Raw genomic sequence first — 56,884 nt, forward strand, 5'->3', positions numbered from 1 at the left:
CACGGTCTGCGGTCACTCAACGAGGGCGCGTCCTTCTTCGACGGGCTCACCTATGCCAGATTCGCCTTGTCGGAGGAGTGGCCTGCCACCACAGAGCGGCTCCTGGCCGCAACGCACCTCACTCTTCCTTAAACCCGCCAACGGCCGGGCGGAGGTGGACGGCCCGCGCGGTCACAGGGACGCCGATCCCGGCATAGGAACCGGCTCCTCGACCACGTACTCCCGGATCCGCCATTCGCCGTCCTCGGCGACGACCTGCCACCTTCGCGTCGCGTCGAAGCCCAGCCAGGCGCTCCTGGCCACGGACGGCTCCCAGACCTCTCGGACTACATGTCGTCCGAGATCTCGATCACTTGCAGGTGCTCCTCGATGTGGCGTCGCGGCTCCTCCCACCGGGAGGCGTCGAGGGTGAGGATTGCGCCGATCCGGACGAGGGCTTCGGTGGCGGCCTGAGCGTCCCAGACGTCCAGACCGGTCCTGCCGGCCATATCGGCCAGGGCGATGCTCTCCTCGGGCCCGTCGAGGGAGGCAACGGTGACACCTGCCATCAGGGACAGGCCAAGCAGTGCGTCGGCCGCCTCAGGCGACTTGTTGTCGAGCATGACCCCGGTGATGGCCAACGTAGGGATGATCATCGGCTGTTCGCCGGCGTCGAATATCTGGATGAGGTTGATCAGCGCGGTATCGCCACGGGTCAGTTCACCGAGGACGGTCTTGTCGAGGATGAGCGGAGGGATGGTCACCCGAGTTTCGCCCTGACGTTGGCGGCCATGCGTTCGGCGCGGGCGACGGCGTCGGGGTCTGCCTGCGCTTTGGTGACGAGTCCACCCCAGGTGGCGCGGGCGCGTCGTTCACTGCGGACGCGCGCCGCGATGGCCTCGTTGACATAGGCGGACAGGGAGCGGGCGTCACCGCCTTCTACCTGCTGTTCGGCGTAGTCGATCAGGTCGGTGTCCACCGTGACGGTGACGGCTCGTTTCCTCATACTCGGATCATATAATCGGCATAAGATAACTGGCCGGGGAACGAGCAAAAGAGCGCGGACCGTGTGGTCCGTGCCTGCGGCGTCTTCGTCGTGCTACTGCTCCAGGACCGCGTCTCGCAGCCGCCCTCCTTCGGAGGCCGGTAGATGATCGCCTTCGGGCTCGCAGCGGGACGTCGTCGGGCTGCTGGGTGAGCAGGTGCTCGACCCATTCGAGGCTGGGCCGCTACTGGATGCGGCTTCCAAGGACAGGCCGACGGCGTACGCGACCGGACAGCCGGGCGACATGTACTTGGTTCACCCGTTGACCGTATACGCGGCCGACGAGCACCGGGGGGACGCGACCGCGTTTCATGGCCCAGACACCGGTGTTTCTGATCTACTGTAGGCGCGGTCGTAGGGGTCGTAGAGGCCGTCGTTGACGTGCTGGTCCATGTCCTGGCGGTACTTCCGGTCGTCCAGGAGCGGCATGCCGCGGGACACGGCGAACTCGGCCCGCGAGACGGCCCGGCGCCGACGACGGATGGGAACCAGATCGCCGATGTGGTGACCGTTGCGTGTGACGGCGTACCGCTCTCCGCGTTCCAGTCCATCCATGATCTCCGCTGACCGGTTGCGCAGGTCGCGCTGGGAGATCTGGTGGGAGCGGTCGGGCTCAGAAGTGCTCACTCACCAACTCTGACCTGGAAGGACAGATGTGTTCCAGGTAACGCCGACCTTTGACCACCGTAAGATACGGGGATGGCAACGAAGGCGTACGCGGCGCTCCTCCGGGGCATCAACGTGAGCGGCCACAAGAAGGTCCCGATGGCCGAATTGCGAACGCTGCTCACCGAGCTCGGCCACGGCGACGCACGCACTTATCTGCAGAGCGGCAATGCTGTCTTCACCAGTGCTCTGGGCGATGAGAAGGCGCTCGCAGCGCAGCTGGAGCAGGCCGTCGAGGAGCACTTCGGCTTCGGCGTCGATGTCCTGGTGCGTGATCACGCGTATCTGAAGGCGGTGGCCGACACCTGCCCGTTTCCTGCGGCCTCGCTTGAAGGCAGGCAACTGCACGTCACGTACTTCTCCGAGCCGGTCGCCGCGTCGCGTTTCGCGTCCCTCGACGCGGCGAGGTACCTTCCCGAAGAGTTCCGGCTCGGCGACCGTGCGCTCTACCTCTACGCTCCGGACGGCCTGGGCCGCTCCAAGCTCGCAGAAGCCCTGGCGAAACCCGCGCATACCAATGGTGTCATCGCCACCAGCCGCAACTGGAACACCGTCGTCAAGCTGGTGCAGCTGACCCAGGCCCAGCCTGCCTGACTGCCGCTTCACCGACCCCGAAGGGCCGGTGCCGGGGAAGGTCAGCGGACCTTGCCGAAGAAGTCGCGGATGTCGGCGGCAACGTGATCGGGTCGCTCCATGGCGACGAAGTGGTGGCCGCCTGGATTGTCTTCCGGCCAGTGAACGACGGTGTTGTGTCGTTCGGCGAACCGGCGGATTCCGGGCGGTCCGTTGTACACGCCGGTCGGCGCCGCCGTCTGCCCCTCCGGCCAGCCGAAGCCCGTGCTTTCGTAGTAGGGCCAGGAGGAGGTTCCCAGCGTCCCGGTGAGCCAGTAGAGGCTCACGTTGGTGAGGATCAGGTCGCGATCGATCACCTGCTCCGGCGGTTTCGCGGCGACGGTGAACTCCTTGAACTTCTGCGTCATCCAGGCCAGCGCGGCGACCGGAGAGTCGTGCCATCCGTAGGCGAAGGTCTGGGGCGCCGCGCTGGCCGCGGCCCTGGTGTCGATGCTGACCGGGAACGGGCCGAGTGTCGATCCGCAGGACCTGACGGTGCTCGCCGGCGCGGTCGCCAACCGCGAACGCCTGCGGTTCGCCTATCAGGCGGGTGACGGGAGCGAGACCAGACGCCTGGTCGAGCCGTACCGCCTGGTGGCGGCCGGGCGCCGCTGGTACCTGCTGGCCTACGACAACGATCGCGATGACTGGCGGACCTTCCGCGTCGACCGAATCGGTGAGGGCGCGCCGACACCCTGGAGTGGCTGGCCTCCCGGCTGCTCCTGCTCGGCTGCGAGTTCCAGGTGCACGAGCCGCCCGAACTGCTGGCGTACCTGCGTGCGGCGGGCGCCCGCGCCATCCGCGCCGCCGAACCTGGCCGTGCGGACGGTTGAGGCCGCGGGGCTTTCCGCCTCATGGCGCAAGACCGAGGACTGCCGTTGCCTTGTTCGCCGCGTCGAGTACCGTGCCGACCAGCTTGTCCTGTGCTTCGCTGAATCGCGATGTCGGTGCGACGATGCCGACGGCACCGACTATGGAACCCTCATGTTTGAAGAACGGGGAACCGATCGTCGTGATGCCGGGGCTGGAGTCGATGTCAACGGCCCACCCCCTTGTCCGGACCTCCTCGAGTTCCTGTAGCAGAGCCGCTCGAAATCGCCGCTGGGCGGTCGGGGTCATACCGGTCAGGTTGCGCGCGATGATCTCGTCCCGCAGCGTGGCATCGGCGTGGGCGAGTACGGCCTTGCCCGACGCGCGGTGTGGCTCGTTGCCCGTGAGGCCGACGTAGAGCCCGCTGACACGCAGCGGTTGTGACCCTTCGACCAGAACTTTCAAGATCACGTTCCTGTCGTCGAGAGTCGACAGGAACGAGGTCTCGGCGGTCGTGTCGGCGAGCTCGCCGACGATGTCCGCGAGCTTGTCGTTGGTGTTGAAACCGAGCTGGTAGGTCCGGAACAGGGCGCCCACGCTGGCTCCGAGCCGGAGTGTGGCGTCGGCTCGGCGTTCGAGGTAGCCGCGCGCGAGCAGGGTCCGCATCAGGTGGTAGCAGGTCGTGATGTTCAGGCCGAGGCCGGCGGAGACCTGTTGCACCGTCGGCGCGGGTTCGGCGGCGGCCACGTACTCGAGAAAGCTCAGCGCTCGCTCGACTGTTTGCAGAGTCTGCTGGGCGGGCTTGGCCGAAGTGCTGTTCACTATCTGAAATTATCAGGTCACGAGGTGGGCGCGGACCGATGCAGCGGGGCGTTGAGCCGGTCGGTGAACGCGTCGAACGCCCGGACGGGCGGGTAGGCGTCGGGGTCGACGATCACGTCGATGACCGTGGTGTGACCGGAGTCCAACGCTTTCCGCAATGCGGGGGCGATGGCGTCCGGATGATCGACCACGATCCCCGCGGCTCCCACGGCGGTCGCGATGGCGGCGTGGTCCACGGGATCGAACTCCACACCGGTGGTCGTTTCGCCGAATACGGCATTCTCGGCATGCCGCTGGGCTCCCAGGACCGAGTTGTTGAGCACCACGACGGTCACCGGAAGGCGCTCTCGCACAGCGGTTTCCAGCTCGGACCAGACGTGCGCGAAGCCACCGTCGCCGACGACCGCGATGACACGCCGCCCAGGCTCGGCGATTTTCGCTCCCAGGGCCAGAGGCAGTCCCCAACCGAGGCCGGCCAGACCTCGTGGCATGAGGAAGCGCTGGCCGGGCCGCTTCGCCAGGAGGTAGGCGGCGATCCAGAACGAGGAGTAACTGGCGTCGGCGACCACGATGTCGTCGGGGTCCAGGAGCCGGCCGAGCTCGGCGAAAAGGCGTTCCGGGGCGATGGGGGTCTCACCGGATTCCAGCAGCGGGGTGACGGCCTCGAAGTGCTGCCGGCGGCCGGCGGCGATGGTGGCTCTGAGCTCTTCTGACCGAGCGACGCGGAGGGTGAGATCGGTTGCCGCCAGGGCGGCCGCGAGGTCCCCGAGCGCGGCCCGGGCGTCGCCGAGCAGGCGTACGGACTCGTAGTTTCGTCCCACCTCGATCGGGTCGACATCGATGTGGACATAGGTGGCGTCGGGGGACGTCAGCGTCCAGCCCTCGGTGCCGTTCTCATTCGTCCGGGTACCGACCAGCAGGACGACATCGGCTCCGGCGATCAGGGGGAGGTGGAAGTGCGCGGGTCCGCGCTCGCCGGTGACATTGGCGGCGACCCCCAGTGACAGCGGACCCGATTCGTCCACGGCGCCCTTGCCCATGTTCGTGGTGACCACAGGCAGGTGGGCGATCTCCTGCAGCGCGGCCAGTTCGGCCACCGCACCCGAACCGTGCACTCCGCCGCCCGCGACGACCAGGGGGGACCGCGCCATGGCGATGAGCCGCGCCGCCCGCGACACCGCGGCGGCGTCCGGCCGGGGACGGTCGAGCGGGAAGGCCCCAAGGTCCGCGGTGCGCGCGAATCGCCCTGGCACAGCGGGCTTTCCGAGGACGTCCCGGGGGACGAGCAGGACGACCGGCCCGGGCCGTCCGCTGTTCGCCATGGTGAACGCCTGGTCGATCGCGTCCTCCACGCGCGCGGGATCATCGATGCGCCGCGTCCACTTCGAGACGCTCGCGAACAGCGCGAAGTGGTCCAGCTCCTGGAACGCGTTGCGGTCGCGATTGCCCGAGGGCACCTCCTGCACCAGCACGAGCATCGGTATCGACGCTTTGAGGGCTTCTGCCATCGGGGCGACGAGCAGGGCGGCGGCAGGGCCGTTCTGGGCCGCCACCACCCCGATCCGGCCGGAGATCCGAGCGAACCCGTCGGCCATCGCGCCGCCCGCGTTCTCCGTCCGGTACAGGATCTGGCGGATTCCGATGCGCTCGGCGGCGAGCATCAACTCGGTCGGATTGCTTTGGCCCAGGATCGCCTCGACCCCGTGACGGGCCAGTGCACCTGCGATGACGTCGGAAACAGTGATCATGTCTCATACGGTTTCAAACTATGAACTGCATGTCAAATAATGAATATTTCACTATTTGAAGCGAAGTTCAGATATTGACATGCCTGTGACGTGGCTCATATCGTCGGGCGGTGAGCGCCTCGGCCCCTCGTCACGAAAGATCTGGAGTTCCCATGACCATCGACACTGGTGAGTCGCAGCTGAGCCCGGTGCTCTGCCTGCACTCGCTGTTCCTCGACCCACGCGCCTTCGACGGCCTTGTCGCGGCCGGAGCCGGGCGCTTCCGGTTCATCGCGCCGGAGTTCCCCGGGCAGGCCGGCCGCCTGAACGAAGTCGATGCGACCGTGACCATGGATCAGTGCACCGACGACGTGCTCGCCCTGGTAGACCGGCTCGGTCTCACCTCTGTGTCGATCGTCGGGCAGTCGATGGGCGGCGACGTCGCGGTCCGCATAGCGGCTCGCCGGTCCGATCTGGTCGGCAGGCTGGTGCTGATGGGCTCGTCGGCGAGGGCCGAGACCGGCGAGAACGTCGACCTGTTCGGGGCGCTCGTCGACAGGTTCGAGCGGGAGGGATTCACCCCGGAGATCGTCGACTTCGTCAAGGGCATCCTGTTCGCGGCGACCGTTCTCAACGACCCGGCCCGCTCGGACATCCACGAGACGTGGACCAAGCGTCTCGGCGAGCTCTCCCCCAGGCTCGCTCATGCCGCACGGGGCGTCGTCCAGCGGGAGAGCGCGCTTGCCCTGTTGCCCCTGATCACCGCGCGGACACTCATCATCTCCGGGACCCAGGACCAGGCTCGCCCGCCGGCCTGGTCGGACGAGATGTTCGAGGCGATTCCGAACGCCGAACTCTGGCGCATCAAGACCGCGGGGCACAGTCCCTGCCTCGAAGACCCGGACGCCGTCATCCCGCGCATCCTCGAATTTCTCGTCTAGTTCGGAACGGAGAAGGCGACATGACCACTCCCCCCAGGCTCGCGGTGGACTTCCTTGCCCGGTCGCACCGGCTGTTCATCGACGGCGAGTTCGTCGACGCCCTCGACGGCAGGACATTCGAGACGATCGATCCGGGCACCGGCAAAGTGCTCAGCACGGTGGCGGAAGCATCGGAACGGGACGTCGATCGCGCGGCGGCCGCGGCCCGTCGCGCCACGGAAGGTCCATGGTCGGTCATGTCGCCCAGCGAGCGGGGCCGCATCGTGCACCGCATCGGCGACCTGATCGCCGAGCACGCCGAAGAACTCGCGGAACTGGAGTCACTCGACAGCGGAAAGCCGGCCGGCGCGGCGCTCGCCGTCGAGATCCCGCTCGCCGCGGACATGTTCTGGTACATGGCCGGCGCGGCACGGCGGATCACCGGGACGACGATCACGCCGTCGGTGCCCTACATGCCGGGCCAGGAGTTCCACGCCTACACGACCCGCGAACCGCTGGGCGTCACCGGGCAGATCATCCCCTGGAACGTTCCGATCCTCATGGCCGCGTGGAAGCTCGCCCCCGCACTGGCCACCGGCAACACCGTCGTGCTGAAGCCCGCCGAGCAGACGCCGCTGACCGCCCTGCGGATCGGTGAACTCCTCCTCGAGGCCGGCGTCCCGCCGGGCGTGGTCAACATCGTGCCGGGATTCGGGGAACGAGCCGGAGCTCATCTGGCCGCGCACGAGGGCGTCGACAAGATCGCTTTCACCGGTTCGACCGAGGTCGGCCGCAGCATCGTGCGCGCCGCGGCCGGCAATCTCAAGCGCGTCTCACTGGAGCTGGGCGGCAAGTCGCCGAACATCGTCCTCGACGACGCGGACGTCGACGCCGCGATCGCGGGAGCCGCGCTGGCGATCTTCTACAACCAGGGTGAGGTGTGCTCCGCCGGCAGCCGTCTCTACGTGCACGAGTCCCGATTCGACCAAGTCGTCGAAGGTCTCGCCGAGCGTGCGCGCGACATCAGGGTGGGCTACGGCCTCGATCCGGATACCGACATGGGCCCCCTGGTGTCGGCGGAGCACTTCGAACGGGTCGGCCGATATCTCGATCTGAGCAAGGAGTCCGGGGGCCGGACACTGGCCGGGGGCGGTGCGCTGGACCGCGACGGATACTACGTGCAGCCCAGTGTGATCGCGCGGCCCGACCGGGACCATCCGATCGTCCGGGAGGAGATCTTCGGTCCGGTCGTCACGGCATTGCCGTTCAGCGATATCGACGATCTGGCCGCTCAGGCCAATGACACCGTCTACGGCCTCGCGGCCGGGGTGTGGACGCGCGACCTGTCGAAGGCGCACCGGCTGGCCAAGCGGCTGAAGGCCGGAACCGTGCACGTCAACACCTATCACGTGTTCGGCTCCGAGCTGCCTTTCGGCGGATACAAGCAGAGCGGCTGGGGCAGGGAGAAGGGCGACGCCGTACTGGAGCAGTACCTCGAAACCAAGTCCGTCGTCGTGGCGCTGTGAGATCCGAGGACGGACAAGCATGACCGACATACAGACAGTCGCCGGACCTGTCGATTCCAGTGAGCTCGGCCGGACGCTCGTCCATGAACACGTCTTCGTGCTCGGTGAGGAGTACCGGCAGAATTACCAGGACGATTGGGACGAGGACCAGAAGGTCGAGCAGGCGGTCCGCGACCTGAACGAGCTCAAGTCTCTCGGCATCGACACCATCATGGACCCCACGGTTCTGGGGCTCGGCCGGTACATCCCGCGCATCGAACGCATCGCCGCGCGAACGAACCTGAACATCATCGTCGCGACCGGGCTCTACACCTTCAACGACCTTCCGCACCAGTTCTCAAGCCGCGGTCCTGGCCTGCTCATCGACATCGAGGAACCGCTGACCGAACTGTTCGTCAAGGACCTGACGAAGGGGATCGGCGACACCGGCGTGCGCGCCGCATTCCTCAAGTGCGCCATCGACGCTCAAGGGCTCACACCCGGCGTAGAGCGCACGATGAGGGCGGTCGCGCAGGCCGGTGTCGAGACCGGGGCTCCGATCACCGTGCACACGCACGTCGGATCCGAGTCCGGACTGGTCGCGCAGCGGGTTCTCGCGGAAGAGGGCGTCGATCTGAGCCGGGTGGTGATCGGCCATGCGGGCGACAGCACCGATCTGGATTATCTCTGCCGCCTGGCGGATGCCGGTTCGATGCTGGGCCTCGACCGTTTCGGACTCGACGCGTTCCTGCCGCTCCAGCAGCGGATCGACACCCTCGTGGGCCTCGTGCGCCGTGGCTACGCGGAGAGCATCGTCGTTTCGCATGATGCGTCCTGCTTCATAGACTTCGTCTCGGCGGAGGAACGCCCCCGATTGGGGGAGAAATGGAATTACCGCCTCATATCCACCGAGGTCATTCCCGCATTGCTCGAGGCGGGCGTCGCCGACCGCACCATCGAGACCATTCTCGTGGACAACCCGCGTCGCCACTTCGAGGGGGCGGGGGCATGACCGCGGCGAAGGGCCGCCGCCCGGCCCTGTCCGCCGCCCTCTGGCACGCGGATCCCGACCCCGACCACGTGGACAGCACCATCGGGGACGCCCTGATCCGTGCCGCCTCACGGTGGGGGGATCGAACGGCACTCGTCGAGGGTGTCGTGGGAGAGCACGCGCGGCGTTGGACCTTCGAGGAACTGCTGGAGGACTCCATCCGCGTCGCCCGGGCTCTGCTTCGGCGGTTCGGTCCCGGTGAGCGCCTGGCGGTGTGGGCCGGAAACGGTCCGGAGTGGATTCAACTCGAATTCGGTGCCGCGCTCGCGGGATTGACCCTGGTCACGGTGAATCCCGCCTTCCGGCAGGCGGAACTGTCGTATGTGCTGGAGCAGTCCCGCGCATCGGGCATCGTCGTACAGCCGCGGTACCGATCGACCGAACTGCTGCCGATGGCCAACGCCGTGCGGGACGGCACTCAGGTGCGTGAGGTGATCTCCCTCGAGGACTGGGACGAGTTCCGGGCCGCGGAGAGCGGCGCGCGGGACGGCCTGCCGCATGTCGCGCCGAGGGATCCCGCTCAGATCCAATACACCTCGGGGACCACCGGGCGACCGAAGGGAGCGCTGCTCAGTCACCGTGGGCTCGTCGCCAACGGGCGGTGGTACGCGACCGTCGCAGGCGCGCATCCGAACGATGTGTGGGTCAACCCGATGCCCCTGTTCCACACCGCGGGCTGCGGGCTGGTGACGCTCGGCGCCCTGCAGACCGGCGGCTGCCACGTGATTCCCGCCGGGTTCGACGCCGACCTCATGCTGGACCTGTTCGAAGCCGAGCGGGGAACCATCATGCTGAGCGTGCCTACCATGTTGATCCGCATGCTTGAACGGCAGGCGGACCAGCCGCGCGATGTGTCGAGCTGGCGGTCGGCCACGCTCGGGGGCGCACCCGTACCGCTCGATCTGGTCCTGCGCGCCCAGCGTGAGCTCGGGGTCGAGGTCGGCATCGGGTACGGCCAGACAGAGGCGTCGCCGTACATCACGCACACCGCCGGCGGGGATCAGGACGCGGAGACGCTGGCCACCGTGGGACGGCCGCTGCCCGGAGCCGAGGTCAAAATCATCAGCCCGAGCTCAGGTGAGGTGGCCGGGATCGGCGAACTCGGTGAGATATGCACCCGCGGCATCTGCGTGATGACCGAGTACTTCGACAACGCCGCGGCGACCGCCGAGGCCATCGACGCCGACGGCTGGCTGCACACCGGCGACCTGGGGACCATGGACGCGTCGGGATTCGTCAGAATCCAGGGCCGGCTCAAGGACATGATCATCCGTGGCGGCGAGAACATCTTCCCGCGCGAGATCGAAGACGTCCTCTACACCCACCCCGGAATCAGCCTGGTGACGGTGGTCGGACTGCCGGATGCCGAATGGGGCGAAACCTGTGCCGCATTCGTGGTGGCGGCCGACGGGGCACAACTTACCGAGGGCGAACTCGACGCCTTCTGCCGCGACCGGCTGGCCTCGTACAAGGTTCCGCGCAGCTGGCACTTCCGGAGCGAGCTGCCGCAGACCGCGTCCGGGAAGATCCAGAAGGTGGTGCTTCGGGAGAAGTACCTCGCGGATCTCGCCATGGGCTCGACCGGGGGAAGCCGGCCATCTTCCGAGTGCGGGCCTTGACCAGGACCGCGATGCCGTCCGCGCGGTCCTTACCCTGCCCTTTCACAACGGCGGCACGGAAGGCGTGAACGCCAGGACGAAGCGGATCATACGCCAGACGCACGGCCGAGCCGGTTTCAGCCTGCTCCGCCACCGTGTTCTCCTGGGCTGACGCCCCGTCACCGCCGACCGTCAACCGGGTACACCCGGGGGGGGGAGTCGTCAGGTTCACGCCGTGCCGGAGAGTCGCCGGAGGTGAGCGGGATCGGCAACGGGATGCCGCTGCCGATCCCGCGAGGCGGTTACCGCTGGGCCGGCGGTGTGGCGCAGTACCGGACTGTGTTCCGCTCGGGATCGGTGCCCGCCTGCTGGAACCCGGCCTTTTCCAGGACCCGGATCGAGGACGGGTTCGGCAGTTCCACATTGGCGTAGACCGTGCGGACGCCCGGTGCGGTGAAGGCGTACTCGGTCAGGGCGCGTGTGGCCTCGGGGGCGTAACCGCGTCCCTGCCGGGAGGGCACGATGCCGTACCCGATCTCCAGGACGCCGTCGCCGGGCGGCCAGAACAGGCCGATCGATCCGACCACCAGACCGCTGTCGCGTTCGATGATCTGACGGTGACCGTACTGGCCCAACCACGCGGGGTGCTCGGCGAACAGGCCGACGATGACGCGATCGCCCTCGGCGGGGAAGTCCTCGGCCCAGTGCACCGGCCGAGCACCCTCCAGGGCGGCGGCGACCTCGCCGGGGGCCCACGGCCGCAGGGCGAGGCGGTCAGTGATCAGGTCGGCATCGATCATCGAGAAGAAAGAGAACAAGAGAGACTCCTGGTCGTTCGAACGACCCGGTCGGCGCTCTAGGCTCGCGCGGACCGGACAAGGGCACGCTGAAGACGGCTGCCGACGGCCATATTCATCGACCTCCCTCGTCACGAAGTGATCAGGCGTCCCTCGCCGCCGCGAGGCTAGCCTCCCGCCGCCGTACGGGCAAACCGGTTTCGGCGTCCTCACCCGCCTGACCGATGCCGCCTACCGGGCCTGTCCCCGCCCCCGTGGAACTCGTCGCATGCCACGATTACCGACGTCGAGGCGCTCTGCGTCCCCGGGCGAGCGGCCTCACAGCAGCGGATGCACCTCGGGGTGCGCCTCCCACCAGCGTCCGAAGAGCGGATTGTCGTACACATGGTCGATGAACGCCGCGGCGAGGCCGCGATAGAGCGCCCCGGCGGTCGCATCGCCCAGGCGGTCCCTGTGCCACGCGACGAGCAGCCGTGCCACCTGTGGCTCTCCCATGAGCGGTCGTACGGCGGTGCCCAGCGCCGCGGTCCAGCAGGGATCGACCAGCCGCACGCCGTACCCGCCCGCCACCAAGGGGTGGCCGGCGCCGCTCGGCGCCTCGAAACGCAACCTGGGTTCGAAACCGGCCGCCCGGCATGAGGCCCGCAGCGCGGCAAGGGAACCGTCATCGGCCCCCGGAGGGCTGATCCACGCCTCGTCCTTGAGATCGGCCAGCCGGATCTCCTCGTTTCCCGCGAGCGGGTGCCCCGCCGACAGGGCGACGAATATCGGATATCTGTACACCAGCGCCCGGCTGGCGACCGGCGGCGCCAGCGTGACCTCGAAGCCCTCGATGACGCCGAGCAGCGCCGCGTCGAGCCGCCCGTGCGTGAGCGCCTCCGCCAGCAGCGCCGTGGAGGGCTCGATCCGTAGTGAGATCTCGCGTCCGGGCAGGGCGTCGCCGACCCGGTCGACGATGCTGCCCACGCAACCGACGTGGACCGAGCCCAGCCGCAGGGATCGGGCCTCCGACGGCCCATGCAGGTCGCCGAAGAGCGCGTCGACCTCGGACAGGACGATCCGGGCGCGGGCGATGACCTGGTCGCCAAGCGGTGTCGGCTCCACCCCGGAGCGGCTGCGGACGAAGAGCTCGCCCCCGACGAAGGTCTCTATCCGGCGCAGCAGGTTCGTCATGGCCGGCTGGGAAAGCCCCACCTGGGCCGCCGCTCTGGTCAGGCTGCCCGACTCCGCTATCGCACAGATCATACGGAGATGACGGATATCGAGATCCATAACCAAGAATTATGTGTGCCTTTATGACCGCTGGTTTGGTTTTGTCACCAAACTACGGGCGGCAACACCACTTCGCTCCCCGAAATCCCTGAGCCCCGTGGCCCGCCGGTCCGCCAGGACCCGGTGGAGCCCCGCCGCGTCCTGGCCCGTTCCGGCCGCCGCGGCATCCCCCTTCACACCCCCCGGAGGTTGCTCGTGGGAATCACCCCACCCCTGCGCGCGCTCAGAAACCCGTCATTGGTCGCGCTCGTCCTCGTCCCGGCCCTCGGCCTGGGGCTCGCCCTGCAGCCGGCGGCCGCATCGGCCGCCACCGAACCGATCGCCGAACCCGTCGTGACGACATCCGCGGGCAGGACGCCGCCCCCCGAGCCGGCGCTGCTCGCGACCGACGGCGCCGACCACGTCCGGCGTTCTCCGCTCCCGGTCAGCGAACGGGCGCCGATGCCCTCCTCCAACGAGCGGCTGCGCCATGACTACGATCGGCCCGAGCCCGCCCCGGCGCACCCGCGCCCGTCCATGAAGGAGAAGACGAAGTCCGCCGCCACGGTGCGGGCGGCGGCCGCGTGCGACGTGAGCGACTTCACCGGCCGGACCGGAAGCGCCCTGGTCCAGCAGATCAAGTCCTCCACGACCGACTGCGTCAGCACCCTGTTCGGCCTCACCGGCAGCGACGCCTACCACGCCTTCCGCGAGGCGCAGATGAGCAGCGTCGCGTACGGCCTGCGTGACAACGGGTCGTACTACCCCGGCGACAACTCCACCGGCACCGCTCAGCTCGTGCTCTACCTGCGCGCCGGCTACTACGTGCACTGGTACCACGCGTCCACCGTGGGCACCTACGGCTCGTCGCTCAAGACCGCGATCGAGGCGGGCCTGGACGCCTTCTTCGGCAACCCCAAGTCCTCGACGGTGAGCGACGCCAACGGCGAGGTGCTGGCCGAGGCGGTCACGCTGATCGACAGCGCCGAGGAGAACGACCGCTACCTCTACGTGGTGAAGCGGCTGCTCAACGGCTACAACAGCTCCTACAACGCGAGCTGGTGGATGCTGAACGCGGTCAACAACGTCCACACCGTGCTCTTCCGCGGCCACCAGCTCCCGGCGTTCGTGACCGCCGTCCAGGCGGACCCCAGCGTGATCGACACGCTGTACGGCTTCACCGGCGACAACTGGAACCTGCTCGGCACCGACCAGAGCTATCTGGCGTCGAACGCCGGCCGGGAGATGGCCCGCTTCCTTCAGGAGACCGCCCTGCGGCCGAAGGTGCGGCCGATGGTCAAGGCCCTGCTCGACCGCGGCGACATCTCCGGCACGACCGCGCCCATGTGGGTCGGCGTCGCTGAGATGACCGACTACTACGACAGGGCCAACTGCTCCTACTACGGCACCTGCGACCTGCAGGCGCGGCTCGCGGCCGCCGTTCTGCCGATCCGGTACACCTGCAGCTCCAGCATCACGATCCGTGCGCAGGCCCTGACCTCCGCGCAGCTCACCACCGCCTGCGACAGCCTCAAGAGCCAGGACGCGTACTTCCACGACCTGGTGAACGACGGCGGCCGCCCCGTGGCGAACGACGACAACAGCACCATCGAAGTCGTCGTCTTCCACTCCAGCACCGACTACCAGATCTACGCCGGGACGATGTTCGGCATCGACACCGACAACGGCGGCATGTACCTGGAGGGCGACCCGGCCGCGGCCGGTAACCAGCCGCGCTTCATCGCCTACGAGGCGGAGTGGCTGCGGCCCGCGTTCGAGATCTGGAACCTCAACCACGAGTACACCCACTACCTCGACGGCCGGTTCGACATGTACGGCGACTTCACCGCCGGCATCACCACCCCGACCATCTGGTGGATCGAGGGCCTCGCCGAGTACGTGTCGTACTCCTACCGGAACGTGACCTACGACGCGGCGATCACCGAGGCGGCCAAGAAGACGTACACGCTCAGGACGCTGTTCGACACCGACTACTCGCACGACACGACCCGCGTCTACCGCTGGGGTTACCTGGCCGTGCGATACATGTTCGAAAAGCACCCGGCTGACGTCACCACCGTCCTCGGCGACTACCGGACGGGCAACTGGAGCGGCGCCCGCACCTTCCTGACCAGCACCGTCGGCACCCGCTACGACAGTGACTGGTCGAGCTGGCTCACCGCCTGCGCGTCCGGCTCCTGCTCGGGCGGCGGCGGCACGAACAAGCCGCCGACCGCGAACCTCACCTTCACGGTCAGCGGCCTCGACACGACCTTCACCGACACCTCGACCGACTCCGACGGCACGATCGCCTCGCGCTCGTGGGAATTCGGCGACGGCACGTCCTCGACCGCGGCGAACCCCACCCACGCGTACGCCGCGGCGGGCACCTACACGGTGAAGCTGACCGTCACCGACAACGGCGGCGCCACCGCGTCGACCACCAGGCAGGTGACCGTGACGTCCGGCGGCACCCTGCCCGAGTGCACCTCGTCCGACATCAGGGAGCTGGGCAAGAACTGCCGGCGCGGCAACGTGTCCGCGACCGCCGGTGACCACGCCTACTTCTACCTGTACCTCCCGGCCGGCACTACCAGGATCGTCATCACGTCGTCCGGCGGCACCGGGAACGCCGACCTCTACTACAGTCCCAGCACATGGGCCACGAAGTCGGCGTACACGCAGCGGTCGGCCAACTCCGGCAACGGCGAGACCCTGACGGTGACCAACCCGGCGGCCGGCTACCACTACATCAGCCTGTACGCCACCGCCGCGTTCTCCGGGGCCTCGGTGAAGGTCGAGTACTGACGCTCACCGTCACCCCGTAACGGCTTGATCATCCATGCCGGGACCGGGCCTCACGCCCGCTCCCGGCCCTCGGATCGCCCTGAGCACGCCCCGGCCTGGCAGGAAGTACCGGCCCCCTGGTCATTGTTGGCGGCTGTAGGCGCGGATGGCCAGGGGGCAGAACACCACGAAGAGGGCCGCGCACCAGATGAGCGTGGTGGTGACGGTGTCGCCGGCCGGGGTGCCGTTGAGCAGGGCGCGGCAGGCGTCCATGACGTGGGTGACGGGGTTGATCTCGGCCCAGGTTCGCAGCCAGCCGGGCAGGGTCTCGACGGGAGCGGCGAGGCTGGTGCCGAGCTGCAACGGCAGGAAGCCGATGAAGCTGATCGCGAGGACGGTGTCGGCGTTCCTGACCAGGACGCCGACGAACACGGTGACCCAGCTGAGGCAGAAGCCGAAGGCGATGGCCAGGCCGGCGGCGGCGAGGGCTGCCGCGAGGCCGCCGTGGACGCGGAAGCCGAGGAGCGCGCCGATGGCGAAGAGGATGGCGACGGCGAGCAGGTAGCGGACGATGTCGGCCAGCACGGAGCCGAGCAGGGGCGCCAGGCGGCTGATGGGCAGGCTGCGGAACCGGTCGGTGACGCCGTTCTTGAGGTCGAGGTTGATGCCGGTGCCGGTCGAGACCATCCCGGCGAGGCCGGCGCCCATGACGAGGATGCCGGGGAAGAGGTACCGGAGGTAGTCGGCGGTGGAGCCGGCCACCGATCCGCCGAAGAGGTAGAGGAAGAGCACCATGAACAGGGCGGGTGTGACGACCCCGTTGATGATCGGGCCGGGGTTGCGGGTGGTCTTGGCGAGGCTGCGGCGGGCGAGCACGAGGCTGTGCCGGAGCCAGGCGAGCGGCCGGGTACGTGGTTGTTCGATGGCGGTCATCAGGCGGCCCTCGTCGGTTCGTCGGTGTCGTCGGCGGCGGTGGTAGGTGTTCCGGTCAGGGCGAGGAAGACCTCGTCGAGGCTGGGCAGGCGCAGCGACAGTTCGGAGACGCCGATGCGGTGTTCGCGCAGCCGGGCGGTGATCTCGAAGAAGTCCTCGTCCCCGGCGACGGGCACGACCAGCTCGTGGCGGGTGGAGCGTTCCGGGGTCCGGCCGGTGACATCGGCCAGGATGCCGACGGCCGCGTCGGTGTCGGCGGGGTCGTTCGGCCGCACGGCGATGGTGTGCCCGCCGACCTCTCGTTTCAGCTCCGCGGGAGTGCCGGAGGCGATGACCCGTCCCCGGTCGATGACGGTGACGGCGTCGGCGAGGGCGTCGGCCTCTTCGAGGTACTGGGTGGTCAGCAGGACGGTGACGCCGTCGGCGCTCAGACCGCGGATCATCTGCCACAGCTCGTCACGCTTGCCGGGATCCAGTCCCACCGAGGGCTCGTCGAGGAAGACCACCTCGGGGTGTCCGACCATGCTCGCGGCCAGGTCGAGGCGGCGGCGCATGCCACCGGAGTAGCCGGCCACCGGTCTCTTCGCCGCGTCCTCCAGGCCGAAACGGGCCAGCAGGTCCGCGGCACGCCGGAGAGCCTGCGGCCGGGGCAGGTCGAGGAGCCGGCCGATCATGACCAGGTTCGCCAGCCCGGTCAGCTCGTCGTCCACGCTGGTGTGCTGGCCCGACAGCGCGATCCGCCGGCGTACCTGTCCCGGCTGGCGTGCCACGTCGAACCCGGCCACGGACGCGCGTCCGCTGTCGGGACGCAGCAGGGTCGCGAGGATGCGGATCACGGTGGTCTTGCCGGCGCCGTTGGGGCCCAGCAGGCCGAGCACCTGCCCGCGCGGGACGGCCAGACCGACCCCGTCGAGCGCGGTGACCTTGCCGAATCTCTTGGCCAGCCCCTCGGTCTCGAATCCATGATCGCTCACCGTCACCATCCTTCGTCTCGACCGCTTCGCAGTTCAAATGTTCTCAACATCTGAATTTTGAGAGTATCCTAATGCTGGCGATCCAGGGAAAGGAACTGCGATGGTTCGACTGACTCGGGTGCAGCAGCAGGAGCGCACCCGGACGTCCGTGCTGGCGGCGGCGAGGGAGGAGTTCACCGAACACGGCTACGCCTTGGCCAAGGTCGATCGGATCGCCGAGCGGGCCGAGCTGACCCGGGGGGCGGTGTACTCGAACTTCCCGAGCAAGCGCGCGCTGTACCTGGCGGTGCTGATCGACATGGTGGAGAACGCCCCCGCGGGTGAGCCGTCGACGAGGTCGCCGAGGTCGCCGGCCGAGGTGCTGGGCGTGTTCGCCCGGACCTGGCTCGAACGGCTGCCCCTGGTCGACGACACGGCTTCGGGAGGGCGGCTGCACCTGCGCTCGCTGGCCGGCGTCCTCGATGACGAGCACGCGCGCACGGTGCTGGCGCAGGTCGTCCGGCTGGAGGCGTTGCTGCTCGCCATCCCGCTGGAATCGTGCGAACCGGCCCAGGCGACGCCGGTGCGGCGGGTACGGCTGGCCGAGCTGGTGCTGACGCTGCTGGACGGTTCGGGCCACCTGGCTGAGAGCGCACCGGGATTCGGCGACCCTTTCGACCTGGCGCGCGCCTGTGAGCACCTGTCCGGGATCGATCTCGCCGACACCTGGACGCCGCCGTATCTGCCCTATGTCGCTCCGGCACGACCGTGTGGGGACGCGTGGGATCCGCCCACCGGACTCGCGGATCGGATCAGCGGAGAGCGGGCCGACCTCGGCGCCGACGGTCTGATCACGGTGCTGGGGGCCGGTCGTCTCGCCGCCGCCGAGGAAGCCGTCCGTTCCGCCCGGCCCGGCGAGCAGGTGACGGTGGTCGTCGTCACGAGTGACGCCGCCGAGACGGGCCGCCTGGTACGGCTCAGGGTCACCGACCTCATCGGCTGCCTGCGGCGGGTGTTCGCCCCCGAGGCCTGGCGGCGCGTCCGGCTGGTCCTCGATGACGAGGCCCTGGCCGCGGCGGCGATCGGTCTGACGGACCTCGACGACGAGACGGAGTCCGCCGTACGCGTCCGGGGCGGCGCGATCGTCGCCCGAGCCCACGGGCGAGGCGCCGCGTACGCGGCGTCGACCGCGGACGCCCCGAACGGCACGCGGCCGCGGAGCGCCAGGTCATGACCCGATCCGAGCTTCCCGCGACCGGCACCGGCCTGCTGGTACTGCACGCCCTGCGCTGCGGCGGCGCCGCCGGCCTCGCCCGCCTGGCCAGGGCCACGGGCCTCGGTGAATCCGACGTCGAGTCCGAGCTGATCGATCTCGCGGTCGCCGGTCTCGTCACGCATATGGCCGGCGACTTCGGCGGGTGGAGTCTGACGGACACCGGCCGTGTCGTGGACGCCGAACGGATCACCGCCGAATTGGAGTCGGCCGATGCCCGCGCCGCCGTGGCAGCGGCGTTCGACGACTTTCTGGTGCTCAACCCGGAACTGCTCGACCTCTGCACGGCATGGCAACTCCGATCCGTCGACGGTGTCATAACCGCCAACGACCACGGCGACCCCTCCTACGACGCTCGGGTCCTCGCCCGATTCGCCGAGTTCGACCAGCGTGCCGCCGTCGTCGGTGCCGAGCTGTCCGCGGCGTTGCCTCGATTCGGCCGCTACCGAACCCGCCTCGTCGAAGCCCTGGATCGCGCCACCTCCGGCGCGTTGGAGTACGTGGCCGACAGCACCGCGTCGTACCACGCCGTGTGGGCCGAACTTCACGAGGACCTGCTCGCCACACTCGGGATCCCCCGATGGGTATGAGATGGGTTCGCCCGCTCTCCACGCGGGTCGAGGAGACGGCGGAGACGCTGGGCGGCAAGGCACACGGCCTCCTGGTCCTCCTCCGTCTCGGGTTGCGGGTGCCCGCCGGGTTCGTCGTCACCACGGAGGCATGTCGCGCGTTCCTGCGTGACGGGCGTCTTCCCGACGGACTCGACGACGAACTCGCGGCGGCCGTCACCGACCTCGAAGCCTCCACCGGGCGCCGCTTCGGGGGATCACAGGTGCCGTTGGCGGTGTCCGTTCGTTCCGGGGCCGGCGTGTCGATGCCCGGCATGATGAACACGATCCTCAACCTCGGCCTCACGACCGGAGCCACAGCCGGGTTGGCGGCCGAGACGGGCGACTCGCGGTTCGCGCTGAACTCACGGCTGCGGTTCCTGTCCGGCTTCGCCTCCGCGATCACCGACCTGGACGTAAGGCGAGGAACCGGCGACGAGGAGGCACAGATCAGAGTGGTCGAGAATCTCATCCGGCAACGATGCGGCGAGCCGATTCCGGACGACGCGACCCGGCAGCTGGAGCTGGCGGTCAAGGCTGTGTTCTCGTCATGGGACACACCGCGTGCCCGGACCTACCGCGAACTGCATGACATACCGCACGATCTCGGCACGGCCGCGATCGTACAGACGATGGTGTTCGGGAACCGCGATGACCACAGCGGCACCGGAGTCGCGTTCAGCCGCGACCCCAACACCGGGGAGAACGTCCCGTTCGGCGAGGTCCTGTTCGGACACCAGGGTGAGGACGTCGTCTCCGGCAGATCGCTGACCCGGCCCCTGCGCGAACTCGCCGACCGGGAACCGGCGGTGTGGACCGGCCTCCTCGACGCCCTGAGCCGGGTCGAGGGGCACTACCGCGACGCGTGCTACGTCGAGTTCACCTTCCAGGCCGGGGAGCTGTGGATCCTGCAGGTCCGGCCTGGCCGGTTCGTCGGGGGGGCCGCCGTCCGCGTCGCGACCGACCTCGCCGACGAGCGCGTGATCGGACGTCACGAGGCGCTGCTCAGGATCTCACCTCGGCATCTCCAGCACGTCCGCACACCCCGGATAGCGACGACCGGGAAGGTCGACATCCTGGCCCGAGGGCTGGGCGCCTGTCCCGGTGTCGCGGTCGGCAGGGTGGCGACCACGGCCGACGGAGCGGTGCGCATGGCCGCGGACGGCCCGGTCATCCTGGTACGGCCGGAGACCTCCCCGCACGACATGCGCGGCCTGGCGGTCGCCGCCGGAATCGTCACCGCCCGGGGCGGGCCGGCCAGCCACGCCGCGGTCGTCGCGCGAGCGATGGGGAAACCCGCCGTCGTGGGGATCGGCGACCTCGTCGTCGACGTCGCCGGCGCCTCGGTGCGAGCCGGCGGGCGCACCATCGGTGAGGGCACCCTCGTCACCATCGACGGGACCGGTGGCGAGGTCGCCCTGGGCAGCCCCCGTACCGTCACGACCACGGCCGACGTCCACCTGCGTCGCCTCCTCGAATGGGCCGACGACGTATCGGGCGACCACTCCGAACGCGACGAGGCCCGGCGCCTCGACGCCGCCCACGCCGTACTCCGTCACGACTAGACCGCGGCGGCCCCGCACAGCGGGGCGATGTCGGGGCAGCCACAAAAGCGGACGCTCACCCCGTGCCGGTGAGCGCTCAGCGGCGCCGCTCATGGCCGGGTAGCGGGCCCGAACCCGGTCCAGCGCAGGTCGGGCGGGAGGTGGCCCATGTCGTTGTACAACAGCACCGTCGGCGCCACGCCGTCGCGATACTCGATCGCCGTCAGCGCCGTGTTTCCGCAGTTCAGCCCCAGCCACCGCGCCGGTGGCGCGTCGAGGGCGTGCCGCACCAGCCAGGCCACCGGATAGGCGTGGGTGACCAGGACCTCGTGGGTCTCGGTTTCGGCGGGGCGTGCGAACCTGTCGATCAGCGCGTCCGCGAGGGCCGCGCCCGCGGCGGCTTCCGCGGCGTCGTACCCGTCGAAGAACCCCGCCCACGCGGGGGGCATCTCGTCCGGCACGTGCGGCACGTGGTCGATCAGCTCGGCCGCTTCCCGCACGGCGACGCCCGGCAGGTGCTCACCGACGATCCGGGCGGACCGCACCGCCCGGGGAAGGGGCGAATGCCACACGGCGTCGACCGGAAGGTGGGCCAGGCGCTCCCCGACCAGTTCCGACTGCCGCCGCCCGACATCGGTCAACTCGCCGAACGGGTCCGCCGCGCCGTGCCGTAACACGTACAAGTGCCGAGTCGCCATTGTCAGCCCCAGGCCTCAGATCCGTACCGCATGGCAAGAGCCGACGTTCGTCCCCGCCACCCGGCGCAGGCTTGCTCGGAAGGTTCGAGCACACCGCACCCCAAGTCAGCCGAACCATCACCACTCGTTCCCTGGACGGCCCAAATTAGGATACTCACAAAATCTAAATGTTTACAACATTCGAATAGGCGGGAGGTGAAGGAGGCCGCCGGAGAGGATGCCCGGTAGCACCGGGGTGGCGCCCGCGTACGACCGTGCTCACCATGCTGCGGAGCCCGTCGCGCCAACCAATGCTGGAAATGGGGCCTCCGACGAGCTCACGGAGCTTGCCGACATCGGGGCACATGCCTTTGATCGCCATCTCGGTGGTGAAGAACGTGACCTTCCTGCCGACCAGCTGGGCGAGGTAGCCGCTCCACTCGGTGATGCCGACCGGTTCGTCGCCGCCCCAGTTGACGGTGACGGGAGGGGTGTCCGCCGCGCCAAGCAGCGCGGGCAGCGTACGCACCATGTCATCGACGTGAATGGGGGCGAAGACATCAGGGAAGTTTGGATACACCCCGACCGGCTCGTTCTTGAGGATGTTCATCAGATGGACCCGGGGAAAGCCCATGGTGTCGCTGTAGGGGACGTTCAGCCGGGCGATGGTCGTGGGGATACCGAACAGCCGCGCACAGGTGCGCACGACCGCCTCGCCGGCGATCTTCGAGACGCTGTAGGTCGGGTAGACCGCGCGCGTGTAGTCACCGAGAGGGTGGTCCTCGCACCGCGGCTCCGGGTGTGCCTCGTACACAACGGTCGACGAGCAGTGCAGGAACGACTCGACGCCCCGATAGCGCGACATGAGCAGTCCGGCCGCCTCGGCGTTGTTCCGGAAGGCCCGCTCGAAGTCCGGCTCCGCGAAGATGTCCGCCGCGAAATGCAGCACATGGTCGACCTCGGGCAGGTCCGGCAGGTCGTCCGGACCGACGGCCCCGAGGTCGGCGACGATCGGCCGTACGCCGCGGGCTTCGAGTTCGCTCTTCGCCCCCGGATCGGTGAAGCGCGCCAGGCCCCATACCTCGTTGCCGGGAACGAGGGCGGCCGCGAACGCGGATCCGATCGATCCACTGGCACCGGTGACAAGAATCCTCTTCCCGCTGATCATTGTGTCTCCGTTCGCGCGCTCATTCACACGCCTCGTACCGGCCAGAGGCGAGTCGACTTCGGCTCACGCACGGCGAACCGGCCGCACAACCGATGGAACCGCGTCAGCCAGAGGCGACCGCCCGGCCCGCGCGCCTGCCGAAGAAGGTCGAGTCGCCAAGCGAGGTGCCGCTGCAGTACCCCCAGGCGGGGATGCCGCTGGTCGTGCGTCCCGCGGCGTACAGGCCGGGGACCGGGTCGCCGTCGAGCGAGAGGACCTCGCCGTGAACCGACGTGTACAGGCCGCCGGTGGTGAAGATCGAGAACAGCGCGTTCCGGAGGTCGAGCACCCCGTACGGCGGCTTGAGCGGCCTGAGCCACCGGGCCGACTTGTGGCAGACCGGGTCCTCGCCCTTCTCGGCGGCCGCGTTGTACAGCCCGACCGTGGCGGTCAGCGCCCCTGGCGCCAGCCCCATCTCGGTCTCCAACTCGGTGAGGTCGTCCGAGACCCAGGTCGGCTCGACCACGTACCCGGACGCCTGCTGCGTCTCCTCATTGGCCGTGTCGTCGTAGAGCAGGAATATCTGCCGGTCCTGACCGAACAGCGAGGCCTGCCCGACCCGGCCCGGGTAGCTGTCCTCGTTGATGAACCGGTTTCCACGCCGGTCGAGCAGCAGCGACCGGTAGAGCAGTGCCGGGTCGGCGGGAAAGGCCGTCTGACCGGCCTCCATGTGCCGGACCGCCGCGCCGACCGCCTGGCCCATCCGGATGGCGGAACCGTCGTCGCCGTCGGTACCGGTGAGGCGGTTGCCGAGCAGTCTCGGGGAGTGCTGGGCGAGCATCGCGTCGTTCGCCGCGAACCCGCCCGCCGAGAGCACCAGCCCGCGCCGTGCCTTCACGAACGACCGCTCGCCGAACGTCACCACCTCTGCCCCGACCACCCGGTCCCCGTCGACGACCAGGCGTCCCACCCGGGTGTTGTAGTGCGTGCGCACACCCGCGCCCGCCGCGGTGTCCGCGAGGTGCTTCATCAGCACCCAACCGGCCGACTGCTCCCCCGGCTTCTTGTCGGTCATGGCCGGAACGTGGCCTCGTGGGGCGGGCGCCGCGATGTCCGCGAACGGATAGGCGTTCTCTCCGCCGGTGAACATCAGCCCGTACCCGCTCGGGGCCTCCCACGACGGCTCGGTCCACAGCCTCGGCTCGAACGGCACGCCGCACCGCACCAGCCAGTCGAAATGCTCAAGGCTGTTCTCGCAGTACACGGCCAGCTTGGCCTCGTCCGGGTCCGGGCCGGTGGCCGCTCTGAGGAAAGCGAACATCGCCTCCACGGTGTCCTCGACGCCGCAGGCCCGCTGGATCGGCGTTCCGCCACCCAGGTAGAGGGACCCACCCGCCATCGCGGTGGCGCCACCCCAGCCACCGGCCGCATCGACCGCGTGGACATCGGCGCCGCCGGCCGCCGCCTCGATCGAGGCACTCGCCCCGGCCGCCCCGAAACCGACGACAAGGACATCCGTCTCCAAAGCCCAGTCTCCGACCTCGGATGCCTGGATGGGAGCCACCGAACTCACACCACCACCGCCTTGGCGGCAGGGAGCACAAGATCCATGATCAGCAAGCTCGACACTCCTTCTGGATGAGGTTGCGTTGTGCGAGGAACAGTACGAAGCAGTGGCGGTGACACGGATGCGGATCCCGGTGAGTGGGAGGCGAGAATCGGGACCACCGCGGTCGTCCGGCCTGTTCCCTCGCAGCGGAAGGCTGAGCACACCGGAACCGGGTCGTTGATGTCGATGGCTCGGTCTCCAGACCGATCGTGCCGAGCGAGAGGTCGGCGGAGCTCACGGGCCACCGTCCAGCCGACGTCCTTGGTCCGTGACGGGAGTGCTCCTGCAACGCAGGCGCTGCGTCAGGTGTCGTCGAGCCCCTCATGAACTCTCGGTGAGTGGGAGGAGCGGTGGCCGTTTTCTCAGCGGAGTACCTAGCATCACGCCCCAGCGGCGACCGGGTGTCGCATCCGTGGGTGTCCCCGCGGGGTTCCTCATCGAAGAGAAGGCGGAGATCACCGATGACGACAGTCGAGATCGCACCGAAGGTGAGCCGTGGCGCCTACGAGCTGACCTACCGCGAGGCCGGTACCGGACCCGTGGTGGTCATGCTGCACGGTTCGGGCCCCGGCGTCTCCGGCATGTCGAACTTCGCCGCCAATCTGGCGCCGCTGGCCGAAACGTTTCGGACGATCGTCATTGACATGCCCGGTTTCGGCGACAGCCCCGAAGTTCCCTATACCCGCCCGTATCCGGAGCACGCGGCCGACGCCGTCGTCTCCCTGCTCGACGACCTGGGCATCGCCAAGGCCCACCTGGTCGGCAACTCGATGGGAGGCTTCGTCGCGCTGGAGACCGCGTTCGCCTACCCCGACCGGGTCGATCGGATGCTCATGATGGGCCCCGGCGGGATCGCGGCCGAGATCTTCTCCCCGCCGATGTCGGAAGGGGCTCGACGGCTGTTCGATTTCGTCGCCTCTCCCTCCCCGGCCGCCATGCGGGCGTGGGTGGACACCATGGTCTCCGACCCGGCCGGCGTGTCCGACGAGTTGATCCGGGAACGCGCCGACCGCGCACTCGCGCCCGGCGCGATCGACCGGATGCGCAACATCTTCGGCAGCCTCGCCATCCCTTCCGTCCACGGTCCGATGTGGACGCGAACCGGGCAGATCCACCACCGCACCCTTGTCACCTGGGGGCGTGACGATCGGATGCTGCCGCTGGAGGGAGCCTTCTTCGCCACCCGGCGCATGCCCAATGCCGACCTGCACATCTTCTCCAACTGTGGCCACTGGGCCCAGGTGGAGCGCAAGGCGGCGTTCGAGGCGCTGGTCCGCGACTTCTTCACCGCGGCCTGATCCGAGCACCGCGCACCACACGCAGAAGCAGGGACCCACCATGTACCCAACGCATCCCGTCCTGGACGCCATCGCCGACTTCTCCGACGAGCTGCGCCGCCTCGAAACCGAGTCGTCCGAGCTGCGCAGGCTCTCGCCCGAGGTGGTGAAGAGGTTCCGCGAGATCGGCGTCATGCGGATCATCCAGCCTGCCCGCTACGGCGGCTACGAGGCCGACCCCCGCGTATTCAACGAGGCGATGTACGCGATCTCGCGTGCCTCCGGTTCGGCCGGCTGGGTCACCGGCGTCGTCGGAGTGCACTCCTGGCACATCGGCCTGTTCCCCGACAAGGCGCAGAAGGAGGTGTTCGGCGTGGACCCGGACACCTGGATCAGCTCCTCCTACGGCCCGGCCGGCACGGCGAAACAGGTGCCGGGCGGGCACGTGCTGACCGGCCGCTGGAGCTTCTCGTCGGGCAGCGACTACTGCGACTGGGTCCTGGTCGGCGGCCTCGTCACAGACGGCGCGGGCGGCCCGCCCGAGTACCGGCATTTCCTCCTGCCGCGCTCCGACTACGAGATCGTCGATGTCTGGCACGCGTCCGGACTCGTCGGCACCGGCAGCAATGACATCGTGGTGACCGAGCAGTTCGTGCCGGAGCACCGCTCGCTCAACGTGTCGGACACCCTTGAGCGCAACGTCCCGGGCAAGGAGGTCAACACGGGCGCGCTGTTCAACATGCCGTGGTTCGGAGTACTACTGAACTCGGTCGTGGTACCGCTGATCGGCATCGCCTCATCCGCGCTGGACGAGGCGTTGCAGGTGCACCGCGACAAGTTCGCGGCCAACCCGAGAACGATGCCCGGTGATCTCACGCTGACGCGGTTCGCGGAAGCCTCCGGCGAGATCGACCTCGCTCGGGACATGTTGCTGCGCAACCTCGGTGACCTCTACGAGACCGCTCTCCGGGGCGAGGACCCGACATCCGCACAGCGCATGCGCGGCAAGCGCGACCACATGATCGCGGTCGGAATGGCCGTCGCGGCCGCCGACAAGGCCTACCAGAGCGGCGGGCCGCGGTCGATCAAGACCACCAGCCTGATCCAGCAGCTCTGGCGCGACGTGCACGCCGGCGAGCACCACGCCATGAACCTGCCCGACGGGACATACCCCGTTTACGGCCGCTACCTGGTCGAAGGCGACGCGCTGCTGCCGAGCATTCCCGGCGCCTACTGATCCGAGCAGGTCCTACCCGAAAGGGATGCCACCACAATGCCCATCCATTCACTCGGCTACCTCCGCATCAACGTCACCGACGTCGAGAAATGGCGCACGTTCGCGGGTGAGTTCCTGGCCCTCCAGGAGGTGCCCGGCCCGACCGAGGGCGCACTCCACTACCGCATCGACGATTTCCAGCACCGGCTCGCCCTGATCCCCGCCGAGAGTCCAGGCCTGCGGGCAGCCGGTTTCCAGGTCACCCACGCCCGGGACCTCGAGACCGCGATCCAGAAGCTGGAGGCGGCCGGCGTCACCGTCGCCCGCGGCGGCAAGGAGGACTGCGAGGCCCGCCGGGTGAGCGGTTTCGCCGCCTTCACCGACCCGAGCGGCAACCCGATCGAGCTCTTCCACGGACCGAGATTCGATCATTCCGAGGTGCGGACCCCCGGCGTGTCGAGGTTCGTGACCGGTGACCTGGGGATGGGGCACATCATCCTCAACGTCACCGACGTCGAGGCCGCCTACGCCTTCTACGTGGACCTGCTGGGTTTCACCGAGCGCAACACCACCGAGACACCCGCCGGCATGCTGTACTTCCTGGGGTGCAACGCCCGCCAGCACACGCTCGGGCTCGCGCCCTCATCCGGTCCTGGCCTGCTCCACTTCATGTTCGAGGGCGGCAGCCTCGACGACGTGGGCCGGGCGCTCGACCGCGCGTACGACCTCGGGGTCCCGATGATGCAGTCGTTGGGCCGGCACACGAACGACCACATGGTGTCGTTCTATGTCTGGTCCCCTGACCTGCACGCCGTCGAGTTCGGCTATGACGGTGACCGGGTCGGCATCGACGCCCCCAGCTACGACATCACGGAAGGCGCGTTCTGGGGGCACCGCTTCACTCCACCGCCCGCGCCTTCGGCCTGATCGGGTCGACCGGCGGCGGCCGGACCCCGGCCGCCGCCGGCGCCTGCCTCCCACTCCCCGGCGCACGTACCTCGCACCGCTGGGCGCTGGCGTGTCGAGCACGCACCCGCTCGTCGCGGTACGCCGTAAGTGCGCCCTCGGCGACGTCTTCGGTCGGCGGGCCGATCGTGGACGAGGAGTTCGGTGAGGTGCGCCGCGAGGACGGCACCGCGATCCGCGGCCTGTACGCCGCCGACCGCGATGCCGCCCGAACTCGCTCGCTCCGCTAAGTCGGCGGGCTTTCTCTCGCCGGCCGTGTCCTCATCGCCACGGCGGCCGGCCGTCTGAATCCGTGACGCTTTCGGGGCGGTTCAGGCCCCCGCCCGGGCCGATCCGTGGTCAGCTCCAGTCCCACTTGTGGCCCCAGTAGCTGTCGGCGGTGATTTCCTCGGCGGTGTAGGAGGTCTCGTCGACGAGCATCCCTTCGCAGCCGACCTCAAGGTCCCACCGGCCGGGGGTGCGCACGTAGAAGGAGACCATCTTGTCGTTGGTGTGCCGGCCCAGTGTCGAGGAGATATGGTAGCCGCCCGCCGTGACGCGGTCGAGGGCCTGGCCGACCTCGTCGAGGGTCTCGCACTCGACCATGATGTGCACCAGCGCCGGCGCCTTGAGGTCCGGGGTCGGCATGATCGCCAGGCTGTGGTGCCGGGCGTTGACTCCCATGAACCGCAGCCGGATCGGACCGTACTCGGGCGGCGCCGGGAGGCGGAAGGCCCCGCGGGGCAGGAAGCCGAGGGTCTCGGCGTAGAACCGGTGGTCGCCGTCCAGGTCGCTCACCGGCACCACCACGTGGCCCAGGCCGAGCCGCCCGGCGACGAAGCGGTTGCCGAACTTCGTCGCGATCGGGCTGTGGTCCAGCGCGGGACCGTGGAAGACCTCCAGCGGAGTTCCGCCCGGGGTCTGGAAGGCGATCCCCGCCTCGATCCGGCGGGTGTCGGCGTCCTCCAGGGACAGCGGCTTCGTCGCGATCCCGGCCGCCTCGACGGCCGACTGCACACGCCGCAGCGCCAGGTGGTCGCGGACCTCCCATCCGACGGCCTCCACCCGATCCTCCTCGCCGGGCAGCAGCACGATGCGGGCGTGCCGCTCGTCCATGCGCAGGTACAGCGCGTCGGATTCGGGGCCGGTGCCTTCGGCGAATCCGATCGTGTCGAGGGCGAACGCGCGCCACGCGTCCAGATCCGTGGCCCGGACCCGCACGTAGCCCAGCGAGCTGATGTCGGTCATGCCATCTCTCCTGAATCGGTTGAGGGGTTGGTCGAGGTCGTCCGGTACGGGGATCAGATCAGCGCGCGCAGCGCGCCCTGCGGCTCGACACCCATCTGGGTCAGTGCCGTCGCGTGGTAGGTGTTGCCGGGAATGTGGATGGCGTGCTGCAACCCGACGTGCGCGTCGCGCCAGAACCGCTGCATCGGGTTGTTGCGGCGCACCGCGTTGCCGCCGGACCGCGCGAAGATCTCGTCGACCGCCGACACCGCCCGCCACGCGCAGCGAACCTGGTTGCGCCGGACCAGTGCCCGATCCGCGAAACTGATCGGCTTTCCGGAGTCGGCGAGGTCGTAAAGCCGGCTGATGCCGTCGAGCAGTTGCAGCCGCGCGGCCTCGATCTCGGACGCGGCCTCGGAGATCGCGTACAGCGTGTACGGGTCGTCCTTCACCTTCGTGCCGGAGGCCGTCACCCGGTCCCGCTGGTAGTCCAGGTGCGTGGCGAGCGCGCCCTCGCAGATACCGATCACCGCCGAGGTGATGCCCAGGGGGAACATCGACCAGAACGGCAGCCTGTACACCGTCTCGGTCCGGCCGGCCCGCTCGGCCGCGACCTCGCCCTCGGCGACCTCCGCGGCGTCGATCGTCCGGTAGGCGGGGATGAACGCGCCGTCGACGATGACGTCCTTGCTCCCGGTCCCGCGCAGCCCGATGACGTCCCAGGAGTCCTCGACGATCGTGTAGTCCGAACGGGGCAGCACCACGTGCAGTCCCTTCATCGGCTGCGCGGGCTTGCCCTCGGCGTCCCCGAGCAGCGCGCCGAGGAAGATCCAGTCGCAGTGGTCGGTGCCCGAGGAGAACTGCCAGCGGCCCTTGAGGATGTACCCGCCGTCGGTCGGCGTCGCCACCCCGCTGGGCATGTACGGCGAGGCGATCCACGTGTTCGGATCGGAGCCCCACACCTCCTCCTGCAGCCTGCGGTCGCACAACGCCATCTCCCACGGGTGCACCCCGCCGACCCCGCACACCCAGCCCGTTGAGCCGCACGCCTTCGCCACCGCCATCACCGCCTCGGCGAAGTCCCGGGGATGCGCCGCGTATCCCCCGAAGTCGGTCGGCTGCAGCAGCCGCATCACTCCGGCCTCGCGGACCAGCTTCACGCTCTCGTCGGACAGCTTGCCCAGGCGCTCGGTCTCGTCCGCGACCGCGGCCAGCCGACCGGCGATCTCCTCTACTCGGGAAACAACTTCATGCGCCATCAAGGCACCTCCGGACTGAATCTGAGAGGGTGGCAACTCGCCGTTTCTGCGGCGGCTCGCTGACGCTAAGCCGCTTTCGACCACCGGGTCCACGTACATCCCGCTGGCCGGGACTGCGCGGGGAGTGCGGTGGGCGGGCCCGTCGTCCGCGGCGGGAACATGTCGGCGCGCATCACGCGGCGCCGGGAAAAGCGGAGCTCAGCCGCCGTTTCGACGCGGGCGGCGGCCGTGGGCGAGTGGTGGCCCGGACAGCGCCGGCAGCGGGGTTCCGCTCACCGGGACGTGGCGGCGGACGGGTTCCGGGCGCGGCGACGGGCGGTGGGAAGCCGCCCGGTCACCGATTTCCGGGGTACGGCGCGAGGAGCAGCCGCGCGGCCAGCCGGATGTCGGCCGCCGCCCTCTCCGGGGTCGTCTGGCCACTGAGGGTCGAGACCAGCGTGCCCCACCAGCAGTGCGTGAGCAGCCGCACCACGCTCAGATCCTGCCTGTTCGGCTCCTCCGCCCCGATGATGCGCAGAAGAATGCGGCCGAGCTCGGACTCCGTCGGTTCGACCTCGTCCATCGTCGCCGTCACGTATATGGCGCTGCTGGCCTGGAACATCGCGGCGGCCAGCATCGGCCGCAGCAGCAGATGGCGGCTCAGTCCCACCAGGAGGCCGGTGACCTGGTCGACGAGGTCCTCGTCCTCGCCGGGGCGCCGGCTTTCCTGGAAAGCGCTGATCTCCGCATGGAAGACCGCGGCGAACAGCGCATTCTTGGAGGGAAAGTACCGATACAGGGTCGCGATCGCCACATCGGCGTCCTTGGCGACCTCGTGCATCTGCACCACGTCGATCCGCTTGCGGGCGCCGAGCGCGGCAGCAGCGTCCAGAATGCGCTTGTGCCGGGCGATCTGGCTCTTCGAGGTCGGTGACGCCGGAGCCCGTACTTCGGCGATTCTCGCCACGAATCCCCCTTGTCTGGTCTGTCTACCCCCGAGTGAACCGTGCACGGATACCGATCCCAGGATATCGGCGCCCTAACGAACATAGGCTCCACCGCGTCATCGGAGTGGAGCCCACTTCTTCGGTGCCCCCTTGTGCCGAGTGGTCGGCGGGGGCGGCCTCGTCAGCCGTCTCAGAGGTCGGGAACCGGGATGGCCCCGAGGCGGACGGAGTTCTCGATGCTGTCGCGCAGTCGCGTGCAGGTCGGGATGAGACCCCGGTCGGCATGCCGATTCAACTCGACGCACTGCTCGGTCTCGGTGGTCCACTGGACGAGCGTGTGCGCCAGGCTGTGCTTCTTGACCAGGACGCACGAACCGCAACTGCTGCAGGACACGGGGCGCACGGAATCTCTCCTCGGTTGCGATCACTGACGTTCTTGACGGTGGTGACACCTCGTCACGAGGCGCCACCACCGGTCCGTCCCGGCCGATCGGCCGGGACGGGCTAGGCCGGAGCCGAGGTGACGATCCGGCCGTTGGCGATGTTGTCGTCGACCTCCTTCTGCCAGAACTGGTTGGCCCGCTCGGTGTCGATCTCGAACTCGAACCGCTGGGTCATCTCCGGCGTGATGTCCTCGACGTCGACGTAGAACTGCTCGTACCAGCGGCGCAGCTGGTAGACCGGGCCGTCCTCCTCGCACAACAGCGGATTGTCGATCTTGGCCTTGTTCTTCCAGATCTTCACATCCTGCAGGAAACCCGTCTCCACGCCGGCCGCGAAACCCTCCGCCATCGCCTGCGCCTCGTCGTCGGAGACGCCCTGCGGCTTCTTGACCATCGCACCCCACTGGAGCACGAAGCTGGTCGGCGACACCGGGTAGTGGCAGTTGATCAGGACGGACTCGACCGTCTGTCCCCCGACGGTGTTCCACAGGTAGTCGATCATGTACGACGGACCGTAGTACGCCGACTCCGAACGCCCGTCGGTCTTCTCACCGGAATAGTTCGTGCCGAGCTGAATGTCCGGCCGAGCACGGCTGTTCATGTCCTGTGCGGCGATGTGCCCTTCGAAGACGTTCTTGAAGTACGTCGGGAACGCGTAGTGGATGTAGAAGAAGTGGGCCATGTCGACCACGTTGTCGACGATCTCCCGGCAGTTGGAACCCTCGATTTTGATCCGGTTCCACGTCCAGGAGGTCCACTCCGACGTGCCCACAGCGGCGATCTCCGGGATCGTCACCTCCGGCGGGGGCGGGTTGCCCTGCGGGTCGTGCCAGACGTACAGCTGCGCGTTGCGCTCCAGGGCCAGCCACGTCCTGGTGCGGGCCCGCGGCGGCACCCGGCGGGCGTACGGGATGCTGGTGCACCGGCCGTTGCCCGCCCAGCGCCAGTCGTGGAAGGGACAGGCGATCGTGTCGCCCTTGACCTCCCCCTGGCTGAGGTCGCCGCCCATGTGAGGGCAGTAGGCGTTGAGGACGTTCAGCTTGCCGGTGCTGTCGGCGAACACCACCAGCTTGGTGCCGAATGCCTCGATCTTGTGCGGTTTGCCGTCCCTGAACTCGTTCGCCAGGCCGAGGCAGTGCCAGCCCCGGGCATAACGTGTCGGAGGCGGGGCCGCCTCGATCACTCGGATCTCGTCGTCACCGGCGGTGTGTAGCGACGTCATGAAGTCTCCCTTGCCGTCCAATGCGCCCGGGCCGAACGTTCCTGCCCGCGGGATCCTCATCATGCGAAGTCGGCGATGTGCGACACCGCCCCTTTCCCACTGACCGGGACCTCGTTTCGCAAGTCACGGCGACGCGTTCCGCGAAACACCGCTTTCCGGTCTCCGCTCTCCGGTCGAGATCGCGCGGCGAGAAAGCCCGTCCCGCTCGCCGGGAGACGAGTTGTGGGGCACCCCGGGCGCCGACACCGTGGGATCGACCGGTGCGGGCGAAGGAAATCGTTCGATCCGGGTGAACGAAGGAGACCGAAGGCCGATATGACCACTCACCAGATCTTGACCGGGCCCGGCAGCGGGGATTCGGCACGCGCTCCGGATCCGGCCCCCACCGTGGTGAAGCACCCGTTACGGGTGGTCCTCGTCGTCGCCTTCGCGACCCTGGTGACCACGCTCAACCAGACGCTGGTCGTCCCGGTGCTGCCCGAACTGCCCGGCCGCCTGGGAATCACACCCTCCGTCGCCACCTGGCTGGTCACCGCGACGGTCATCGCCGGCGCGGTGTCGCACCCGGTGCTGGGCAGGCTGGGTGACCAGTTCGGGATGCGCAGGATGATGATCGTGGCACTCGGCGCGATGATCCTCGGATCCCTGATGTGCTTGATGAGCGACGACATCGGCGTCCTCATCGCCGGGCGGGCGCTCCAGGGGATCTCCAGCGCGACGATCCCACTCGGGATGAGCCTGGTGGGGGTGGTCCTGGAGCCGAACCGCCGTGCCTCCGCCATCGCCTCCGTCAGCGCGATGATGGGGATCGGCGGCGCGCTCGGGCTGCCGGCCGCCGGGCTGGTCTCCCGGCTGTGGGGCTTCCACGGGCTGTTCGCCGTCTCGGCGTTAGCGGGTGTGGTCGCGGTGGCCGCCCTGCTGCTGGCGGTCCCGGCGCCGCCCCGGCGCGAGCGCGCGCAGCGGATCGACTTCCCCGGTGCGGTGCTGCTCACCTGCTTCATCGTCGCCCTGCTGGTCGGGCTCGACCGCGGTGGCGAGTGGGGCTGGACGAACGCGCTGACCATCACGTCCTTCCTCGTGGCGCTGGCGTCCGGGTGCCTGCTGACCCTGGTGGAACTTCGCCGCCATGCTCCGCTCATCGACCTCAGAGCGGCGGCGAGCCGCTCCTCCGCCGCTATCAACGGAGGGTCGATCCTGATTGGCTTCGCGTTGTTCGCGAACTTCCTCGGGATCGTCGGACGCCTCCAGGCACCGGTGGCGACCGGTTACGGGCACGGGCTGTCGGTGCTGATGACCGGTCTGTGTCTGCTGCCCGGAGGGCTGCTGTCGGCGGCGGTGGCCCCGCTGTCGGCCAGGCTGAGCGGGGTCGTCACTCCTCGGGTGACGATCGCGCTGGGCTGCGCGGTCTCCGCCGCCGGGTTCGCGGCCCAGATCCCGCTGGGGCACGGATCGCTGTGGGCGCTCATCTGTGTCATCGCCGTCGTCTCGGCCGGCAACTCCATAATCCTGGCGAACCTGCCCGCGCTGATCCTTCAGGTCACGCCGGAGGCGAACATCGGCGTCACGAACGGGATCAACGCGCTGGCCCGCGCCGTCGGCATGTCGGTGAGCAGCGCGGTGTTCGGCATCGTCGCGACGATTCCCGTCGGCGCCGAGTTCGTGCCGCGCGGCGCCTACGACGCGTTCACCGCGGCCGGTGGGATCACCACGCTGATCGCCCTTGTCCTGTTCCTTTTACAGCGTCCCCGTCGCACCACCGCGGCCCGGTGAAAAGGGAACGGCCGCTCCACCGATCCGGAGATCGGTGGAGCGGCCGCCGCCATGAGGGTCAGCGCCCGCCGTCGGCGCCCGCCACCACGGTGGGCGGCTCGGGTAGCGAATCCGGGACCTTGCCGATCATCGAGTCCTGCTTGCGGACCCGCAGGACCGTCGAGGCGAGTAGCAGCCCGATGACGATCAGGCCCGCCATGAACAGCGCACCCGCGTTGATGGAGCTCTCGGGGTACAGAACGGTGCCGTCCGGGGTACGCATCGCGAACTGCCCCATGATGACGAACAGGATGACCGGTGTGGTGCTGGAGAAGCCGCTGTAGCTCACCTGCACCATCCCGGCGATGGAGCCCTGCTTGTCGGCCGGGGCACCGGCGATGACCATGCCGGGGATCGAGCCGTAGGCCAGGCCCGTCCCGGCACCCAGCAGCAGGGCGGCGATGAGGACCTGCAGGTAGCTGCCGTGGTTGAAGCCGAGTTGCAGACCGCCCACCAGGAGAAGCAGCAGGCCGATCTTCATCATGGTCGCGCCGCCCACACGATTGAGCAGCTTGCCGACGACAATGCCCATGATCACCATGGCCATCGACTGCGGAGCCGAGATCATCGCGTACTCCGACGCGGTCATCCCCAGGCCGTAGCCGAGCCCGGCCTCGCTCGGCGTCAGGCCGATCATCGGAGACATCGAGCCGGAGAGGCCGGTCGTCCCGTATGCCGTGGCGGCCGTCACCGCGGCGAGCAGGATCGGCCGGCGGGTGAAGATCCGCAGGTCGACGAGCGGCTCTGGGAAGTTCAGCGACCGCCTGACGAACCCGGCCATGAGCAGCAGGCCGACGGCGAACGCGCCCAGGGTGGTGACCGAGCCCCAGCCCCACGTACTGCCGAAGCTGATCCCCAGGAGCACGATGCCCAGGCCGGAGCCCAGCATGCCGGCGCCCAGGAAGTCCACCCGCGAGGGGACGCGCAGCGGCGTCTCCGCAGTGGTCAGCAGCAGCAGCGGGGTGAGGATCGCCATCCAGAGAACGTCGAAGGCGAACAGGCCGCGGAAGCCCCAGTTGTCGAGCAGCCATCCGATGAGGAACGGCACGCCGATGGAGAAGACCCCGGTGCCGGTCATCGCGACCGCGCTGGCCAGCGGCAGGATCCGCCGCGGGTACACGTCGCGCATCAGCGAGTAGCTCAGGAACATCGTGGGCAGCACGATGCCCTGCAGCAGCCGGCCCACGATGAGCACACCGAACGTCGGCGCCACGGTCGCGATGACCGAGCCGACCGTACTCGCCAGCAGGCAGACGATCATCATTCGCCGCTTACCGTGGATGTCGGCCAGCTTCCCCACCAGCGGGCAGAGGACGGCCCCGGAGAGGATGAAGCCGGTGAGGAGCCAGCCTCCCTGGTCCGTCTTGAAGTGGGTGGTGATCGCCGGCAGCGCCGTCGACACGAGACTGAACCCCAGCGCGGTCCCCTCCAGGATCATGACCATCGTCACCATGGAGAAGACGAGCCGTGGGGTCCACCCGCCCGTCTCCACCGTCGTATCCGTAGTACTCATCGTCAGGCCTCCAGAAAAACGTGATGTTTCAATGAATCTCGGCGTGGCCGTGGACCTCGGCGCCTTCGTGGCGCAGGTCCCGGCGGGGGATGCTGTTCCTCCTTGGCACCACGCGGACACCGCGGTGTCACGCACGTTTTCCGGTCGATGACGGACCGCAGGTCCCCCACGGCGGGGGTACGGTCATCCCGGCCCGGCGGGGAACCGCCGGGGCTCGGGGAGATCAGGGGCGGCGCGGAGCGCGACCGGCCCGTCCGGTTCAGGCCGCCGCGGCGGAAAGTCCGGGAATCAGGTCGCCTTCCAGGCCGGGGACCTCACCCTGCGGCGAGTGGTGACCGCGCGCGTCCAGGTTCCAGCCGGCCGACCGCTCACCGGGTCGCCTGCCCTCCAGGCGCACGATGTGACCGCGAGCCGTGGGGGGCACCGGGCCGGCGAAGGGGCGGGCGTTCTCTCCGCCGGTGTACATCAGGCCGTACCCGGTCGGCGCCTTCCAGGATGGCTCGTTCCACAGCTTCGGTACGAACGGGACGCCGTAACCGATAAGCCAGTCGAAACGTCCTGGCCTGTCCTCGGTGGGGTCAGGTCCGGCGGCGAGCTTGAGGAAGGCGTACGGAGCCGCCCTCACCGGTGATCCCTGCGCCCAGGCCGGCTGAGCAGCACCGTTGACCATCATCCTCGGCCTCCTGTTCGACGGTGACCGCGCCTTTCACCGAGCACCTGCGATGAGCGGCGTCGTGCACTGGCGCAGACGCTAAGCGCCAGTGACGCGGATCACGTCGGGCATCCCAATGAGCGGGACCCAATGGTGAGAAGGCGGTGACACGAATCTCATCCGCACGGCGACGTCCGTACCCGGCGGCCGGTCGGGACCGGCGATCGGCAGGTTGTTCGCGCCGCCGGCCGGACCCGCGCCCCGGTCCTGCCCCGCTCGTCCTGCTGAGCGGGATCGGCCCGGGAGCGCGGCGAGGCCGTTGATTACGGTCCGGTTACCCGGAAGACCACGCCCCCGGGTTCCGGCGGGCCGATGCGGACGGAAGTGACGATGCAGTCAGCACAGCAGCCATATGACCGGCAGACCGGGGTCGTGGTTCTCGGCGCCGGCGCGGCCGGTCTCGCCGCCGCCATCTCGGCTCGCGAGGCCGGCGCCGAGGTCCTGGTACTGGAGAAGTGCCCGCCCGAGACCGCGGGCGGCAACACCCGGGTTTCGGGCGGCAGCTGGTTCGAGAACCTCGACGCCCAGCGAGCCGCCGTCTATCTGCGCAGCCTGTGCGGAGACCTCCCGGTGTCCGAGGCGGTCATCCGCACCTGGGCGGAGGAGACCCGGCACAACACCCGGTGGATCGAGGGCCTCGGCGCGGCCGTGGCCGTGAACGGCGCCTACACCCCGGAGTTCCCGCACCTCGACGGCGCCGACTGCTACGGCGGCTACCACAGCCTGGAGGGCCGGATGGGCGACCAGTTGCTGTACCGGTTCCTCGTCGACGCGGCGCTCGCCCGGGGCGTCGAGATCAGCTACGCCACGCCCGGCCGGGAACTGATCGTCGACGGTGGGGCGGTCACGGGTGTCGTCGCCGAGTCCGGCGGCGGGTCACTGCGGGTGCGGGCCCGGACCGGGGTGGTGCTGGCGACCGGTGGCTTCGAAAACGACCCCGCCATGGTGCGCGACTACCTGCGACTCGCGCCGTGCCCGGTCTGGGGAAGCCCGGCCGGCACCGGTGACGGGCACCGGATGGCGCAGAAGGCCGGGGCCGACCTGTGGCACATGGGCAACATGACCGCGTTCAGCGGGATACGCGTCCCCGGCTCGGACACCGGGTTCTTCATGGTGCCGCCCGCGACGGGCTACATCTGGGTCGCGCCCGACGGGCGCCGGTTCGTCGACGAGACCCCGGCGCTCGGTGGCCACGGTCAGTCGCGGATTCGCGGCCGCGACGAGCTGCACCCGGCGCAGCCCGCGTACGTCGTGTTCGACGAGCGCACGCGCCGCGCCGGGCCGCTGTGCCCGCCGCGCGAGTACCTGCCGGTCGGGTGGAAGGTGCTCATCGAGGGCTACGAATGGAGCCTCGACAACCAGGCCGAGATCGATCGCGGCTGGATCCGGTGCGCCGACACCGTCGAAGGGCTGGCCGCCGAGCTGGGCGTCGACCCAGAGACCCTCGTCGAGACGGTCCGCCACTGGAACGCGGCCTGCGCCGCCGGCCGCGACGAGCGGTTCGGCCGCCGGGCCGAGAGCCTCACCCCGCTGGATCAGGGCCCCTACTACGCCTTCGAGCTGGCGCCGCTGCTGGGGTGGACCAGCGGGGGGCCGCGCCGCGACGAGCACTGCCGGGTCCTCGACCCGTTCGGCTCGGCCATCCCCGGCCTGTACGCCGCGGGGTCGGTGAGCTCCACATACAGCTGGGCGAAGGACGGCGGGTTCCACATCGCCGATGCCCTCGCCTTCGGACGGGTCGCCGGCCGCACGGCCGCCGCACCGTCCGCCATCACGAGCGATCTGGAGGAGATCAGTGCCGGTTCAGTGGGATGAGACGGCCGACGTCGTCGTCGTGGGATCCGGAGGCGCCGCACTGACGGCGGCCTACACGGCGGCGGCGGGCGGACTGCGCACCCTGGTGCTGGAGAAGACGGAGTACTTCGGGGGCACCAGCGCCTACTCCGGGTCGGGCCTGTGGCTGCCCGGCAACCACATCCTGCGCCAGGCGGGCATCGGGGACAGCGTGGAGCGGGGGCTGGAGTACTTCCGGGCCGTCGTCGGCGACCGCACCCCGGCCGCGCTGCAGGAGGCGTACGTGTCGACGGCGCCCGAGCTGGTGGAGTTCCTGGACCGCGACCCGGTGCTGGAGTTCGAGTACCTGCCGTTCCCGGACTACTTCGCGGCTCCGGGGCGCGCCCCAGGCGGCCGGGGAATCTGCCCCACGCCGCTGCCGGCGCACCTGCTGGGCGCCAGGCTCGATCAGGTGCGCCCGCCGATCTCGATCGACCAGTTCGGCCTGCCGCAGGAGCGAGAGACGCTGGCCGGGGGGCAGGCCCTCATCGGCCGGTTGCTGCTCGCCCTCGACGGGACCGGGAACGCCGCCCTGCGGACCGGAACGCGGATGCGCTCGCTGGTGGTCGAGGACGGCCGGGTCGTCGGCCTGGAGGCCGAGCACGAGGGCCGCGCACTGATGATCCGCGCCAAGCGCGGCGTGATCGTGGCCGCCGGCGGATTCGAGCGCAACGCGGAGTTGCGGCGCGAGTTGCAGGACATGCCCGGCTCGGACTGGTCGTCGGCCGCGCCCGGGTCGAACACCGGGGACGCGCTCGCCGCGCTCCAGGCGGTGGGCGCCGCGACGGACCTGACCGACGAGTCGTGGTGGTGCCCGGCCGTGCTGTTCCCCAACGGCCACGCCGCCTTCACCCTCGGCCTGCGCGGGGGCATCTTCGTGAACGCCGCGGGCGAGCGATTCGCCAACGAGTCGCTGCCGTACGACCGGATGGGCCACGAGATCCGCGCGGGACACGCCACCGGTGTGTCGCACCTCCCGGTCTGGTGGATCTTCGACGAGCGCTTCCCGAACGTACCGGGGATCTCCCAGCCGGCGCCCGATCCCGAGGAGTTCCGCACGGCCGGCCTGTGGCGCAGCGCCGACACGCTCACGGGCCTCGCCGAACGGATCGGCGTACCCGCCGACGTGCTCGGCAAGACCGTCACGCGGTTCAACGGCTTCGCCGCCTCCGGCGTGGACACCGACTTCCACCGCGGCGAGGATCCCTACGACCTGTTCTTCGCCGCCGGTGACGGCCCGAACAGCTGCCTCGTCCCGATCGAGCGGGCTCCGTTCCACGCGGTGCAGGTGGTGCTGGGGGACCTCGGCACCAAGGGCGGCGCACGGATCGGGGAGGACGGGCAGGTGCTCGACAGGGGCGGAAACGCGATCCCCGGCCTCTACGCCATCGGCAACTCGGCCGCCTCGGTCGCCGGGCACGCCTACCCGGCCCCCGGGGTCCCGCTCGGCTCCGGAATGGTCTTCGGCTATCGCGCCGCCACCCGGCTCCGGCTGGAGGACCGATGAGCACGAGGAAGATCAACGATGCCGTCGTCCGTTACCTGGACGCCGTGGCGAACGGGACCGCTGACGACATAGCGTCCTGCTACGCGGAGGACGGGACGCTTGAGGATCCGGTGGGCAGCGAGCCGCGTCGTGGCCGGGCCGCGATCCGCGAGTTCTACTCGGCGCTCGAGGGCGCGCGGCGGGACACGGAGCTGCTGACCGTTCGCATCGCCGGCGACAGCGCCGCCTTCCACTTCCGGGTGCGGACCGAACTGGGTGACCGGACGTTCGACATCGAGCCGATCGACGTGATGACCTTTGACGAAGACCAGCGGATCACCGGTATGAGGGCGTACTGGAGCGGCGACGACATGCGGGAGGCACAGTGAACCCTCGGTGCGCGGTCGGCCGGGCCGCCGTCCTCCGCCGCCAGGCGGACCACCCGACGACATAGGTCGTCCATGGCACAGGCCCGGCGCGTCGCGCGCCGGGCCTGTGGCCGTTCCACCCGCCCGTCCGGGGCCCGCCGGGACCCGGACGGCATCAGACCAGACTGTCCTCGACGGTCAGGCCGAACTCGCCCTTGCCGTACATCCCCAGGGCACGCTCGACGTCGTTGGCGACGTGAACGCTGCCCGCGTGCGCGTCCCGCCAGGCCCGCTCGATGGGGTTGCCTCGGCCGAGCGAGTTCCCTCCGGCGGTCTTGAAGAGACTGTCGATCGCCTCCACCGCCCTCTGGGTGGCACGGACCTGGTCCCTGCGGACGCGCAGCCGCAACTCCATCGGAATGTGCTCGCCCCGGACGGCGTACTCGTACACCTCGCGCACGTTGCGGTCCGTCTGCAGCACCGCCGCGTCGATCTCCGAAGCGGCCCGGGCCACCGCGACCTGGGCGAACTGCTCCTCGGCGAACCGGCCGCCGCCCAGACTCAGCCGTATCCGGTCACGCATGGCGGTGACGTAGGCCCGGTAGCAACCGGCCGCCATGCCGACGACGGGAGCTGTGATCGCGTTGGTGAAGACGGTCGCGAACGGCATCCGGTAGAGCGGGCCGGTATTCACCCTCTGGCCGGGACCGCGCAGTTGTGCCTGCTCGTAGTTGCGCATGGTGCGGTGCTCGGGCACGAACACCCGCTCCACGATGATGTCGTTGCTGGCCGTGCCACGCAGTCCGATGACATCCCAGACATCCTCGATCACGTAGTCGGTGCGAGGGACGAGAAGGGTCATGAAGTCCACCGGCCTGCCCTGCTTCTCCACCACCAGGGCCCCGACCAGTGCCCACGACGCGTGGCCGCAACCGGAGGAGAAACGCCACCGGCCGGAGAGCTCGTATCCGCCCTCGACCGGAGTGAGCCGCCCCACGGGAGCGTACGACGAGGACACGAGCACGTCCGGGTCCTCCCCCCAGACCTCGTCCTGCGCGGCCTCGTCGAACAGGGCGAGTTGCCACGGGTGGACGCCGAGCACGGAGACCACCCAGCCGGTGGATCCGCAGACCGCGGAGATCTCCCGGACGATCTCGAAGAACCTCACCGGGTCGCTCTCGGCGCCGCCGTATCTTCTGGGCTGCAGCATCCGGAAGACCCCTGTCCGGATGAGCTCCCGTACCGTCTCCTCGGGCACCCGCCGGTCCACGTCGGCTGCGCCCGCCCGCTCCCCGATCCTCGGCAACAGCGCGCGGACCGCGTCCAGGACCTCGTCACCCGCGGGAGACACGGAAGGGTCGCGTTCGCCCGGCCCGTGCCGTTCGCGCCGGCGCGCCGTACCGACTCTCATCTCCCCGCCGCGAGGGCGACCGCGATCTCGATGAGCTGGTCCTCCTGGCCGCCGACGAGCTTACGGCGCCCGGCCTCGATGAGGATCTCGGCGCCCGACACGCCGTACTTCCTCGCCTGGCGGTCGGCGTGCTTCAGGAAGCTGGAGTAGACACCGGCGTAGCCCATGGTGAGCGACAGCCGGTCGAGCAGGCACTCGCCGTCCATGACCGGACGGACGACGTCCTCGGCGGCATCGATGATCTTCAGGGTGTCGATGCCGGTGCGGATGCCGAGCTTCTCGGCGACCGCGGCGAACCCCTCGACGGGCGTGTTGCCGGCACCGGCGCCGAACCTTCGCGTCGAGCCGTCGATCTGGAGGGCTCCCGCCCGCACGGCGATGACCGAGTTGGCCACGCCGAGGCCGAGGTTCTCATGGCCGTGGAAACCGACCTGGGCGTCGGATCCGAGCTCGGCCACGAGCGCGGCGATCCGGTCGCCGGTCTCCTCCATGATCAGCGCGCCGGCCGAGTCGACCACGTACACACACTGACATCCCGCGTCGGCCATGATCCGCCCCTGCCGGGCGAGGACCTCGGGCGGTTGGCTGTGCGCCATCATCAGGAACCCGACCGTCTCCAGGCCGAGCTTCCTGGCCAGCCCGAAGTGCTGGACGGAGATGTCCGCCTCGGTGCAGTGGGTGGCGATCCGGCAGATGCTCGCGCCGTTCGCGGCGGCCTCGCGGATGTCGTCCTGGACGCCCAGGCCGGGCAGCATCAGGAACGCGATCTTCGCTCGCTTCGCCGTCGCCACCGCGGCCTTGATCAGCTCCTGCTCCGGAGTGTGGCTGAAGCCGTAGTTGAACGACGAGCCGCCGAGCCCGTCGCCGTGAGTGACCTCGATCACCGGCACGCCCGCGTCGTCCAGCGCGGCGACGATGGATCGGACGTGCTCGACGGTGAACTGGTGCTGCTTGGCGTGCGAGCCGTCGCGCAGCGACGAGTCGGTGATCCGGATGTCGAGGTCGGAGCTGTAGGACATGGATCGATCTCCCTGTGACTAGGAGCGCTCGGCGAGAATGCGCTGCGCGAAGCCTTCGCCGACCTTGGCGGCGGCGGCGGTCATGATGTCGAGGTTCCCGGAGTACGGCGGCAGGAAGTCGCCCGCGCCCTCGACCTCGATGAACACGGCGACCCGGGCGAGCCCGCCGCTCATCGGCGTGGGGTCGTCGAACTGCGGTTCGGCGCGCAGCCGGTAGCCGGGCACGTACGCTGCCACGGTGCCGACCACGTCCTTGATCGAGGCCGCGATCACGTCCCGGTCGGCGTCGAGCGGGATCGAGCAGAACACCGTGTCCTGCATGAGCATCGGCGGCTCGGCCGGGTTGAGGATGATGATGGCCTTGCCCTTCCGTGCGCCACCGATCATCTCGATGCCCCGCGCGGTGGTGCGGGTGAACTCGTCGATGTTGGCCCGGGTCCCGGGGCCCGCCGACGGAGAGGCCACACTGGCGACGATCTCCGCGTAGGCCACCTCGGTCACCCGGGAGACGGCGTACACGATCGGGATCGTCGCCTGCCCGCCACAGGTGATCAGGCTGACGTTGGGCACGTCGAGGTGGGCCCCGAGGTTGACGGCGGGTACCACCGCCGGCCCGATCGCGGCCGGGGTCAGGTCCACGGCCGGAATGCCGAGCGCCTGATACCTGGGGGCGTTCTCCCGGTGGACGTACGCCGAGGTCGCCTCGAAGACGATGTCCGGCCGTTCGGCCTGGGCGAGCAGCCACTCGACGCCCTCGGCCGAGGCGATCAGGCCGGCGGACTCCGCCCGCTTCAGGCCGGGACTGTCCGAATCAATGCCGATCATCCAGCGCGGCTGGATGACGTCGGAGCGGAGCAGCTTGTACATCAGGTCGGTCCCGATGTTGCCCGAGCCGACGATCGCGGCGGTCGCCTTGGTCACTGTGTCACCCTTATTCGAATCGAGCGGTCACGGAGCCGAGCCCGGAGAACTCGGCACGGAAGATGTCGCCGGGGCGCGCGTCGATCGCCCTGGTGCAGGACCCGGGGAGGATGACGTGCCCGGCTTCGAGCTTCACTCCGAAGGAGGCCACCTTCCTGGCCAGCCAGGCCACGGCGGTGGTCGGGTTCCCCAGCACCGCGTTGGTGTTGCCCCTGGTGATCTCGGCGTCACCGGCGTAGAGCACGGCCTCGATGTCGGCGACGTCCATGCCCGCGGCCGTCAGGTCGGCCGGGCTCATCCGGGCGTCACCCAGGATCAGGCCGGCCGAGGACGCGTTGTCCGCGATGGTGTCGGCCAGGCGGATCCGCCAGTCCCTGATGCGGCTGTCGATCAGTTCGATGCTCGGCACGACGTACTCGGTGGCGGCGAGCACGTCCTCCTCGGTGCACCCCTCGCCCGGGAGGCTCGCCCCGAGCACGTACCCGATCTCCACCTCGATCCGGGGGTAGCAGTACCGGTCGGCCCGGATCGGCACGTTCTGCGACAGCACCATCGTGTCGAGCAGATGACCGTAGTCGGGCTCGTCCACGCCCATCATCCGCTGCATCACCGGGGAGGAGAGTCCCACCTTGTGGCCGTACACCCGGGCCCCGGCGGCGAGGCGGCGGCGGATGTTGATGAGCTGGACCTCGTAGGCGTCCACCACGCCGATGCCCGGGTACGCGTCGGTCAGCGGTTCGATCGGCACCCGATCCCGCTCGGCCTCCCACAGCCGTTCGGCCGCGGACTCTCGTCGCGTTACCTCCAGCATTCGGTCCTCCAGAATTCGTGTCCCGCATCGCGTCTGTGCGGTGCGGGCGGTTGATGGATGGGGATGGTCGACGGTGACGCGGGATTTCCGTGACGGCCCTCCCAACGGCACCGGTCCCCCCTCGGTGAAAGGGTCCGGGCGCGGACGAGGTTCACCCGTCGTAGGTGATCTTGAGATGCTCGCTGAGCGGGATCGCCTGGCAGGAAAGGATCAGCCCGTCGGCGAGGTCCTGCTCGTCGAGGACCGTGTTGCGCTCCAGCGCGACCTCGCCTTCCAGCAGCACGCACGCGCAGGCGCTGCAGGACCCCTCACGGCACGAGTACGGCGCCTCCATACCGGCCGCCAGCAGCACGTCAAGGAGCTTGTTGCCCTTCGGCCAGGCCAGCGTCCTCTTCTCACCGTCCAGCTCGATCTCGACCGTGCTGCCGGGGCCCGACGAGTCGATTGCGACACCGGGCCCGGCGAAGGGGTCGGTGGCCAGTGACTCGAAACGCTCGACATTGACCCGCCGCCTCGGGACAGCCAGGTCGGCGAGGACCCGCACGGCGAGATCCATGAACGGGCCGGGGCCGCAGACGAACGCCTCCCGGTCGGTGTAGGGCCGGGTCAGCGCGGCCAGGCTGCTCGCGCCGGGCAGGCCCTGCACCGACTCCAGCCAGTGGACGACGGTCAGCCGCTCGCCGTACTCGGCGCTCAGCGCGACCAGTTCGTCGCGGAAGATCACCGAGTTCTCGTCGCGGTTGGCGTACAGGAGGAAGACGGCGCCGGCACCTCCGCGCAGGCACGATTTGAGGATCGACATGACCGGGGTGATACCGCTGCCGCCGGCCAGCAGCAGCAGGTCCTCATCGAGCGAGCCGGGGACGAACGTGCCCGCCGGTCGCAGCACCTCCAGCATGTCCCCCTCGGTGACGTGATCGCAGATCCAGTTCGACCCGTAGCCGCCCCGGGTGCGCTTCACCGTCACCTTGAGCTTCTCGTCGCACACCGGTGAGCTGCTCAGCGAGTAGCAGCGCGCCGCGCCCTCCGGGCGGGTGGTGGGCACCCGGATGGTGAGGAACTGGCCGGGCCGGTAGCCGAACCGGGTGTGGTCTCCGTCGGCGGGCTCCAGCACCAGTGAGTGCGCGTCGGAGGTCTCCCGGATGACCTCGACGACCCGCGCCTTCAGCGGTCCCGGCTGGGTCATGCTCCCCACTCCTCCCTGGCCGCGGAAACGGCCGGCCGGCCTCGCCCCGCCGCGTGCCGGGCGGCGATGTACCCGAAGACGATCGAGGGGCCGATCGTGGCGCCGGGACCCGCGTACTCGTTGCCCATGACCGACGCGGAGGTGTTCCCGGTGGCGTACAGCCCTTCGATCACCGAGTCGTCGGGGCGCAGCACCCGGCTGTGCTCGTCGCAGACCAGCCCGCCCTTGGTGCCGAGGTCGCCGGCCTCGACGCGGAAGGCGTAGTACGGCGCCTTGTCGATCACGTCGAGGTTCGGATTCCTCAGCGTGGGGTCACCGTAGTAACGGTCGTAGGCGCTGTCGCCCCGGCCGAAGTCCTCGTCCTTGCCGGCCCTGGCGAACCGGTTGAAGCGCTCGACGGTCTCGGCCAGCGCGTCGGCGGGTATGCCGACCTTCACCGCCAGCTCGGCGAGCGTGTCCGCGCGGAACGCCACGCCCCGCTCGTAGAACGCCTCCGGGATCGGCGCCCCGGGAAGGATCTGCGCGAACGGGTACCGCGCCCGGGCCTTGGCGTCCATCACGAACCACACGGGCACGTGCCCGCCGGCCAGCTGGTCGTGCACGAAGTTGACGTACGGGGCGGACTCATTGGTGAACCGCCGCCCCTGCTGCGACACGATGACCGACGGTGGGATGCACCGCTCGGACACCAGCGGGATGGTCGCCCCCGCCGGGTGCCGTACGGCCGGCATCCACCAGGCGTCGTCCATCAGGTCGAGGGCCGCACCGAGCCGCTCTCCCGCCAGGATGCCGTCGCCGGTGTTCTCCGTGGCGCCCATGCCGAAGTCGGTTCGACCGCCACCGGGCAGGTACTTGTCGCGCATTTCCTGGTTGTGGTCGAAACCACCGGTCGCCAGCAGTACCCCGTACCTGCCGCGGATCCGGACGGTCTTCCCGTCGCGCCGGGCGACGATGCCGGTGACGGCGCCGCTTTCGTCGGTGACGAGTTCGGTCATCGGCGTCCGCAGCCACAGCGGGATCCGCGCGTCCTTCAGCGCCATCCGCAGCCGGGCGACGAGCGCGCGCCCGCCGGTGGACATATGGCGGCGGCGGAACAGGTTCGACGAGACCCGCCAGGCGGCGACGATCGACGCCCGGCGACCGCTCCAGGTGCGCTTGACCATGGCCAGGTCGTGGTAGTCCTTGCTGGTGACCCACAGGCCCAGCGGGCCCTTCATTCCGTTGGGGCGCTGGTACTTCTCGTCCTCGCCGAGCTTTCGGGTGTCGAACGGGATCGGCTCGATCGACCGGCCCAGCGGCCTGCCGCCTTCGAACTCGGGGTGGTAGTCGGCGTAACCCCTGGTCCAGAAGAACCGGATCCACCTGCTCCTGCCGAGCAGTTCCATCGCGGCCGGGCCGTTGTCCACGAACGCGTCGAGCCGGGCCGCGGGGACCCTGCGCTCGGTCAGCAGATCAAGGTAGCGGCGGATGGACTCGCGGCTGTCGTCGTGCCCCTCGGCCCGCAGGGTGGGATTGTTGGGGATCCAGATGCCGCCACCGGAAATCCCGGTGCTGCCGCCGAACGCCGCGCCCTTCTCGACCACCACCGCGGACAGGCCGCTGTCGTGCGCGGTCAGCGCCGCCGTCATGCCGCCGCCGCCGCTGCCCACGATGACCAGGTCGAACTCGTGGTCCCACTCGCTCACCGCTCGTCCTTCCTGGTCAGGAAGGCCAGCACGACGCTCTCCCAGGCGGCTTTCTGCTCGATCATCACCCAGTGACCACAGTCCGGGAAGATGTGCACCTCGACGTCGGGAATGGACCGCATCGGCAGGATCGCCATGTCGACCGGGCTGACCCGGTCGTCGCGGCCCCAGGTGATCAGTGTCTTGGCCTTGATCTTGTGCAGCATCGCCCAGTACGGCGGGGCGTCCGAGGCCGCCGCGGCCGCGGCGCCGGCGGCGAACGCCGCCTTGCCGTACATCCGGCGGGCGCCTGCCAGGGTGGCCGGTTCGGTGGCCAGCGCCCAGCGCTCCTCGATCAGCTCCTCGGTGACCAGGGACCGGTCGTAGACCATGGAGTCCAGCCACTGGACGAGCCGCTCCCGGGTGGGCTCCTCGGTGAAATCCATGAGCAGCTTGATGCCCTCGCCGGGGCCCGGGCTGAACAGGTTCCTGCCGACGCCGCCGATGGTGACCAACCGGCGCACCCGGTCGGGATGGGCCATCGCCACCTGGGCGCCCACGATCCCGCCCATGGAGTTGCCGATCACGTCGACCTGCTGGAGGCCGAGCCCGTCGAGGAAGCGGATCACCGCTGCCTGCGCTCCCGCCATGGGATGCTCACCGGTGGAGTCGCTCACCCCGAAACCGGGGAATTCCAGGATCAGGCAGCGGAAGCGCTCCGCCAGGACCGCGAGGTTGCCTCGGAAGTTCCGCCATCCGGTGACTCCGGGCCCCGAGCCGTGCAGGAGCAGCAACGGCGGGCCCTCGCCGGCTTCGTGGTAGCGCAGTACACCCTGGTCGGTCACAAGTTCCCGCGCCGTCGACTCGTAGGTCAGCTCGGTAAGCATTCATCCGTCCCGTTCATCGCGGAGTATCGGCTTCGGGGAAGGTAGCCCGCGAGAGCCGGAGAGCGGATCGTTCCTCCCGATGAGTGAGACCCGGCCCGCCTCCGCCCGGGATCGGCCGGGGCGCCGGGCCGCGCCCCGCACCCCTTCCGCTCAGCGGGATCCGGCCTCGGTGAAGTCCGCCGGAGGTCCGTAACTTCGTCGCCCGTAGCCGCCAACGGGGCGGCGTCCGACGTCATCTGAGGTGAAACGCATGACAGCCGAGACCGCCCGCCCCTCGATCACTCCGGATCCCGCCGGCGTGGCTCCGCCCGATCCCGCGGAGATGCGGCAGGCGATGGGCATGTTCGCGAGCGGCGTGACGGTCATCACCGGCATCGACGGCGGAGAGCCGGTGGGATTCGCGTGCCAGGCGTTCGCGTCGGTGTCCCTCGAACCACCGTTGATCCTTTTCTGTGCCGACCACAGCAGCCGCACCTGGCCGAGAATCAGGAAGTCCGGGAGGTTCAGCGTGAACGTGCTGGGCGAAGAGCAGTCCGACCTCTGCGGCCGGTTCGGCTCCAGCAAGGGCAGGAAGTACGACGAGCTCGGCTGGGAGCTGTCCCGGTGGGGCACGCCGGCGCTGCGCGATGTGCTCCTGCGCGTCCACGCCGAGGTCGTCGACGTGCACATCGCCGGGGATCACGACGTGGTGATCGGTCGGGTACTGGAGGTGGAGCGGAACGCCGGGCGGCGTCCCATGGTGTTCTTCCGCGGACGGTTCGGCATCGACCATGAGACGGACGCCGAACAGGCGCTGTTCGCTCCCGGTCTGTGGGGCTGGGCGGATCAGTGGGACCGGGATCGGGCTTGAGAATGACGACGGGCCGTGCGGATCACAGCCAGCCGTCGCTCTCGCCCATGGTGAGCAATCGGTTCATGGTCTCCGGTGACCAGTTGCAGTCCGGCACCCGGGCGGCTTGACGGGATCGCCCCCGCTGGCTGTCCAGATCCGGGAAAAGGGCGAGCGAGGCCTGCCGTGCCGCGTCGACCACCAGCGGGGCAACGTTCTCCAGCGGCGTACGGGCGTCGCCGACGAGAGAGATGCTCGCCACCGGGCCCTCGTGACCTCGGATCGCCGCGGCCGCACACGAGATGCTGGGGACGTTCTCGCCCCGTTCGAAGGCCAGCCCTTGGCGCTGCCGGATACGGTTCAGCTCCTGGTGCAGGGTGCCGATGTCGCCGATGGTGCGGCTGGTGAGCCGGCTTACCTTGCCTCCGACCAGTTCCTCGACCCGCTCGGGCTCCAACCAGGCGAGGATCGCCTTGCCCAGCGCGGTGGAGTGCGCCGGAGCACGGCCGCCGACTCGGGAGGGCACGGACAGGGCGAACCGCCCGCCGACCTTGTCCAGGTAGAAGACCTCTGAGCCGTCCAGGACCGCCAGATGGACGACCATCCTGGTTCTCATCTGCAGGTCGTGCAGCAGCGGCGCGGCGGCCTCTCGGACCTCGCCGTGGCTGCCGTCGCCCCCGCCGATCCCGAGCGCCCGCTTGCCCAGGCTGTAGCCGAAGGACGAATGCTCCAGCCAGTTCAGTCGTACGAGTTGGTCAAGGATGCGATGCGCCGTCGAGCGCGGCAGGTGAGTGCACCTAGCCACGTCTTCCAGCGTGAGGTGGCTGAAACGGCCGTCGAACGCGTCGATGATCAGCGTCATCCGCTCGACCATCGAGGGCGGGAGCTCTCGCCGCGCGGACGCGGCGTGGCCAAGGTCAGAGAGAGCGGTCATCACATCTCCCCAAAACTGAAATGAATTCTTGTTTCGAAATGTAGCAACGGGATGAGCGACAGGGAAGAGAGGGAGAAAGATCACCGAATGATACTTTTTGTTCGATTTGCCCTATGGGCACGGGAGCCCGAGCCCCCCTACACCGGGAAGATTTCCGCGAGGAGCCCCGGGTTGCGAGAGGCCGCTCGCTACGCCGCGGAGCGTGGCAGTGCGCCGAATCAGATTCCTGCCATGTGTAACATGTGGCCAATAAGTGCGTCAACGGACACAACACCGTCATACCTCCGCAACAAACCCGGGTAAGCAAGCCCCTCGCTTGACCGCCTCTCAGCAGCGTGTTTAGCTGAGACGGCCCTCGGAGCGTCCCGTCGATGACGGCCCAGCCGGGCCGCCCCCACTGGTCACGACACAGCGAACGTCGTTCAGATGGATCGTCGGCACCGGCGGGAAACCATGACGAGGAAGCGACCCATCTGTCAGGTAAACGCGCGGTCCCCTCGCCGGTCATGGGGATACGTGTTCGAGAACTCGTCCACGCAAGCCGCCGGCAGGCCCTACGATCATGAAGATGCGGATCGATCTGGTGGCGATCGTCGTGGCGGACTACGACCGGGCCATCGAGTTCTTCACCGGCGCCCTGGGCTTCGAGCTGGTCGAGGACTCGCCGTCGTCGACGAACGACGGCCGCCCGAAGCGGTGGGTCGTGGTCCGGCCGCCGGGAGGTGAGACCGGCATCCTGCTCGCCCGCGCGGACGGGGAACACCAGGCCGCCGTCGTCGGGGAGCAGTTCGCCGGGCGGGTGGGACTCTTCCTGCGGGTGGACGACTTCGACGCCGCCCACGCGCGGATGACGACGGCCGGCGTGGAGTTCGTGACCGCGCCGCGCACCGAGCCCTACGGGCGGATCGCCGTCTTCCTCGACATCGCCGGCAACCGATGGGACCTGCTCGGGCCGGCCTGAACGCGGACACCGGCCGCCACGCCGCGAAAGCAGGTCCCGGCGCGAACATCTGCAATAAAAGGTGCAAGCGGGCATCTAGCGGAATGCAATGATCCACTGACACGATCGGGGCCGCTGTGAAGGAGGCTTCCCCGTGCGTCGTCCCATCCCCCTGGCCCTCGCTGTCGCGGTCTTCGCGCTGTCAGGGACGGTGATCTCACCCGCCCAGGCCTCGGCCGGGCCGTGCAGGCCCGGTCAGGGTGCCAATCTGCGGGGAAGGGACTTCACCGGAGGTGCCCAGCTCCCCGCCGACCTGCGCTGCGCCAACCTGACCGGGGCGAAGCTGAACGGCGTGGAACTCATCCAGAAGGACCTCACCGGAGCGATCCTGCGCGACGCCTCGCTCAAGCAGGCCAATCTCACCCAGGCCAGGCTGAAGTACGCCGACCTGCGGGGTGCCGACCTCACCGAGGCCGAGCTGGGCCAGATGCACGCCGACCACGCCGACCTGCGGAACGCGATCCTGGTCGACGCGGAGGCCGGGCAGGCGGAGTTCCCGTACGCGAATCTGACCGGGGCGAAGCTGACCAGGGCCGAGCTGACCCAGGTCAACTTCACCGCCGCCAAGCTGATCGACGCCGACCTCGACGAGAGCACCCCCGGTCAGCTCAAGGCCCGCAAGGCCGACTTCACCCGGGCCAAGCTCCGCGAGGCGAAACTGAGCCAGTCGAACCTGCGCAACGCGACGTTCAAGTACGCCGACGTGAGCGAGGCCGAGTTCACCCAGGCGGAGCTGGACGGCGCCGACTTCACCGGCGCGCTGGTCCAGGGGGCGTCCTTCATCCAGGCCGACGACGTCGACCTCACCGGCGCCAAGGGCACCCCCACGGGCCTGACCGTCCCGCTGCCGACCTCGCTGCCCACCTCCCAGACCGAGAAGGCGGAGGAGGCGGACATTCCACAGGCGGAACCCGCGCGAAGCGTCGGTCCGTCCGTGGGGCTCGTCATGGTCGTGCTCAGCGCGGTGGGCCTGGCACTGACCGTGGTGGCCTGGGGCGTCAGCGCCCAGCAACGGACCCGGCGCGCCGCGCGGTTCGCCGTGGCGCGGCGCGGCGCCGAGGAGGACATCACCCGGCTGGGCGAGGAGATCGACCAGCTCGACTACGAGTTCCAGGTCAGCGGGCGCGGCGGTATGACCGCCGACCACGACTGGCGGCACGCGCTCGACGCCTACGAGGCCGCCAAGCAGGCCCTGTCGATCGCCCGCCGCGAGGAGGAACTGCACTTCGTGGCCCGAGCCGTCCAGGACGGCAGAGCGGCCCTCGCCCGCCTCCGCGCCCGCGTCCGCTGACGCTGTTCGGCAGGACGGCGGCGATCGGGAGCGCACGGGTTCGGGCAGGGGTGAGTCAGGTGCCCGAACCGAGGATCCGCGGATCGGAGTCACCCGGTTCTCCACGGCCGAGTCGACGACGGCGTACCAGGGCGGGCAGCCACGGTGCGACGCCGAGGACGGCCAGCAGCGACAGCAGCGGTATCCGCCACCACCACGAGATGCTCGCCGACGGCGGGGACGGGGTGGGTGTCACCCAGGGCTTGGCGGTCTTCGACCAGGCCAGGAAGGCGTCGCCGATCGGGAGCAGGCCGAAGGCGTACCGCTTGGTCCAGGGAGTGTCGAGCGGCAGGCCGGCCAGCTCGCCGTAGCCGGCCAGCGCCTCGGCGAGCGGCGCGTCGCCGTGGACCTGGGCGGCGCCGAGGGTGACCGCGGTGGCCGACAGGCTCACCCCGAGCGGGAGCGGCCCCGAGTCGACGTCGGCCGGACCGTCCAGGCCGTCGGGGTACTCCCGTACCGCGGGTCCGAGGCCGAGCGGCGAGACGACGTAGGCGTCACGGAAGCGCAGGTACTGCTCGGCGGCGAAGACCGGGTCGATGTCGATGAGGAAACGGTGGATGACGCTCTGCGAGGTCCCCCTGGCCACCTCGGCGACCTCGCCGGTGTCGGGGTCGGCCCGGTGCGGGAGCAGCCCGGTACGCGGATCGAGCCGACGGCGTACCTCCCGCAGCCACCGCTCGGCGGTCCCGGCGAACCGGGCCGGCAGCAGCGTGTCGTGCAGCCGCAGCGACGCCATCGCCACGGTCGAGTCGACCGGCCACGCCTGCCCCGGGTAGGCCGTCAGGTACGGCGACGCCGAGGCGTCGAACGCCGCGCCGAGCGCGGCGGAGTCGTCGGCGAACCGGCGCAGCTCGCCCGGATCGCGCCGCCCGGCCGGTTGCAGGCTCAGCACCTGACCGCGCAGCCAGTTGCTCCAGCCCCGGTAGAAGACGCCGTACGAGGGGGCGAGGTCCTGGCTGAACGGTTCGCGGCCGGACGGCGAGTCCAGCCGCTCCAGCGCCCACCGCGCCTCCCGCAGTGCCGCCGACCGCTCGCCGGCCGGTTCGCGTATCCCGATCTCGGCCCAGCTCAGGCCGTACAGCACGTGCAGGAAGAAGTACCCCTCGGGGAACAGCCGCTGTGCCTCGTCACCGGCCCCGCCGTCCAGCGCGGCGCGCAGGAACGTCAGCTGCCGCCGGACCCCGGCCGGTTCACCGGCCGTCCCCGCGGTGGCGGGCACGACCAGCCGCACCGCCCCCACCAGCGCGCAGACACTGACCACGACGGCGACCAGCCGACGCGCCCAGCGCAGCACCCGACGCGTCGTCGACCACGGCTTGGACATCCGCTGATCTTAGTCCGGTGACGTGGCCCGCCACAGGTCGCTCCGGGGACGGGCGAAGCCGGGTGAACCTGTGGCGGCCGGGTCAGATGCCGCTGGGGGTCATGGGCTGCATGAGGCGGCGGGCGGCCTCGGTGACGGAGCCGGACAGGGAGGGGTAGACCGCGAAGGTGTGCGCGACCTGGTCGACGGTCAGGCGCTGCTGCACGGCCACCGAGACCGCCAGGATCAGTTCCGAGGCGCGGGGGGCGACCACCACGCCGCCGAGGACGATGCCGGTGTGCGGGCGGCAGAACAGCTTCACGAAGCCGTCGTTGAAACCCTGCATCTTGGCGCGGGCGTTGGTGGCCAGCGGCAGCTTGACGATGTTGGCCTCGATCTCGCCGGCCTCGATCGCCCGCTCGGCGACGCCCACCGCGGCGATCTCGGGGTCGGTGAAGATGGCGGAGGCCACGGTGGCCAGGCGGAGCGGCTGCACGGCCTCGCCGAGGGCGTGCCAGACGGCGATCCGGCCCTGCATGGCGGCGACCGAGGCGAGCATCAGGACCCCGGTGCAGTCCCCGGCCGCGTAGACGCCGGGAGCGGAGGTGCGGGAGACCTTGTCGACCTGGATGAAACCGCCCCGGTCGAGGGTCACCCCGGCCTCCTCCAGGCCGATCCCGGCGGTGTTGGGGACCATGCCGACGGTCATGAGGCAGTGGCTGCCCTCGGCGGTCCTGCCGTCCTCCAGCGTGACGACCACGCCGTCCTCGGTGCGCTTGACGGACTCCGCGCGGGAGCGGCCCATGACGTTCATGCCGCGGCGGCGGTAGACCTCTTCGAGGACCTCGGCGGCGTCGGCGTCCTCGTTGGGCATCATCCGGTCGCGGGAGGAGACGAGCGTGACCTCCGAGCCCAGCGAGCGGTAGGCGCCCGCGAACTCGGCGCCGGTGACGCCGGAGCCGACCACGATGAGGTGCTCGGGCAGCTCCTCCAGGTCGTACAGCTGCCGCCAGGTGAGGATGCGCTCGCCGTCGGGCTCGGCGCCGGTCAGGATGCGCGGGGTGGCCCCAGTCGCCACGATGACGACGTCTGCGCGGATCGTCCGGTCTCCGGCCCTGACCACCTGCGGGTCGACCAGCCGTCCCGGCGCCTTGATCACCTCGACGCCCTCGGCGGCCAGTCGCGCGGCGATGTCGGCGGACTGCGCCTTGGCGAGCTCCTTGACGCGCCTGTTGACCAGCGGCATGTCGGCGATGACGCCGCCGACGTCGCCGTCGGGGCCGCCGGTGAAGTGCACCCCGAGCATGCTGGCGTCGAGAAGCGCCTGCTTGCGTACGGAGGTGGCGATCAGCGTCTTGGAGGGCACGCAGTCGGTGAGCACGCAGGCGCCGCCGGGGCCGTCCTGTTCGACGACGGTGACCTGGGCCCCTAACTGGGCGGCGACCAGCGCGGCCTCGTATCCACCGGGCCCGCCACCAATGATCACTATCCTCGTCACGTACCCCATTCTCCCGTATGGCGCGACCGGCCATCGCTCGGCATCCCTCTCAAAGCACGAAAGCCCCCCAAAATCGTCGTAATTCCACGAGACATCGGCGTGGCTTCGAGGCTGGGTGAGTGTCTCGCGGATCTTCGATTAGTGTTGGCCAACGTGCCTGTCTACGCCGCCTACGGCAGCAACATGGACCCGAAGCAGATGGCCCAGCGGGCCCCGCACTCCCCGATCAAGGGGACGGGCTGGCTCCAGGGCTGGCGCCTGACCTTCGGCGGGAACGATCTCGGCTGGGAGGGCGCCCTCGCCTCCATCGTCGAGGACGCCGCCGAGCAGGTCTTCGTGGTCCTCTACGACGTGCCCGAGTGGGACGAGAGCTCCCTCGACCAGTGGGAGGGCGCGGCGCGTGGCCTCTATCACAAGGTCAAACTCCGAGTGCAGACCATGGAGGGCGAGGTCCTGGCCTGGTTCTACGTGCTCGACGGCTACGAGGGCGGGCTGCCCTCGGCCCGCTACCTCGGCATCCTGGCCGAGGCGGCCGAGCGCGCGGGTGCCCCCGACGACTACGTCAAGGAACTGCGCGGCCGCCCCTGCACCTCCCTCGGAGGTTAGGCCCGGCGGCACCGCCCGACATCGGGCCTGTGGCGATGCGGCATGCCCGAAAGCATCGCGGGGCCCGGGAGAGGCTGCACCGGACCGCTGTCTCACCCGAGGTGGGCCCTGCCTGCGGCGGCTCTCCTCGCGCGAAGCAGGAGCGCGGTCAGCACGGCCGCCCCGGACAGCGCCTGCGCGGCCACCAGGGCGCCGAGGGCGGACGGCCCGACGGCCGGCGCCAGCAGCGCGGGGGCGCAGCCGAGCGCGGCGATGTCCACGCCGGTCATCGCCCAGACGAGCGGGCCCATGGGGATGGCGCCCGCCGGAGTGTCGATGACCGGCATCGAGTGATCGACGAAACCCCGCCGGGCCATCCGCAGGGCTCCGGCGGCCAGGGCGGGCGCGGCCAGCGGGCCGAACAGCCACCACGGGCCGGCGGGCAGGGCACCCGTCGCGGTCAGCCCGGCCAGGGCGAGGGTGAGCCAGACGCCGCTCAGCAGCATCGGCAGCAGCGCCCGTGCGGTGAGCGCCGCACGGGCGCCCACGCCGAAGAGCCGTGCCAGACTCGGGTCCTCCCCGTCGCGGCGCGCACCCGTGGTGCACGCCGCCGCGGCGGTCAGCGCTCCGCCGGCCACCAGGATCACCGCGACCGGGGAGAGACCGCCTGCGGCCCGGGCGGCCAGAGCGGGCAGCGCGGCCGCCGCGAGCAGGGCGGCCAGCCGGCCCGGGCGGCGCCCCAGCCTGCGCCAGTCCTGCCAGGCCAGGGCCAGCGGGGCGGACAGAGGCCGCAGGAGCCGGGGCGTCGGCCACGACAGCGGCGCCGGCCACGGACGGGAGCGCAGGGTGCGGCCGCGCCAGTGACCGTCCTCGGCGATCCAGGTCAGGGCCCCGAACTCCAGGACCGTCGTCGCGGCGGCCACCCGGCCGGCGCGGGTGGACGCGGCCAGCACGGT

At 69.6% G+C, this 56,884-nt stretch carries 52 protein-coding genes and 2 pseudogenes (1 of these 54 cut by a window edge); 22 read left to right on the plus strand and 32 right to left on the minus strand.

Going from position 1 to position 56,884, the window contains the following annotated elements; genetic code table 11:
* Positions 1–171 precede the first annotated feature (171 nt).
* The 4 genes from AB0J58_RS24475 to AB0J58_RS24490 all read right to left on the minus strand — a co-directional run bounded on the left by AB0J58_RS24475 (position 172) and on the right by AB0J58_RS24490 (position 1,651).
* Positions 172–303 (minus strand): hypothetical protein, encoded by a 132-nt coding sequence (locus AB0J58_RS24475; protein WP_364219173.1) that lies wholly within the window; start codon positions 301–303, stop codon positions 172–174.
* 23 nt (positions 304–326) lie between these two features.
* Positions 327–743 (minus strand): hypothetical protein, encoded by a 417-nt coding sequence (locus AB0J58_RS24480; protein WP_364219176.1) that lies wholly within the window; start codon positions 741–743, stop codon positions 327–329.
* Positions 740–985, minus strand: a complete 246-nt coding sequence (locus AB0J58_RS24485; RefSeq protein WP_350962954.1) for a hypothetical protein — start codon at positions 983–985, stop codon at positions 740–742. Before AB0J58_RS24485 ends, AB0J58_RS24480 begins: the two co-directional genes overlap by 4 nt.
* 348 nt (positions 986–1,333) lie before the next feature.
* Positions 1,334–1,651 (minus strand): prevent-host-death protein, encoded by a 318-nt coding sequence (locus tag AB0J58_RS24490; protein WP_364219181.1) that lies wholly within the window; start codon positions 1,649–1,651, stop codon positions 1,334–1,336.
* A gap of 72 nt (positions 1,652–1,723) precedes the next feature.
* Here AB0J58_RS24490 and AB0J58_RS24495 point away from each other — a divergent pair, with 72 nt between their 5' ends.
* Entirely contained in the window at positions 1,724–2,284 is a 561-nt protein-coding gene (locus tag AB0J58_RS24495) for a DUF1697 domain-containing protein (RefSeq protein WP_364219184.1), read from the plus strand.
* Positions 2,285–2,325: 41 nt separating this feature from the next.
* Here AB0J58_RS24495 and AB0J58_RS24500 read toward each other — a convergent pair whose 3' ends face one another.
* The gene (locus tag AB0J58_RS24500) at positions 2,326–2,820 is read right to left on the minus strand and encodes a hypothetical protein (RefSeq protein ID WP_364219358.1); all 495 of its coding nucleotides are present in this window, start codon (positions 2,818–2,820) and stop codon (positions 2,326–2,328) included.
* On the opposite strand from AB0J58_RS24500, the pseudogene AB0J58_RS24505 reads away from it, so the two are divergent.
* Positions 2,765–2,977: pseudogene (locus tag AB0J58_RS24505) on the plus strand (WYL domain-containing protein); the annotation flags it as partial. The gene AB0J58_RS24500 and the pseudogene AB0J58_RS24505 overlap by 56 nt on opposite strands.
* A 177-nt stretch (positions 2,978–3,154) precedes the next feature.
* Here AB0J58_RS24505 and AB0J58_RS24510 read toward each other — a convergent pair.
* Positions 3,155–3,934, minus strand: coding sequence for an IclR family transcriptional regulator (locus AB0J58_RS24510; protein WP_364219187.1), 780 nt, complete (start codon positions 3,932–3,934; stop codon positions 3,155–3,157).
* Between the two features lie 17 nt (positions 3,935–3,951).
* Positions 3,952–5,682 carry an acetolactate synthase catalytic subunit gene (locus AB0J58_RS24515; protein WP_364219190.1) on the minus strand — a complete coding sequence of 577 codons (1,731 nt, stop codon included), beginning with the start codon at positions 5,680–5,682 and terminating at the stop codon, positions 3,952–3,954.
* 152 nt (positions 5,683–5,834) lie between these two features.
* On the opposite strand from AB0J58_RS24515, the gene AB0J58_RS24520 reads away from it, so the two are divergent.
* The 5 genes and pseudogenes from AB0J58_RS24520 to AB0J58_RS24540 form a co-directional block, all read left to right on the plus strand.
* A complete protein-coding gene (locus AB0J58_RS24520) occupies positions 5,835–6,602 on the plus strand; it encodes an alpha/beta hydrolase (RefSeq protein ID WP_364219193.1) in 768 nt (255 codons plus the stop codon).
* 20 nt (positions 6,603–6,622) lie between these two features.
* A complete protein-coding gene (locus tag AB0J58_RS24525; protein WP_364219196.1) occupies positions 6,623–8,107 on the plus strand; it encodes an aldehyde dehydrogenase family protein in 1,485 nt (494 codons plus the stop codon).
* Between the two features lie 19 nt (positions 8,108–8,126).
* On the plus strand, positions 8,127–9,098 hold the full coding sequence (locus tag AB0J58_RS24530; protein ID WP_364219199.1) for a phosphotriesterase-related protein: 972 nt from the start codon (positions 8,127–8,129) through the stop codon (positions 9,096–9,098).
* Positions 9,095–10,756: an AMP-binding protein gene (locus tag AB0J58_RS24535; protein ID WP_364219202.1), complete on the plus strand. Its 1,662-nt coding sequence runs from the start codon at positions 9,095–9,097 to the stop codon at positions 10,754–10,756. Before AB0J58_RS24530 ends, AB0J58_RS24535 begins: the two co-directional genes overlap by 4 nt.
* A pseudogene (locus tag AB0J58_RS24540) lies at positions 10,749–10,907 on the plus strand (ISL3 family transposase); the annotation flags it as partial. The gene AB0J58_RS24535 and the pseudogene AB0J58_RS24540, both read left to right, overlap by 8 nt.
* Before the next feature lie 130 nt (positions 10,908–11,037).
* Here AB0J58_RS24540 and AB0J58_RS24545 read toward each other — a convergent pair.
* A complete protein-coding gene (locus AB0J58_RS24545; protein ID WP_364219205.1) occupies positions 11,038–11,553 on the minus strand; it encodes a GNAT family N-acetyltransferase in 516 nt (171 codons plus the stop codon).
* A gap of 297 nt (positions 11,554–11,850) precedes the next feature.
* On the minus strand, positions 11,851–12,804 hold the full coding sequence (locus AB0J58_RS24550) for a LysR family transcriptional regulator (RefSeq protein ID WP_364219208.1): 954 nt from the start codon (positions 12,802–12,804) through the stop codon (positions 11,851–11,853).
* Positions 12,805–12,999: 195 nt separating this feature from the next.
* On the opposite strand from AB0J58_RS24550, the gene AB0J58_RS24555 reads away from it, so the two are divergent.
* On the plus strand, positions 13,000–15,591 hold the full coding sequence (locus AB0J58_RS24555) for a collagenase (RefSeq protein WP_364219211.1): 2,592 nt from the start codon (positions 13,000–13,002) through the stop codon (positions 15,589–15,591).
* 120 nt (positions 15,592–15,711) lie between these two features.
* Here the strand turns inward: AB0J58_RS24555 and AB0J58_RS24560 are convergent, their stop codons facing one another.
* A complete protein-coding gene (locus tag AB0J58_RS24560) occupies positions 15,712–16,503 on the minus strand; it encodes an ABC transporter permease (RefSeq protein ID WP_364219214.1) in 792 nt (263 codons plus the stop codon).
* Positions 16,503–17,477: an ATP-binding cassette domain-containing protein gene (locus AB0J58_RS24565; RefSeq protein WP_364219217.1), complete on the minus strand. Its 975-nt coding sequence runs from the start codon at positions 17,475–17,477 to the stop codon at positions 16,503–16,505. Before AB0J58_RS24565 ends, AB0J58_RS24560 begins: the two co-directional genes overlap by 1 nt.
* Before the next feature lie 100 nt (positions 17,478–17,577).
* Between AB0J58_RS24565 and AB0J58_RS24570 the strand changes: the two genes are divergently transcribed.
* From AB0J58_RS24570 to AB0J58_RS24580, 3 genes are read left to right on the plus strand one after another with little or no spacing between them, the layout of a single operon-like run.
* Positions 17,578–18,690, plus strand: coding sequence for a TetR/AcrR family transcriptional regulator (locus tag AB0J58_RS24570; protein ID WP_364219220.1), 1,113 nt, complete (start codon positions 17,578–17,580; stop codon positions 18,688–18,690).
* Complete coding sequence (locus tag AB0J58_RS24575) at positions 18,687–19,319, plus strand: transcriptional regulator (RefSeq protein ID WP_364219223.1); 633 nt, start codon at positions 18,687–18,689, stop codon at positions 19,317–19,319. The genes AB0J58_RS24570 and AB0J58_RS24575 overlap by 4 nt, the downstream gene beginning before the upstream one ends.
* Entirely contained in the window at positions 19,316–20,902 is a 1,587-nt protein-coding gene (locus AB0J58_RS24580; RefSeq protein ID WP_364219226.1) for a pyruvate, phosphate dikinase, read from the plus strand. The genes AB0J58_RS24575 and AB0J58_RS24580 overlap by 4 nt, the downstream gene beginning before the upstream one ends.
* Before the next feature lie 89 nt (positions 20,903–20,991).
* On the opposite strand, the gene AB0J58_RS24585 is transcribed toward AB0J58_RS24580, so the two are convergent.
* The 3 genes from AB0J58_RS24585 to AB0J58_RS24595 all read right to left on the minus strand — a co-directional run bounded on the left by AB0J58_RS24585 (position 20,992) and on the right by AB0J58_RS24595 (position 24,278).
* Complete coding sequence (locus tag AB0J58_RS24585; RefSeq protein WP_364219229.1) at positions 20,992–21,579, minus strand: histidine phosphatase family protein; 588 nt, start codon at positions 21,577–21,579, stop codon at positions 20,992–20,994.
* Positions 21,580–21,742: 163 nt separating this feature from the next.
* Positions 21,743–22,726: an NAD(P)-dependent oxidoreductase gene (locus AB0J58_RS24590; protein WP_364219232.1), complete on the minus strand. Its 984-nt coding sequence runs from the start codon at positions 22,724–22,726 to the stop codon at positions 21,743–21,745.
* Between the two features lie 103 nt (positions 22,727–22,829).
* Complete coding sequence (locus AB0J58_RS24595) at positions 22,830–24,278, minus strand: FAD-dependent oxidoreductase (protein ID WP_364219235.1); 1,449 nt, start codon at positions 24,276–24,278, stop codon at positions 22,830–22,832.
* A 497-nt stretch (positions 24,279–24,775) separates the two neighbouring features.
* On the opposite strand from AB0J58_RS24595, the gene AB0J58_RS24600 reads away from it, so the two are divergent.
* The 3 genes from AB0J58_RS24600 to AB0J58_RS24610 are packed head-to-tail and all read left to right on the plus strand — an operon-like array spanning position 24,776 to position 27,734.
* On the plus strand, positions 24,776–25,612 hold the full coding sequence (locus tag AB0J58_RS24600; protein WP_364219238.1) for an alpha/beta fold hydrolase: 837 nt from the start codon (positions 24,776–24,778) through the stop codon (positions 25,610–25,612).
* Positions 25,613–25,652: 40 nt separating this feature from the next.
* Positions 25,653–26,828, plus strand: a complete 1,176-nt coding sequence (locus AB0J58_RS24605; protein WP_364219241.1) for an acyl-CoA dehydrogenase family protein — start codon at positions 25,653–25,655, stop codon at positions 26,826–26,828.
* Between the two features lie 36 nt (positions 26,829–26,864).
* The gene (locus tag AB0J58_RS24610; RefSeq protein WP_364219244.1) at positions 26,865–27,734 is read left to right on the plus strand and encodes a VOC family protein; all 870 of its coding nucleotides are present in this window, start codon (positions 26,865–26,867) and stop codon (positions 27,732–27,734) included.
* 378 nt (positions 27,735–28,112) lie between these two features.
* On the opposite strand, the gene AB0J58_RS24615 is transcribed toward AB0J58_RS24610, so the two are convergent.
* The 5 genes from AB0J58_RS24615 to AB0J58_RS24635 form a co-directional block, all read right to left on the minus strand.
* Positions 28,113–29,000, minus strand: coding sequence for a VOC family protein (locus tag AB0J58_RS24615; protein ID WP_364219247.1), 888 nt, complete (start codon positions 28,998–29,000; stop codon positions 28,113–28,115).
* Between the two features lie 53 nt (positions 29,001–29,053).
* The gene (locus AB0J58_RS24620) at positions 29,054–30,238 is read right to left on the minus strand and encodes an acyl-CoA dehydrogenase family protein (protein ID WP_364219250.1); all 1,185 of its coding nucleotides are present in this window, start codon (positions 30,236–30,238) and stop codon (positions 29,054–29,056) included.
* A 334-nt stretch (positions 30,239–30,572) separates the two neighbouring features.
* Entirely contained in the window at positions 30,573–31,184 is a 612-nt protein-coding gene (locus AB0J58_RS24625) for a TetR family transcriptional regulator (protein ID WP_364219253.1), read from the minus strand.
* A 170-nt stretch (positions 31,185–31,354) separates the two neighbouring features.
* Positions 31,355–31,567, minus strand: coding sequence for a hypothetical protein (locus AB0J58_RS24630; protein ID WP_355560619.1), 213 nt, complete (start codon positions 31,565–31,567; stop codon positions 31,355–31,357).
* A gap of 101 nt (positions 31,568–31,668) precedes the next feature.
* Positions 31,669–32,829 carry a Rieske 2Fe-2S domain-containing protein gene (locus tag AB0J58_RS24635; protein ID WP_364219256.1) on the minus strand — a complete coding sequence of 387 codons (1,161 nt, stop codon included), beginning with the start codon at positions 32,827–32,829 and terminating at the stop codon, positions 31,669–31,671.
* A 315-nt stretch (positions 32,830–33,144) separates the two neighbouring features.
* Here AB0J58_RS24635 and AB0J58_RS24640 point away from each other — a divergent pair, with 315 nt between their 5' ends.
* On the plus strand, positions 33,145–34,599 hold the full coding sequence (locus tag AB0J58_RS24640) for an MFS transporter (protein WP_364219259.1): 1,455 nt from the start codon (positions 33,145–33,147) through the stop codon (positions 34,597–34,599).
* Between the two features lie 58 nt (positions 34,600–34,657).
* On the opposite strand, the gene AB0J58_RS24645 is transcribed toward AB0J58_RS24640, so the two are convergent.
* Both AB0J58_RS24645 and AB0J58_RS24650 read right to left on the minus strand, forming a co-directional pair.
* Positions 34,658–36,151, minus strand: a complete 1,494-nt coding sequence (locus AB0J58_RS24645; protein WP_364219262.1) for an MFS transporter — start codon at positions 36,149–36,151, stop codon at positions 34,658–34,660.
* A 259-nt stretch (positions 36,152–36,410) separates the two neighbouring features.
* Complete coding sequence (locus tag AB0J58_RS24650) at positions 36,411–36,776, minus strand: hypothetical protein (RefSeq protein WP_364219265.1); 366 nt, start codon at positions 36,774–36,776, stop codon at positions 36,411–36,413.
* A 417-nt stretch (positions 36,777–37,193) separates the two neighbouring features.
* Here AB0J58_RS24650 and AB0J58_RS24655 point away from each other — a divergent pair, with 417 nt between their 5' ends.
* Genes AB0J58_RS24655 through AB0J58_RS24665 form a run of 3 tightly spaced genes read left to right on the plus strand, consistent with a single transcriptional unit; the run spans position 37,194 to position 40,571 of the window.
* Positions 37,194–38,678, plus strand: coding sequence for an FAD-dependent oxidoreductase (locus AB0J58_RS24655; RefSeq protein WP_364219268.1), 1,485 nt, complete (start codon positions 37,194–37,196; stop codon positions 38,676–38,678).
* Entirely contained in the window at positions 38,659–40,203 is a 1,545-nt protein-coding gene (locus tag AB0J58_RS24660) for an FAD-binding protein (RefSeq protein ID WP_364219271.1), read from the plus strand. Before AB0J58_RS24655 ends, AB0J58_RS24660 begins: the two co-directional genes overlap by 20 nt.
* A complete protein-coding gene (locus tag AB0J58_RS24665) occupies positions 40,200–40,571 on the plus strand; it encodes a nuclear transport factor 2 family protein (protein ID WP_364219274.1) in 372 nt (123 codons plus the stop codon). Before AB0J58_RS24660 ends, AB0J58_RS24665 begins: the two co-directional genes overlap by 4 nt.
* 154 nt (positions 40,572–40,725) lie before the next feature.
* Here AB0J58_RS24665 and hsaA read toward each other — a convergent pair whose 3' ends face one another.
* The 7 genes from hsaA to AB0J58_RS24700 form a co-directional block, all read right to left on the minus strand.
* The gene (hsaA, locus tag AB0J58_RS24670; protein WP_364219277.1) at positions 40,726–41,961 is read right to left on the minus strand and encodes a 3-hydroxy-9,10-secoandrosta-1,3,5(10)-triene-9,17-dione monooxygenase oxygenase subunit; all 1,236 of its coding nucleotides are present in this window, start codon (positions 41,959–41,961) and stop codon (positions 40,726–40,728) included.
* Positions 41,958–42,980, minus strand: a complete 1,023-nt coding sequence (gene dmpG, locus AB0J58_RS24675) for a 4-hydroxy-2-oxovalerate aldolase (RefSeq protein WP_364219280.1) — start codon at positions 42,978–42,980, stop codon at positions 41,958–41,960. The genes hsaA and dmpG overlap by 4 nt, the downstream gene beginning before the upstream one ends.
* Positions 42,981–42,998: 18 nt before the next feature.
* Positions 42,999–43,901, minus strand: coding sequence for an acetaldehyde dehydrogenase (acetylating) (locus tag AB0J58_RS24680; protein WP_364219283.1), 903 nt, complete (start codon positions 43,899–43,901; stop codon positions 42,999–43,001).
* 10 nt (positions 43,902–43,911) lie between these two features.
* Positions 43,912–44,712: a 2-keto-4-pentenoate hydratase gene (locus AB0J58_RS24685; protein ID WP_364219286.1), complete on the minus strand. Its 801-nt coding sequence runs from the start codon at positions 44,710–44,712 to the stop codon at positions 43,912–43,914.
* Between the two features lie 151 nt (positions 44,713–44,863).
* Positions 44,864–45,898 (minus strand): ferredoxin--NADP reductase, encoded by a 1,035-nt coding sequence (locus tag AB0J58_RS24690; protein ID WP_364219288.1) that lies wholly within the window; start codon positions 45,896–45,898, stop codon positions 44,864–44,866.
* Positions 45,895–47,583, minus strand: a complete 1,689-nt coding sequence (locus tag AB0J58_RS24695; protein WP_364219291.1) for an FAD-binding protein — start codon at positions 47,581–47,583, stop codon at positions 45,895–45,897. Before AB0J58_RS24695 ends, AB0J58_RS24690 begins: the two co-directional genes overlap by 4 nt.
* Positions 47,580–48,449 (minus strand): alpha/beta fold hydrolase, encoded by an 870-nt coding sequence (locus tag AB0J58_RS24700; protein WP_364219294.1) that lies wholly within the window; start codon positions 48,447–48,449, stop codon positions 47,580–47,582. The genes AB0J58_RS24695 and AB0J58_RS24700 overlap by 4 nt, the downstream gene beginning before the upstream one ends.
* Before the next feature lie 250 nt (positions 48,450–48,699).
* On the opposite strand from AB0J58_RS24700, the gene AB0J58_RS24705 reads away from it, so the two are divergent.
* Positions 48,700–49,299 (plus strand): flavin reductase family protein, encoded by a 600-nt coding sequence (locus AB0J58_RS24705; RefSeq protein ID WP_364219297.1) that lies wholly within the window; start codon positions 48,700–48,702, stop codon positions 49,297–49,299.
* Between the two features lie 22 nt (positions 49,300–49,321).
* Here the strand turns inward: AB0J58_RS24705 and AB0J58_RS24710 are convergent, their stop codons facing one another.
* Entirely contained in the window at positions 49,322–50,212 is an 891-nt protein-coding gene (locus AB0J58_RS24710; protein ID WP_364219300.1) for an IclR family transcriptional regulator, read from the minus strand.
* 562 nt (positions 50,213–50,774) lie between these two features.
* Here AB0J58_RS24710 and AB0J58_RS24715 point away from each other — a divergent pair.
* Together AB0J58_RS24715 and AB0J58_RS24720 are read left to right on the plus strand one after the other, a co-directional pair.
* Positions 50,775–51,173, plus strand: coding sequence for a VOC family protein (locus AB0J58_RS24715; RefSeq protein WP_364219303.1), 399 nt, complete (start codon positions 50,775–50,777; stop codon positions 51,171–51,173).
* A 133-nt stretch (positions 51,174–51,306) separates the two neighbouring features.
* A complete protein-coding gene (locus AB0J58_RS24720; protein WP_364219306.1) occupies positions 51,307–52,503 on the plus strand; it encodes a pentapeptide repeat-containing protein in 1,197 nt (398 codons plus the stop codon).
* A gap of 55 nt (positions 52,504–52,558) precedes the next feature.
* On the opposite strand, the gene AB0J58_RS24725 is transcribed toward AB0J58_RS24720, so the two are convergent.
* A complete protein-coding gene (locus AB0J58_RS24725; RefSeq protein ID WP_364219309.1) occupies positions 52,559–53,866 on the minus strand; it encodes a hypothetical protein in 1,308 nt (435 codons plus the stop codon).
* A gap of 82 nt (positions 53,867–53,948) precedes the next feature.
* Complete coding sequence (locus tag AB0J58_RS24730; protein WP_343975231.1) at positions 53,949–55,343, minus strand: NAD(P)H-quinone dehydrogenase; 1,395 nt, start codon at positions 55,341–55,343, stop codon at positions 53,949–53,951.
* Between the two features lie 153 nt (positions 55,344–55,496).
* On the opposite strand from AB0J58_RS24730, the gene AB0J58_RS24735 reads away from it, so the two are divergent.
* The gene (locus AB0J58_RS24735; RefSeq protein WP_343975228.1) at positions 55,497–55,949 is read left to right on the plus strand and encodes a gamma-glutamylcyclotransferase; all 453 of its coding nucleotides are present in this window, start codon (positions 55,497–55,499) and stop codon (positions 55,947–55,949) included.
* 92 nt (positions 55,950–56,041) lie between these two features.
* On the opposite strand, the gene AB0J58_RS24740 is transcribed toward AB0J58_RS24735, so the two are convergent.
* A protein-coding gene (locus AB0J58_RS24740; protein WP_364219312.1) for a DUF6297 family protein crosses the window boundary here: on the minus strand, positions 56,042–56,884 show its 3' portion. It continues 705 nt past the right edge of the window; the window shows 843 of its 1,548 coding nt (coding positions 706–1,548); the start codon falls outside the window, past its right edge; it ends in the stop codon at positions 56,042–56,044.

Source organism: Streptosporangium sp. NPDC049644 (genome assembly GCF_040675205.1).
GTDB classification, from domain to species: Bacteria; Actinomycetota; Actinomycetes; order Streptosporangiales; family Streptosporangiaceae; genus Streptosporangium; species Streptosporangium fukuiense.

What these genes read in the sequence shown, in the direction of transcription:
- AB0J58_RS24485 (WP_350962954.1), bottom strand. Translation starts at nt 985, where the DNA reads ATGAGGAAACGAGCCGTCACCGTCACGGTGGACACCGACCTGATCGAC.
- AB0J58_RS24495 (WP_364219184.1), top strand. Translation starts at nt 1,724, where the DNA reads ATGGCAACGAAGGCGTACGCGGCGCTCCTCCGGGGCATCAACGTGAGC.
- AB0J58_RS24515 (WP_364219190.1), bottom strand. Translation starts at nt 5,682, where the DNA reads ATGATCACTGTTTCCGACGTCATCGCAGGTGCACTGGCCCGTCACGGG.
- AB0J58_RS24520 (WP_364219193.1), top strand. Translation starts at nt 5,835, where the DNA reads ATGACCATCGACACTGGTGAGTCGCAGCTGAGCCCGGTGCTCTGCCTG.
- AB0J58_RS24525 (WP_364219196.1), top strand. Translation starts at nt 6,623, where the DNA reads ATGACCACTCCCCCCAGGCTCGCGGTGGACTTCCTTGCCCGGTCGCAC.
- AB0J58_RS24530 (WP_364219199.1), top strand. Translation starts at nt 8,127, where the DNA reads ATGACCGACATACAGACAGTCGCCGGACCTGTCGATTCCAGTGAGCTC.
- AB0J58_RS24535 (WP_364219202.1), top strand. Translation starts at nt 9,095, where the DNA reads ATGACCGCGGCGAAGGGCCGCCGCCCGGCCCTGTCCGCCGCCCTCTGG.
- AB0J58_RS24550 (WP_364219208.1), bottom strand. Translation starts at nt 12,804, where the DNA reads ATGGATCTCGATATCCGTCATCTCCGTATGATCTGTGCGATAGCGGAG.
- AB0J58_RS24560 (WP_364219214.1), bottom strand. Translation starts at nt 16,503, where the DNA reads ATGACCGCCATCGAACAACCACGTACCCGGCCGCTCGCCTGGCTCCGG.
- AB0J58_RS24570 (WP_364219220.1), top strand. Translation starts at nt 17,578, where the DNA reads ATGGTTCGACTGACTCGGGTGCAGCAGCAGGAGCGCACCCGGACGTCC.
- AB0J58_RS24575 (WP_364219223.1), top strand. Translation starts at nt 18,687, where the DNA reads ATGACCCGATCCGAGCTTCCCGCGACCGGCACCGGCCTGCTGGTACTG.
- AB0J58_RS24580 (WP_364219226.1), top strand. Translation starts at nt 19,316, where the DNA reads ATGAGATGGGTTCGCCCGCTCTCCACGCGGGTCGAGGAGACGGCGGAG.
- AB0J58_RS24585 (WP_364219229.1), bottom strand. Translation starts at nt 21,579, where the DNA reads ATGGCGACTCGGCACTTGTACGTGTTACGGCACGGCGCGGCGGACCCG.
- AB0J58_RS24590 (WP_364219232.1), bottom strand. Translation starts at nt 22,726, where the DNA reads ATGATCAGCGGGAAGAGGATTCTTGTCACCGGTGCCAGTGGATCGATC.
- AB0J58_RS24600 (WP_364219238.1), top strand. Translation starts at nt 24,776, where the DNA reads ATGACGACAGTCGAGATCGCACCGAAGGTGAGCCGTGGCGCCTACGAG.
- AB0J58_RS24605 (WP_364219241.1), top strand. Translation starts at nt 25,653, where the DNA reads ATGTACCCAACGCATCCCGTCCTGGACGCCATCGCCGACTTCTCCGAC.
- AB0J58_RS24610 (WP_364219244.1), top strand. Translation starts at nt 26,865, where the DNA reads ATGCCCATCCATTCACTCGGCTACCTCCGCATCAACGTCACCGACGTC.
- AB0J58_RS24615 (WP_364219247.1), bottom strand. Translation starts at nt 29,000, where the DNA reads ATGACCGACATCAGCTCGCTGGGCTACGTGCGGGTCCGGGCCACGGAT.
- AB0J58_RS24620 (WP_364219250.1), bottom strand. Translation starts at nt 30,238, where the DNA reads ATGGCGCATGAAGTTGTTTCCCGAGTAGAGGAGATCGCCGGTCGGCTG.
- AB0J58_RS24635 (WP_364219256.1), bottom strand. Translation starts at nt 32,829, where the DNA reads ATGACGTCGCTACACACCGCCGGTGACGACGAGATCCGAGTGATCGAG.
- AB0J58_RS24640 (WP_364219259.1), top strand. Translation starts at nt 33,145, where the DNA reads ATGACCACTCACCAGATCTTGACCGGGCCCGGCAGCGGGGATTCGGCA.
- AB0J58_RS24645 (WP_364219262.1), bottom strand. Translation starts at nt 36,151, where the DNA reads ATGAGTACTACGGATACGACGGTGGAGACGGGCGGGTGGACCCCACGG.
- AB0J58_RS24655 (WP_364219268.1), top strand. Translation starts at nt 37,194, where the DNA reads ATGCAGTCAGCACAGCAGCCATATGACCGGCAGACCGGGGTCGTGGTT.
- AB0J58_RS24665 (WP_364219274.1), top strand. Translation starts at nt 40,200, where the DNA reads ATGAGCACGAGGAAGATCAACGATGCCGTCGTCCGTTACCTGGACGCC.
- hsaA (WP_364219277.1), bottom strand. Translation starts at nt 41,961, where the DNA reads ATGAGAGTCGGTACGGCGCGCCGGCGCGAACGGCACGGGCCGGGCGAA.
- dmpG (WP_364219280.1), bottom strand. Translation starts at nt 42,980, where the DNA reads ATGTCCTACAGCTCCGACCTCGACATCCGGATCACCGACTCGTCGCTG.
- AB0J58_RS24685 (WP_364219286.1), bottom strand. Translation starts at nt 44,712, where the DNA reads ATGCTGGAGGTAACGCGACGAGAGTCCGCGGCCGAACGGCTGTGGGAG.
- AB0J58_RS24690 (WP_364219288.1), bottom strand. Translation starts at nt 45,898, where the DNA reads ATGACCCAGCCGGGACCGCTGAAGGCGCGGGTCGTCGAGGTCATCCGG.
- AB0J58_RS24700 (WP_364219294.1), bottom strand. Translation starts at nt 48,449, where the DNA reads ATGCTTACCGAGCTGACCTACGAGTCGACGGCGCGGGAACTTGTGACC.
- AB0J58_RS24705 (WP_364219297.1), top strand. Translation starts at nt 48,700, where the DNA reads ATGACAGCCGAGACCGCCCGCCCCTCGATCACTCCGGATCCCGCCGGC.
- AB0J58_RS24710 (WP_364219300.1), bottom strand. Translation starts at nt 50,212, where the DNA reads ATGACCGCTCTCTCTGACCTTGGCCACGCCGCGTCCGCGCGGCGAGAG.
- AB0J58_RS24715 (WP_364219303.1), top strand. Translation starts at nt 50,775, where the DNA reads ATGAAGATGCGGATCGATCTGGTGGCGATCGTCGTGGCGGACTACGAC.
- AB0J58_RS24725 (WP_364219309.1), bottom strand. Translation starts at nt 53,866, where the DNA reads ATGTCCAAGCCGTGGTCGACGACGCGTCGGGTGCTGCGCTGGGCGCGT.